Source organism: Shewanella carassii (assembly GCF_019670705.1).
Classification (GTDB): domain Bacteria; phylum Pseudomonadota; class Gammaproteobacteria; order Enterobacterales; family Shewanellaceae; genus Shewanella; species Shewanella carassii.
In genome coordinates this window covers 2,882,926-2,940,596 of sequence record NZ_AP024618.1, presented here as the reverse complement: position 1 = coordinate 2,940,596, position 57,671 = coordinate 2,882,926, and the positions used below count along the sequence as shown (strand labels likewise).

General features: G+C 53.6%; 47 protein-coding genes and 1 pseudogene (1 of these 48 running past the window's edge). 35 read left to right on the top strand and 13 right to left on the bottom strand.

Annotated features, from left to right (window positions below; genetic code table 11):
• Positions 1-441 precede the first annotated feature (441 nt).
• Positions 442-888 (bottom strand): hypothetical protein, encoded by a 447-nt coding sequence (locus K5621_RS13325; RefSeq protein ID WP_221049467.1) that lies wholly within the window; start codon positions 886-888, stop codon positions 442-444.
• Positions 889-1,181: 293 nt separating this feature from the next.
• Positions 1,182-2,069 (bottom strand): LysR family transcriptional regulator, encoded by an 888-nt coding sequence (locus K5621_RS13320; RefSeq protein ID WP_221049466.1) that lies wholly within the window; start codon positions 2,067-2,069, stop codon positions 1,182-1,184.
• Positions 2,070-2,314: 245 nt separating this feature from the next.
• Here K5621_RS13320 and K5621_RS13315 point away from each other — a divergent pair, with 245 nt between their 5' ends.
• Entirely contained in the window at positions 2,315-3,571 is a 1,257-nt protein-coding gene (locus K5621_RS13315) for an adenylosuccinate synthetase (protein WP_025886539.1), read from the top strand.
• A gap of 353 nt (positions 3,572-3,924) precedes the next feature.
• Positions 3,925-4,437, top strand: a complete 513-nt coding sequence (gene tadA / locus K5621_RS13310; protein ID WP_100145803.1) for a tRNA adenosine(34) deaminase TadA — start codon at positions 3,925-3,927, stop codon at positions 4,435-4,437.
• A gap of 244 nt (positions 4,438-4,681) precedes the next feature.
• On the opposite strand, the gene mltF is transcribed toward tadA, so the two are convergent.
• A complete protein-coding gene (gene mltF / locus K5621_RS13305; protein WP_221049465.1) occupies positions 4,682-6,130 on the bottom strand; it encodes a membrane-bound lytic murein transglycosylase MltF in 1,449 nt (482 codons plus the stop codon).
• 290 nt (positions 6,131-6,420) lie between these two features.
• Here mltF and purL point away from each other — a divergent pair, with 290 nt between their 5' ends.
• From purL to ompW, 6 genes are all read left to right on the top strand, one after another.
• Positions 6,421-10,302 carry a phosphoribosylformylglycinamidine synthase gene (gene purL, locus K5621_RS13300; protein WP_221051197.1) on the top strand — a complete coding sequence of 1,294 codons (3,882 nt, stop codon included), beginning with the start codon at positions 6,421-6,423 and terminating at the stop codon, positions 10,300-10,302.
• Between the two features lie 1,177 nt (positions 10,303-11,479).
• On the top strand, positions 11,480-13,054 hold the full coding sequence (locus K5621_RS13295; protein WP_100145363.1) for a cytochrome ubiquinol oxidase subunit I: 1,575 nt from the start codon (positions 11,480-11,482) through the stop codon (positions 13,052-13,054).
• A gap of 16 nt (positions 13,055-13,070) precedes the next feature.
• Positions 13,071-14,210, top strand: coding sequence for a cytochrome d ubiquinol oxidase subunit II (gene cydB / locus K5621_RS13290; protein WP_100145365.1), 1,140 nt, complete (start codon positions 13,071-13,073; stop codon positions 14,208-14,210).
• Positions 14,211-14,222: 12 nt separating this feature from the next.
• The gene (gene cydX, locus K5621_RS13285; protein WP_039032771.1) at positions 14,223-14,336 is read left to right on the top strand and encodes a cytochrome bd-I oxidase subunit CydX; all 114 of its coding nucleotides are present in this window, start codon (positions 14,223-14,225) and stop codon (positions 14,334-14,336) included.
• Between the two features lie 63 nt (positions 14,337-14,399).
• Positions 14,400-14,990, top strand: a complete 591-nt coding sequence (locus K5621_RS13280) for a nucleotidyltransferase family protein (RefSeq protein WP_245003080.1) — start codon at positions 14,400-14,402, stop codon at positions 14,988-14,990.
• Between the two features lie 481 nt (positions 14,991-15,471).
• On the top strand, positions 15,472-16,119 hold the full coding sequence (ompW, locus tag K5621_RS13275) for an outer membrane protein OmpW (protein WP_039032772.1): 648 nt from the start codon (positions 15,472-15,474) through the stop codon (positions 16,117-16,119).
• A 103-nt stretch (positions 16,120-16,222) separates the two neighbouring features.
• Here ompW and K5621_RS13270 read toward each other — a convergent pair whose 3' ends face one another.
• Positions 16,223-16,969 carry an SDR family NAD(P)-dependent oxidoreductase gene (locus K5621_RS13270; RefSeq protein ID WP_100145367.1) on the bottom strand — a complete coding sequence of 249 codons (747 nt, stop codon included), beginning with the start codon at positions 16,967-16,969 and terminating at the stop codon, positions 16,223-16,225.
• A 117-nt stretch (positions 16,970-17,086) separates the two neighbouring features.
• On the opposite strand from K5621_RS13270, the gene K5621_RS13265 reads away from it, so the two are divergent.
• The 12 genes from K5621_RS13265 (at position 17,087) to K5621_RS13215 (ending at position 30,164) form a co-directional block, all read left to right on the top strand.
• A complete protein-coding gene (locus K5621_RS13265; RefSeq protein WP_425332447.1) occupies positions 17,087-17,500 on the top strand; it encodes a YbaY family lipoprotein in 414 nt (137 codons plus the stop codon).
• Positions 17,501-17,551: 51 nt separating this feature from the next.
• The gene (metA, locus tag K5621_RS13260) at positions 17,552-18,496 is read left to right on the top strand and encodes a homoserine O-acetyltransferase MetA (protein WP_093982681.1); all 945 of its coding nucleotides are present in this window, start codon (positions 17,552-17,554) and stop codon (positions 18,494-18,496) included.
• A 375-nt stretch (positions 18,497-18,871) separates the two neighbouring features.
• Positions 18,872-20,053 (top strand): thiolase family protein, encoded by a 1,182-nt coding sequence (locus K5621_RS13255; RefSeq protein WP_093982682.1) that lies wholly within the window; start codon positions 18,872-18,874, stop codon positions 20,051-20,053.
• A gap of 125 nt (positions 20,054-20,178) precedes the next feature.
• On the top strand, positions 20,179-21,672 hold the full coding sequence (locus K5621_RS13250; RefSeq protein WP_025009786.1) for a CoA-acylating methylmalonate-semialdehyde dehydrogenase: 1,494 nt from the start codon (positions 20,179-20,181) through the stop codon (positions 21,670-21,672).
• Between the two features lie 123 nt (positions 21,673-21,795).
• On the top strand, positions 21,796-22,953 hold the full coding sequence (locus K5621_RS13245) for an acyl-CoA dehydrogenase family protein (RefSeq protein WP_025009787.1): 1,158 nt from the start codon (positions 21,796-21,798) through the stop codon (positions 22,951-22,953).
• 37 nt (positions 22,954-22,990) lie between these two features.
• Positions 22,991-23,764 (top strand): enoyl-CoA hydratase, encoded by a 774-nt coding sequence (locus K5621_RS13240; RefSeq protein ID WP_039032778.1) that lies wholly within the window; start codon positions 22,991-22,993, stop codon positions 23,762-23,764.
• Between the two features lie 12 nt (positions 23,765-23,776).
• Positions 23,777-24,889, top strand: coding sequence for an enoyl-CoA hydratase/isomerase family protein (locus K5621_RS13235; protein ID WP_221049464.1), 1,113 nt, complete (start codon positions 23,777-23,779; stop codon positions 24,887-24,889).
• A 41-nt stretch (positions 24,890-24,930) separates the two neighbouring features.
• The gene (gene mmsB / locus K5621_RS13230) at positions 24,931-25,830 is read left to right on the top strand and encodes a 3-hydroxyisobutyrate dehydrogenase (protein ID WP_221049463.1); all 900 of its coding nucleotides are present in this window, start codon (positions 24,931-24,933) and stop codon (positions 25,828-25,830) included.
• Between the two features lie 10 nt (positions 25,831-25,840).
• Positions 25,841-26,596, top strand: a complete 756-nt coding sequence (locus tag K5621_RS13225) for an SDR family oxidoreductase (RefSeq protein WP_039032781.1) — start codon at positions 25,841-25,843, stop codon at positions 26,594-26,596.
• 162 nt (positions 26,597-26,758) lie between these two features.
• Positions 26,759-27,652 carry a hypothetical protein gene (locus K5621_RS13220; protein WP_221049462.1) on the top strand — a complete coding sequence of 298 codons (894 nt, stop codon included), beginning with the start codon at positions 26,759-26,761 and terminating at the stop codon, positions 27,650-27,652.
• 153 nt (positions 27,653-27,805) lie between these two features.
• Positions 27,806-28,027: a hypothetical protein gene (locus K5621_RS20025; protein ID WP_100145379.1), complete on the top strand. Its 222-nt coding sequence runs from the start codon at positions 27,806-27,808 to the stop codon at positions 28,025-28,027.
• A 109-nt stretch (positions 28,028-28,136) separates the two neighbouring features.
• Entirely contained in the window at positions 28,137-30,164 is a 2,028-nt protein-coding gene (locus tag K5621_RS13215; protein WP_221051194.1) for a S9 family peptidase, read from the top strand.
• Positions 30,165-30,167: 3 nt separating this feature from the next.
• On the opposite strand, the gene K5621_RS13210 is transcribed toward K5621_RS13215, so the two are convergent.
• The gene (locus K5621_RS13210; RefSeq protein WP_221049461.1) at positions 30,168-30,566 is read right to left on the bottom strand and encodes a MerR family DNA-binding protein; all 399 of its coding nucleotides are present in this window, start codon (positions 30,564-30,566) and stop codon (positions 30,168-30,170) included.
• Between the two features lie 190 nt (positions 30,567-30,756).
• On the opposite strand from K5621_RS13210, the pseudogene K5621_RS20100 reads away from it, so the two are divergent.
• The 4 genes and pseudogenes from K5621_RS20100 to K5621_RS13195 all read left to right on the top strand — a co-directional run.
• Positions 30,757-31,398 (top strand): annotated as a pseudogene (locus tag K5621_RS20100) (heavy-metal-associated domain-containing protein); the annotation flags it as partial.
• A 198-nt stretch (positions 31,399-31,596) separates the two neighbouring features.
• Entirely contained in the window at positions 31,597-33,801 is a 2,205-nt protein-coding gene (locus K5621_RS13205) for a heavy metal translocating P-type ATPase (RefSeq protein WP_342370170.1), read from the top strand.
• A 240-nt stretch (positions 33,802-34,041) separates the two neighbouring features.
• On the top strand, positions 34,042-34,428 hold the full coding sequence (locus tag K5621_RS13200) for a hypothetical protein (RefSeq protein WP_208186006.1): 387 nt from the start codon (positions 34,042-34,044) through the stop codon (positions 34,426-34,428).
• 204 nt (positions 34,429-34,632) lie between these two features.
• A complete protein-coding gene (locus K5621_RS13195; RefSeq protein WP_025009796.1) occupies positions 34,633-36,225 on the top strand; it encodes an ABC-F family ATPase in 1,593 nt (530 codons plus the stop codon).
• A 194-nt stretch (positions 36,226-36,419) separates the two neighbouring features.
• Here K5621_RS13195 and K5621_RS13190 read toward each other — a convergent pair whose 3' ends face one another.
• The 3 genes from K5621_RS13190 to K5621_RS13180 are packed head-to-tail and all read right to left on the bottom strand — an operon-like array spanning position 36,420 to position 39,405.
• Positions 36,420-37,427 carry an ArsA family ATPase gene (locus tag K5621_RS13190; protein ID WP_221049459.1) on the bottom strand — a complete coding sequence of 336 codons (1,008 nt, stop codon included), beginning with the start codon at positions 37,425-37,427 and terminating at the stop codon, positions 36,420-36,422.
• A 26-nt stretch (positions 37,428-37,453) separates the two neighbouring features.
• Positions 37,454-37,726: a cory-CC-star protein gene (locus tag K5621_RS13185; RefSeq protein WP_025009799.1), complete on the bottom strand. Its 273-nt coding sequence runs from the start codon at positions 37,724-37,726 to the stop codon at positions 37,454-37,456.
• On the bottom strand, positions 37,726-39,405 hold the full coding sequence (locus tag K5621_RS13180) for a carbon starvation CstA family protein (protein WP_221049458.1): 1,680 nt from the start codon (positions 39,403-39,405) through the stop codon (positions 37,726-37,728). The genes K5621_RS13185 and K5621_RS13180 overlap by 1 nt, the downstream gene beginning before the upstream one ends.
• Before the next feature lie 414 nt (positions 39,406-39,819).
• Between K5621_RS13180 and K5621_RS13175 the strand changes: the two genes are divergently transcribed.
• Positions 39,820-40,791: a nucleoside hydrolase gene (locus tag K5621_RS13175; protein ID WP_221049457.1), complete on the top strand. Its 972-nt coding sequence runs from the start codon at positions 39,820-39,822 to the stop codon at positions 40,789-40,791.
• A 79-nt stretch (positions 40,792-40,870) separates the two neighbouring features.
• Here K5621_RS13175 and K5621_RS13170 read toward each other — a convergent pair whose 3' ends face one another.
• The 3 genes from K5621_RS13170 to K5621_RS13160 all read right to left on the bottom strand — a co-directional run bounded on the left by K5621_RS13170 (position 40,871) and on the right by K5621_RS13160 (position 43,033).
• Entirely contained in the window at positions 40,871-41,440 is a 570-nt protein-coding gene (locus K5621_RS13170) for a DUF1415 domain-containing protein (RefSeq protein ID WP_245003079.1), read from the bottom strand.
• 140 nt (positions 41,441-41,580) lie between these two features.
• Positions 41,581-42,399: a DUF2797 domain-containing protein gene (locus K5621_RS13165; RefSeq protein WP_221049456.1), complete on the bottom strand. Its 819-nt coding sequence runs from the start codon at positions 42,397-42,399 to the stop codon at positions 41,581-41,583.
• Positions 42,400-42,529: 130 nt separating this feature from the next.
• Positions 42,530-43,033, bottom strand: coding sequence for a glycine cleavage system transcriptional repressor (locus K5621_RS13160; protein WP_025009810.1), 504 nt, complete (start codon positions 43,031-43,033; stop codon positions 42,530-42,532).
• Between the two features lie 175 nt (positions 43,034-43,208).
• On the opposite strand from K5621_RS13160, the gene K5621_RS13155 reads away from it, so the two are divergent.
• The 4 genes from K5621_RS13155 to phoU all read left to right on the top strand — a co-directional run bounded on the left by K5621_RS13155 (position 43,209) and on the right by phoU (position 48,771).
• Positions 43,209-45,467: an ABC transporter permease subunit gene (locus K5621_RS13155; RefSeq protein WP_221049455.1), complete on the top strand. Its 2,259-nt coding sequence runs from the start codon at positions 43,209-43,211 to the stop codon at positions 45,465-45,467.
• 62 nt (positions 45,468-45,529) lie between these two features.
• Complete coding sequence (gene pstA, locus K5621_RS13150) at positions 45,530-47,185, top strand: phosphate ABC transporter permease PstA (RefSeq protein WP_025009811.1); 1,656 nt, start codon at positions 45,530-45,532, stop codon at positions 47,183-47,185.
• Positions 47,186-47,217: 32 nt separating this feature from the next.
• Positions 47,218-48,036, top strand: a complete 819-nt coding sequence (gene pstB / locus K5621_RS13145) for a phosphate ABC transporter ATP-binding protein PstB (RefSeq protein ID WP_025009812.1) — start codon at positions 47,218-47,220, stop codon at positions 48,034-48,036.
• Between the two features lie 30 nt (positions 48,037-48,066).
• Positions 48,067-48,771, top strand: a complete 705-nt coding sequence (phoU, locus tag K5621_RS13140; protein WP_100145407.1) for a phosphate signaling complex protein PhoU — start codon at positions 48,067-48,069, stop codon at positions 48,769-48,771.
• Positions 48,772-48,925: 154 nt separating this feature from the next.
• Here phoU and K5621_RS13135 read toward each other — a convergent pair whose 3' ends face one another.
• Positions 48,926-49,309, bottom strand: a complete 384-nt coding sequence (locus tag K5621_RS13135; RefSeq protein ID WP_221049454.1) for a VOC family protein — start codon at positions 49,307-49,309, stop codon at positions 48,926-48,928.
• Between the two features lie 189 nt (positions 49,310-49,498).
• Here K5621_RS13135 and K5621_RS13130 point away from each other — a divergent pair, with 189 nt between their 5' ends.
• The 4 genes from K5621_RS13130 to K5621_RS13115 all read left to right on the top strand — a co-directional run bounded on the left by K5621_RS13130 (position 49,499) and on the right by K5621_RS13115 (position 54,702).
• Positions 49,499-50,098, top strand: coding sequence for a DUF502 domain-containing protein (locus K5621_RS13130; protein ID WP_100145409.1), 600 nt, complete (start codon positions 49,499-49,501; stop codon positions 50,096-50,098).
• Between the two features lie 346 nt (positions 50,099-50,444).
• On the top strand, positions 50,445-52,430 hold the full coding sequence (locus K5621_RS13125; RefSeq protein ID WP_221049453.1) for a BCCT family transporter: 1,986 nt from the start codon (positions 50,445-50,447) through the stop codon (positions 52,428-52,430).
• Positions 52,431-52,454: 24 nt separating this feature from the next.
• Entirely contained in the window at positions 52,455-52,814 is a 360-nt protein-coding gene (locus K5621_RS13120) for a YajD family HNH nuclease (RefSeq protein ID WP_025009816.1), read from the top strand.
• Between the two features lie 361 nt (positions 52,815-53,175).
• Entirely contained in the window at positions 53,176-54,702 is a 1,527-nt protein-coding gene (locus tag K5621_RS13115; protein ID WP_221049452.1) for a peptide MFS transporter, read from the top strand.
• Between the two features lie 89 nt (positions 54,703-54,791).
• Here K5621_RS13115 and K5621_RS13110 read toward each other — a convergent pair whose 3' ends face one another.
• Positions 54,792-55,052, bottom strand: coding sequence for a DUF1289 domain-containing protein (locus tag K5621_RS13110; protein ID WP_100145412.1), 261 nt, complete (start codon positions 55,050-55,052; stop codon positions 54,792-54,794).
• 507 nt (positions 55,053-55,559) lie between these two features.
• Between K5621_RS13110 and K5621_RS13105 the strand changes: the two genes are divergently transcribed.
• Positions 55,560-56,864 (top strand): class I SAM-dependent methyltransferase, encoded by a 1,305-nt coding sequence (locus K5621_RS13105; RefSeq protein ID WP_245003078.1) that lies wholly within the window; start codon positions 55,560-55,562, stop codon positions 56,862-56,864.
• 195 nt (positions 56,865-57,059) lie between these two features.
• Positions 57,060-57,671 carry the 5' portion of a 3-oxoacyl-ACP synthase III gene (locus K5621_RS13100; RefSeq protein WP_096141333.1) on the top strand. 438 nt of this gene lie beyond the right edge of the window, so only the first 612 of its 1,050 coding nucleotides appear in the window; the start codon lies at positions 57,060-57,062; its stop codon lies off the right edge, out of view.

The window sequence follows — 57,671 nt, the reverse complement described above, 5'->3', positions numbered from 1 at the left end:
TGATGGTATCGAGAAAAGCTACCTTTCTAACTGGCTGTTATTTAGGTATATTTTCTTCTCATTGATCTTCGAGTGGGAATAATTACCCATTAGGTAATTAGCCGCAATAAGACGCAGTAAATAGAAATAAGCCCATGACAATCATGGGCTTTTTTTGGTTCATCGCAGATTAACGTGGACTGGAAATGAAAACGGTTGGAGAGTTATTATTTAGTCGCCAAACAAAAACAATGACCAACCCCAACCGTTCTCAATGTCGAATATTACCTGTCCCATTGCGCTCTGGGAAAGTTTTGAAGCTGTCCATACTGAAAAATGTTAGTGTTCTAAAATGTATGTGCCCAAAGTGATGTTTGGGGCACATACATTCATCAACCATTCACAAATTTGAGATTCGAGAATATTTTTAATATTGCTTTAAGGGCAAAAAAGTTGTCACGGTTAAGAATATATGCAGATGATATCTTTATTGTCTCTGAGAGCATCTTTAAATACATCTTCTACTATATCAAGATCTTCTTCAAAGTCATCATTATCTTCGAAGTAAATTTCTTTATATTTATTTTGAGTGGCAGCAATGAATCCCTCTATTTCAGAGTGCTTAATATAACTTATGCTTGTGTCTGGTAAAGATGGCATTAGATCATCACGGGACATAAAAATGTCATATAACGTGGGTTCTGAGAAATAGTCGCCGGCAATAGTAGTTACATATTCTGCAAAATAGCCACTGCAACCTGAACTATGGCAGATCCCATCCATATATTCACAGTTTGAGTTGATGATTTCTGAAATTTTTCCGTTGGAGATTTCTTCGTGATCTTCAGAAGCAATAATCTCTTTTATCTTGTCTAAATTTGTTTTGTAGAATGAAAGCTCGTAGCTCATAAAAATATCCTTTTATATTGAATTCCCTAATGGTTATTATCAATCATAAAGTTAATGGGGGAAATAGTTCACTTGTTGTACTTTCTAAATTTTAGAGTGGGTACAAGAATAGATTATTGAGTTAGCTAAATCCCTACTGTAACCAATATGATGATGTTTGAGAGAAACCTTATAGTCAATAGGTCTATTGAGGGGGACAGGGACTGACAGCCAGTCTCAATCAATGGTTTTAAAAAGAGTCCTTTCTCGGTTAGCCTTCTGACGCCGATTTTTCATCTCCATCTTTAAAATAATTAACCCACACTCGGCGATTGCAATATCTCTTCATCCACCCAATGGAGCAGTTTCTTGATGGCTTTGGATAGCACCTGGTTCTGGCGCACTATGTACCCCAGGCTGGCGGAAGGGAAGCTGGGCAGTGGGGTAATGCTGGACTGCAAATTGAGTTTCGGGTGCAGGGCGAAGTCCGGCACTATGGCGATGCCGAAGCCGGCTTCGGCCCAGTCGATTTGGGCATCCACGCTGCCCACTTCCATGATGCGGTATTCCGGCAGTTTGAGCTCAGGCAGTGCCGGGTCAATCAGATCCCGGGTACGGGTGTCGTGCCCCAGCAGTATCAAGGTCGGTGCTTCCTGCGGGCTGGGGATTTTTCCTTTCTGCCAGGCCTTGAGATCATTGCCCAAGGCGTACCATTTCACTTGTTTCAGCTCGGTAAAATGCAGCGGCTGACTCTCTTTTTGCGCCATCACAAAGCCGAGATCTGCCTTGGCACTTTTTACCAGGTCTGCCGCCTGCGAGGAGGTGGTGTTCAGCAGAGTCAGGTCGATGCCGGGGAATTCGGTTTTGAACGACTGAAACGGGCCTATCAGCAGCCATCTGGAAATAATATCGCTGGCGGCTATGGTCATGGTGCCCTGGCACAGATCATTGATGGCGTTGAGATCGGCCTGGCAACTTTGCAGCTCCATCAGGGTGTTGTGCGCACTCCTTAGCAAACGCTCACCGGCTTGGGTCAGCCGAAATGGATTACGCTCAATCAGCTTTACTCGGGTGGTTTGCTCCAACTGCTTGATATGCAAGCTGACATTGGGTTGAGTCATATGCAGCTCATTGGCCGCCTTGCCGAAGTGTTCGAGGCGGGCCAGGGTGACAAAGGTTTTAAGCCAGTGGAGTTCGAGCATAACAGCCTCTTTAAGAGTTTTTTAAGCGGTACTTTTACAGCGTTAGGGCAGGCGCTTTATGGTTGGCGGCTTGGTCATGGCCATGGCCTTAATCATGGCCTTAGTCACGGCAATTGCCCGCTATCTTCGATTCCGATGCAAAGTATCTCGATATGGATTTCTTATCAAGCCAATAATGATTATTAATTTTTCTTATTTATGCCGTGGTCATAGGATAGACAGGTTTTTGTTTAGGAGAACTGGAAATGTCGTCTATCGTTGTAGTTGGTGCAAACTGGGGTGATGAAGGTAAAGGCCGTATCGTGGACTATCTGGCAGATAGCGCAGCGGCGAGTATACGTTTTCAGGGCGGCAACAATGCCGGCCACACAGTTGTGAATGACTTTGGTACATTCAAACTGCATCAACTGCCTAGCGGCGTATTCAATCCTGGTTGTTTGGCGGTATTGGGTCCCGGCATGGTGATAAGCCCGGCGCCACTTTCCGAAGAGATTGCCGAGGTAAAAGCCGCCGGTGTCAATGTCAATTTGTGCATTTCCGACCGGGCGACTCTGTGCCTGCCAATCCACGCCATTGAAGATACTCTGGAAGAGGAGCGTCTCGGTGACGGCGCTTACGGTTCTACCCGCCAGGGCATTGCCCCGGCTTACGGTGACCGGGTAATGAAAAAAGGCATTCTGGTGGGTTGGTTGAAGCAGCCTGAAGTATTGCGTGAACGTATCCAGTTTATGCTGGACTGGAAACTGCCGCAGCTCAAGGCGCTGTATCCCTCCTTTGAATTTTCGCAAACCGCAGAAGAGATGACCGCCTGGTTGCTGGAAGTGTCTGCCCCTTGGCGTGATGCCATCTGCAACGTGAGCGAGCCACTGAAAGCGCTGCAGGCAAAAGATGAAAACCTGTTGTTTGAAGCCCAGTTGGGCGCGGGTCGTGACCTGGTTTACGGTGAATACCCTTGGACCACATCTTCCAACGTGACTGCCGCTTATGCCGGCCTCGGCAGTGGTTTACCGGCACTGCGCCCCGAGCGGGTGATTGCCGTAGCCAAGTCCTTCAGCTCATCAGTGGGAACCGGCACCTTGATCACCGCCATGGAAGAGCAGGACAGCTTCCGCGAAGCCGCCAATGAGTACGGCGCGGTAACCGGGCGTCCCCGTGATATGGGCTATTTCGATGCCGTGGCCACCCGTAATGGTGTCGAGCTGCAGGCGGCGACCGAAGTGGCGCTGACCAAGCTGGATTGTTTGAGTGGGATGCAGGATCTGAAAATCTGCATCGATTATCAGGGCGATCACAGCGAAAACCCGATTTGGCCACAAACCTCAGCCTTGGCGCCGGTTTATGAGCAGATGGAAGGCTGGAGCGAAGACATCACGGCTTGCCGCACTTTTGAGAGCCTGCCTCTGGCGGCACAAAAGTACGTGCAGCGGGTTGAAGAGCTGATGGGCGTACCGGTAAAAATGATCTCTGTCGGCCCAGAGCGGGCGCAGATGATCCTCCGCTAACGGTTTTTCTCAGTGCATTGGGGCGGGTGTGTGAGCGCCCCAAAACAATGCGCTGGAAGTCTCTGACAGCAACAGGCTGTATATTGAAGGCCTCATTCACTCGGTTGGTGAATGAGGCCTTGTCGTTTGCAGCTCTTGCTTATTCACGTGAATGCTTTGGATTGCGTTTATTTCCCGGTATGAGCACACAAGTCTGCAAGAGTGTGAAAGTGTGCCGCTTTGTCTCAATCTACAGACTGAGAGCCAAAATCTGGGCGGCAAAGGGATAAGTTGTTAGCGCAGCTACTGAGCGGCAGTTTGGCGGTATCACGCATGCTGTTATACTGGCGCCGCATTGAGAACGGATGGGTAAAATGACAGAGAATCGCGACTTACATTGGATGCAGTTGGCCATGGAGATGGCGCAAAAGGCTGAGGCCCTCGGGGAAGTGCCGGTAGGGGCCGTGCTGGTCAAAGATGACCAGCTCATTGCCTGCGGCTGGAACCAACCTATTGCCGCCAACGACCCCTGCGCCCATGCAGAAATCCTCTGCCTCAGGCAGGCGGGCAGTCAACTGGAAAACTACCGTCTGCTGGATACAACCCTCTATGTGACCCTAGAGCCTTGCGCCATGTGTGCCGGGGCCATGGTGCATGCCAGAGTCGGTCGTCTGGTCTATGGCGCAGCCGATCCCAAGACAGGTGCGGCCGGTTCAGTACTGGATCTGGTGCGTCATCCGCTATTCAACCACAAGCTGGCCGTCAGTGCCGGGGTGATGGAGCAGGAATGCAGCGAACAGCTGAGTGCCTTTTTCAGACGACGCAGACAAGAACAGAAGGCATTGAAGCAGGCTAAGAAGCTTAATCCGCCTGTTGCAGAAAATTGAAGAAGAGTTTGTGACGGTTGAGAATGCGTTTGTGACGGGTTTTAACCAGGCTACGGCGGCGGGCCATTGTATTATTAATAATCTTTCTTCTCATAAGCTTACCTTAGTCTATTTAGATGTTTTTGTTAGTGTTTTGGTATCAATGACAAGCTAGCAGCTTCTCGAGCGTTACGCTAGCCCCAAATTAGGGCAGATCCGGCCAAGCTGGGCAATTTGTTGCGAAAATGAGTCGTGTGCAGGGTTTTCAGTCGGGCTGGGCGCCACTGAGCTCGGTTGCTTCCTCGCTCTGTCGTTGCGTCTCAGCCTGGGTTTCTTGCTGGGCTTGCTCTTTGGCTAGCATTTCTTGCTTGGCTTGATTGTCTATCCACACCAGGGTGTCGTAGTAACGGCGGATACTGTCTACATAGTGCACCGCCTCGTTACCTCTGGCATAGCCATAGCGGGTGTGCTGGTAGTATTTGCGCTTTTGCAGCAAGGGTAATACCTGCTTGAGATCTTTCCAGGCGCTGGGATTAAGGCCTCTGGCCTGTGCCAGCTTACGGGCATCCTCCACATGGCCATAGCCTATGTTATATGAGGCGAGGGCAAACCACATCCGCTCCTCCTCAGGAATAGACTCAGGCAGGCGTACCAAAATGTCGCTCAGATAGCGGGCACCGCCACGGATGCTCTGCTCGGGATCGAGGCGATTCTCCACTCCCAACTGTTTGGCGGTTGCCAGGGTCAGCATCATCATGCCGCGCACGCCGGTCGGTGAGCGGGCCCTGGGGTTCCAGTGCGACTCCTGATAACTGGTGGCGGCCAGCTTACGCCAGTCGAGTTCACCGGCATAGGTTTCAAACAGATGGCGGTACTTGGGCAGCTTGCTGTCCACCGCACGGATAAACGCTCGGGTGTCGACATAGTCGAAACGTTTAACATGGCCGAAGTATTTTTCCACCAAGTGTTCCAGCGTGCCGTCTCTTTGTTCCTGATGCCAGAAACGCAGCAGTTGGCTCATCAGTTGATCGCTGCCTCTGGGGGGCAACAGCCAGACCACAGCCTGTTGTTGCTCCAGCACCTGGCCGGATCTCAGCTCAGGCATAAAACGGCGATTGATATTGATGCTGGTGGAGTCAGAGATGGTGTAGCTGAGTTCGCCGCTGGCTATCATGCTCAGCAGCTCTTCATTATCTTTATCTGCGACCTGTTGCCACTCAAGGTTGGGATTATCTGCCTTGAGTCGGTTGAGGGTTTCCACAAACGACGAGTCGGCTATCACAGTAACAGGCGCATCCAAGGCGTTGAGATCTTTGGGGGCAGGGGTGCCGGCGCGGTAGACCATCACCTGATTGACCCGATAAAGCGGCGGTCCGAGGCGAAACTGTTGTCGGCGGCTGCGGGTATCCGATAGTCCGGCGGCAATCAAATCTATCTCGTTTTGTTTCAGTGCCTGGTAGAGCTCATTGATATTACCGTAAGGCTTCATCTCCAGCGGCTTGCCGAGAAAGTCGGCAAAGCGCGCCGCCATCTCATAGTCAAACCCTGTGTTTCCTTGAGTAGAGGAAACATAGATTTGTGGGCCATAGAGGGTACCCACTCTGAGCTCTTTGGCTTCTTTCACCGCCGGGGTTACCTGAGTTTCATCCACGACAGCTTGCCGGCAGCCGGCCAGCAAGATGATCAGGGTGAGAGTCGCGGTAATTCGTTTCATTATCTATCGGTAAAAGCCCTTAGCCTATCGTTTACTGTCGGGATAGGGTTTATTCCTTTTGTCTGATTTATTTGTAAATAAATTCAATGGATTGTATATCGATTGTCGGCGCTGTTTCCCGTTGATTTAAGTGGAGGTTTTGCGCCGGAGGGTATATTACCCCATAGGATTACTTTATATCACAGGAAACACTGTTTTAAGCAAAGTCTGAGGTGATTTGTAGGGCGCATTTACCTATAATAGCGCCACCTCTGACCCTGTAATTATAAATAATAAGGTGATAAGACGTGATGGAGATCATCCGCGGAGCCCCCGCACTCTCGGCATTCAGAGTGCAAAAGTTGATGCAGGCCTGTGAAGCCGCTCAGCTTCCGGTAAAGCAAATCTATGCCGAATATGTTCATTTGGCTTATTTGAGCGAAGCGCTCAACCCCGATGACCAAGCGCAGTTGAGTAAGATTCTAACCTACGGTCCGGCCATCGAATCCCACGAACCTCAAGGCACTCTTCTTTTTGTAACTCCCCGTCCCGGTACAATTTCTCCCTGGTCTTCCAAAGCCACCGACATCGCCCACAACTGCGGCCTCAAGCAGGTAAAACGTCTGGAGCGCGGTCTGGCTTACTATGTGGAATCCGACGCTCTGAGCAGCGAACAGCTCAAGAGCCTTAAGGCGCTGCTGCACGATCGCATGATGGAAGTGGTACTGGACAGCTTTGAAGCGGCCGATATGCTGTTTGCCCGCACTGAGCCCAAGCCTTTTGTCAGCGTCAACATTCTCGGCGAAGGCCGCCGGGCGCTGGAAATCGCCAACCGCGAAATGGGCCTGGCCCTGGCCGATGATGAAATCGACTACCTGGTCACCAATTTCCTGCGCCTTGAGCGCAACCCCAACGACATTGAACTTATGATGTTCGCCCAGGCGAACTCAGAGCACTGTCGTCACAAGATCTTCAACGCCGACTGGACCATTGACGGCGAAGTGCAGCCCAAGTCGCTGTTCAAGATGATCAAGAATACCTATGAGAAGACCCCGGACTATGTGTTGTCGGCCTATAAAGACAACGCTGCGGTAATGACAGGTTTTGAAGCCGGGCGTTTCTTCCCCGACAGTGACGGCGTTTATCGTTATCACACAGAGCCGATGCATATTCTGATGAAGGTGGAGACCCACAACCACCCGACCGCCATCAGTCCTTATCCTGGTGCCGCCACCGGCTCGGGCGGTGAAATCCGTGACGAAGGCGCTACCGGCCGCGGCTCCAAGCCCAAGGCGGGTTTAACCGGCTTTAGTGTATCCAACCTCAAGATCCCGGGCTTTGTGCAGCCTTGGGAAGGCGACTACGGTAAGCCGGACCGGATTGTGACCGCTTTTGACATCATGATCGACGGCCCTCTGGGCGGCGCCGCTTTCAACAACGAATTCGGTCGTCCGGCCCTGTTGGGTTACTTCCGCACCTACGAGCAGCAGGTTTGCAGCCATAACGGTGTCGAGGTGCGCGGTTATCACAAGCCTATTATGCTGGCTGGTGGCCTTGGCAACATTCGCGAAGAGCACGTACAGAAAGGGGAGATCTCCTTAGGTGCCAAGCTGATTGTACTGGGTGGCCCGGCGATGAACATTGGCCTTGGCGGCGGCGCGGCTTCCTCCATGGCGTCCGGCCAGTCCAGTGAAGATCTGGACTTTGCCTCGGTGCAGCGGGAAAACCCGGAAATGGAGCGCCGCTGTCAGGAGGTTATCGACCGCTGCTGGCAGATGGGCGATGCCAACCCAATCCAGTTTATTCATGATGTGGGCGCCGGTGGTTTGTCCAACGCCTTCCCTGAGCTGGTAAGCGATGCCGGTCGCGGCGGTAAGTTTGAGCTGCGTAACGTGCCTTCCGATGAGCCAGGCATGAGCCCGCTGGAGATCTGGTGTAACGAATCCCAGGAGCGTTATGTGCTGTCTGTGGCAGCCGAAAACCTGGATACCTTCGCCGCCATTTGTGAGCGCGAGCGTGCGCCATTTGCCGTGGTGGGCGAGGCGGTTGCCGAGCAGCACCTGAGCCTGAGCGATGAGCACTTTGACAACAAGCCTATCGACTTGCCGCTGGAAGTCTTGCTGGGCAAACCACCCAAGATGAGCCGTGATGTAGTGAGTCAAAAGGCGCAGTCTGCGGCGCTGGATGAAGCGTCCATCGATCTCGCACAAGCCGTTAAGCGGGTGCTGACTCTGCCAACCGTTGCCGACAAGAGCTTCTTGATCACCATAGGCGATCGCACGGTAACCGGCTTGGTGAACCGCGATCAGATGGTTGGCCCCTGGCAGGTACCTGTGGCGGATTGCGCCGTTACCGCCGCCTCGTTCGACAGCTATGTGGGCGAAGCCATGTCCATGGGTGAGCGCACTCCGCTGGCCTTGCTGGATTTTGGCGCCTCGGCGCGGATGGCCGTGGCCGAATCCTTGCTGAACATGGCCGGTGCCGATATCGGCTCGCTGAAGCGCATTAAGCTGTCGGCCAACTGGATGTCTGCAGCCGGTCACCCAGGTGAAGATGCCGGCCTCTATGAGGCGGTCAAGGCGGTGGGCGAAGAACTGTGTCCCGAGCTTGAACTGACCATTCCCGTGGGCAAAGACTCAATGTCGATGAAGACCGCCTGGGAAGACAAGGGCGAGCAGAAGGCGGTTACCGCCCCTATGTCGCTGATCATCTCTGCCTTCGGTGCGGTGCGCGACATTCGTAATACCGTGACTCCTGAGCTGCGTACCGACAAGGGCGAAACCCTACTGCTGCTGGCCGATCTGGCCAAGGGCAAGACTCGTCTGGGCGGTTCCTGCCTAGCACAGGTGTTTGGTGAGCTGGGGGATATTGCGCCAGATCTGGATCAGGCAGCGGTATTGAAAGGTTTCTTCGAGGTGACTCAGCAGTTGGTGGCCGAGCGGAGTTTGCTGGCTTACCACGACAAGAGTGACGGCGGTCTGTTCACCACCTTGGTGGAAATGGCCTTCGCCGGTCACACTGGCCTGAAGGTGGATATTTCTGTGCTGGCCGGCAGCGCCCTGGCGCGCCTGTTCAACGAAGAGTTGGGCGCCGTGCTGCAGGTGAGCAAAGACCAAGCCGCCGAGATTATCAAGGCTTACACAGATGCCGGTGTGGATTGTCATCCCATAGCAGAGCTGAGCGACGATGGCTTCATCCGTATCCAGGATCAAGGTGCTGAAATCTATAGTGCTTCACGTACCGAGCTGCGTAAGCTCTGGTCTGAAACCACCTACAGAATGCAGGCGCTCAGGGACAATCCTGAGTGTGCCCGTGAAGAGTTTGACCTCAAGCTGGATGAAACCGATCCCGGCCTGACGGTCAACTTAAGCTTTGATCCGGCAGAAGATGTTGCCGCGCCTTATATCCTCAAGGGCGCTGCGCCCAAGATGGCGATTTTGCGTGAGCAAGGGGTCAATTCGCATATTGAGATGGCAGCCGCCTTCGAGCGTGCCGGTTTTGAAAGCCGCGATGTGCATATGTCGGATATCCTCAGCGGCCGTATCAGCTTGGAAGAGTTCCAGGGATTGGTGGCCTGTGGTGGCTTCTCTTATGGTGATGTATTGGGCGCCGGTGAAGGTTGGGCCAAGTCCATCCTGTTCAACAGCCGTGCCCGTGAGGACTTCAGCCGCTTCTTCGAGCGTGCCGACAGCTTTGCTCTGGGTGTTTGTAATGGTTGCCAGATGCTCTCCAACCTCAAGGAGATCATTCCGGGTACCGAGCATTGGCCGCACTTTGTTCGTAACCGCTCTGAACGCTTTGAAGCGCGTTTCAGCCTGGTGGAAGTGCAGCAAAGCCCATCGCTGTTCTTCAGCGGTATGGCCGGCTCCAGAATGCCGATTGCCGTTTCCCACGGGGAAGGGCGTGCCGAGTTTGCTTCAGCTGCTGCCATGGCTGCAGCCGAGCAGAGTGGCACTGTGGCGCTGCGTTATGTCAATGGTAAAGGTGAGGTGGCCAGCTTGTATCCACAGAACCCCAACGGCTCGCCCAACGGCTTGTCCGGGATCTGTAGCTTGGATGGCAAAGTCACCATCATGATGCCTCACCCTGAGCGGGTGTTCCGCACAGTCGCCAACTCCTGGCATCCGGAAAACTGGGGCGAAGATAGCCCTTGGATGAGAATGTTCCGTAACGCCAGAGTGAAGTTGGGATAAGGTTAAAAATCACCCTGTAAAGGGTAAAAAAAGGCGGGTATTTATAACCCGCCTTTTTTATTTCACTTTTGTTAACTTTTTAAAGTCGTTTAATTTTAATGAGTTAAAAACTTTCTTGTATATTCTCATCTGTTGAAGTAAAGGAATTTGGACCTTATGGACTTTAACCGGCTAAACCTGGTTACATTCCCTAATTCCTTTTTGCCCTTTATGTAAATAAAAAAGCCCCATAGGCATGCCTATGGGGCCGTTCTGCGCTAACAAAACTTCAAGACAAGAAGTTACTCAACAGTGTTTAGCAAACCAGTTGAGACTTGTAAAGTTCAACAAAAACAGGCTTATAGCAGTTAACCAGACGTTCGAAAAATTTTTTCATAGCAATATCTCCACACAAAGTTCAGTCAATGTGCGCGGAGGAAGGTCTGCAGATGTTGCTTTCGGCTGACCTGAGCGTCTCCTTAACACAGGTTATATATTATTCGCTGCCCGCCTTACTTTCAAACTAGAAATAATTCAATTTGAGATTAGAAAATCTAATCCATATTTGTGGTTATATCAATCCATATTTATCTGTTTTAATATTTATCTTTGAAAAACAATTTGTTATGGATTTAACGTTAAGATTTGATGATATCTGGATTAGTTGATTTAGGTTTTTAATATGTTTAAAAGTTGTTTTTGTGGCTTTTATGTGGATTTTGCATTGAACTGTTAGAAAATGCTTCTTTAAATGTATTGCTAAGTTTTTCCTAGCATGACTTCACCGCTATGTCAATCGTCTCGAATGGTGTCTGTGCCACCCTCCGCAAAACCCAGCTAAAGCCCGGAGTTTGATTGATTTGCGTCAAATTCAAGTGGTATAAAATTAGGGCAATTTTTAGCTGAACTAATAATGCAAGTGACTGATATTTAATAATTTAGAAATATCACGACACTGACAAAAGCCGATGCGGATCTCGTTCATTCGCAAAAGCGTGATTCATCTCTCACTTTGCTTGTCAAATACAGATTTTCAAGCTCTTGGCGGGCCAAAGCGCGACAAAGTGAATCATTTGGGTGGTTTACCCGGAACCTCGGGTAGATAAGAAATTAATGAACTAAGCTATCCAACTCACCACCTGCTGTCTTTGATGGGGATCTGAAGGCAACGGGCGGAGCACCATGTAAGGAGTCACAAATGATAGTTGAAGAAGTCGTTGAGCTATCGCGCATACAATTTGCGTTGACAGCCATGTATCACTTCTTGTTTGTTCCATTGACTTTGGGTCTGGCCTTTCTGCTGGCAATCATGGAGTCACTCTATGTGATGACAGATAAGCAGATCTACAAGGACATGACCAAATTCTGGGGCAAGCTTTTTGGTATTAACTTTGCCCTGGGGGTTACCACAGGTCTGGCAATGGAGTTCCAGTTCGGTACCAACTGGTCTTATTACTCACACTACGTGGGTGACATTTTCGGTGCTCCTCTCGCCATTGAAGGTTTGATGGCCTTCTTCCTGGAATCCACTTTCGTGGGTATGTTCTTCTTCGGTTGGGACAGATTCTCCAAGCGTCAACACTTGGCGGTGACCTGGCTGGTAGCCTTGGGAAGTAACTTGTCTGCGCTGTGGATCCTGGTTGCCAACGGCTGGATGCAAAACCCTGTGGGTAGTGTGTTCAACTATGAAACCATGCGTATGGAAATGACCAGTTTCGCAGACGTGGTACTCAACCCTGTCGCTCAGGTTAAATTTGTCCACACTGTGGCCTCTGGTTATGTGGCCGGTGCCATGTTTGTTCTGGCTATCAGTGCCTACTACATCCTCAAGAAGCGTGACCTGCCATTTGCCCGCCGGTCTTTCGCCATTGCGGCTAGTTTTGGTATGGCTTCTATCCTGTCCGTTATCGTCCTGGGTGACGAATCCGGCTACAAGGTTGGTGAAGCTCAGCGGGTTAAGCTGGCGGCTATTGAAGCCGAATGGCATACAGAACCTGCTCCTGCGGCCTTTACTGCGGTTGGTTTCCCTAATCAGGAAACTATGCATACCGACTATGCCATCAAGATCCCATATGTCATGGGGATTATCGCCACTCGTTCAATCGACGAGGAAGTGACTGGCATTAAGGATCTGGTAGCCGAGCACGAAGTTCGTATCCGTAACGGTATGAAGGCTTATGCATTGCTCGAGCAACTGCGTGCCGCCAAGGCCGACCCTGCTATTGAAGAAGATCCAGCGGTTCGTGCCGCCTTCGAAGAGCAAAAAGTTGACCTGGGTTATGGTCTGCTGCTGAAGCGTTACACAGATAAAGTGGTCGATGCCACCGAAGAACAGATTAAGGCTGCCGCTTTGGATTCTATTCCAAGCGTAGCACCGCTGTTCTGGAGCTTCCGTGTCATGGTGGGCCTGGGCGTTGTGATGTTGGTGGTGTTTGCGGCCGCATTCTGGCAGAGCACCCGTCACCAGATCGAAGAGAAGAAGTGGGTACTCAAAGCCGCACTTTACAGCTTACCTCTGCCTTGGATCGCCATCGAGTGTGGTTGGTTTGTGGCCGAGTATGGTCGTCAGCCATGGACTATCTCCGAAGTGTTGCCGACCTTTGTGTCTGCTTCCAGCCTGACCGCAGGCGATCTCTGGTTCAGTATCATCAGCATTACTCTGTTCTACACTGTGCTGCTGGTTATCGAACTCTTCCTAATGTTCAAGTTTGCGCGCCTGGGTCCTAGCAGTCTCAAGACCGGCCGTTATCACTTTGAAAAACTAGAAGCCTGAGCAGAGGGATTTCATTATGTTTGATTATGAAATAGTAAGATTTGTCTGGTGGTTGTTGGTTGGCGTTTTGCTTATTGGCTTTGCGGTCACCGATGGCTTTGATATGGGGGTAGGTGCCTTGCTGCCTATCCTCGGCAAAGACGACACTGAACGTCGGATCATGATTAACTCGGTTGCTCCTCACTGGGATGGTAACCAAGTATGGCTGATCACCGGTGCCGGTGCTCTGTTTGCCGCTTGGCCAACTGTTTACGCCGTATCATTCTCCGGCTTTTATGTCGCCATGATCATAGTGTTATTGGCGCTGTACCTGCGTCCTGTGGGTTTTGACTATCGCTCCAAGATAGAAGATCCACGCTGGCGTAAGAGCTGGGACTGGGCCCTGTTTGTGGCCGGGTTTGTGCCACCACTCATCATAGGTGTTGCCTTCGGTAACCTGCTGCAAGGTGTGCCATTCAGCTTCGATGAATATATGCGCGCCCACTATGATGGCGGCCTGCTGGGTCTGCTCAATGGCTTTGGCTTGCTAGCCGGTCTGGTCAGTGCCTGTATGTTCATGATGCAGGGTGCTTGCTGGCTACAGATGAAGACAGAAGGTGAGCTGCGCAATCGTGCCGCTGCTACCGCTCAGTTGACTGCTGTATTGCTGATAGTACTGTTTGGTGCCGCCGGTGTGTGGCTGGCTTACGGTATCGATGGCTATGTAGTGACTTCGGCGCTGGATACTAACGCCGTATCTGATCCAACTCAGAAGACAGTGGAAGTGGTTTCCGGTGCCTGGCTGGCCAACTATGACAAGTATCCAATGACCATGTTGTTCCCGGTCTTGGGCCTGTTGGCACCCGCCTTGGTATTGCTGACTAGCCGTTTCGGCCGCAGTGGTTTCGCCTTCCTGTTCAGCTCACTGGCGATTGCCGGTATCATCCTGACCTGTGGCGCAGCTATGTTCCCCTTCGTGATGCCTTCATCACTGGATCCTAACGTCAGCCTGACCATGTGGGATGCTACTGCTAGCCAGATGGCACTGAATGTTATGACTTGGGTGGCAATTATCTTTGTTCCTATTGTGCTTAGTTACACTTGTTGGACCTACTTCAAGATGTATGGTCGCTTGAATCGCAAGCACATTGAAAACAACAGCACATCACTTTACTAAGGAGCCTGGATTATGTGGTATTTCACTTGGATACTCGGCATTTTATTGGCTTGTTCTTTCGGCATTATCAATGCGCTCTGGTTGGAAAATACAGAGAACATGGATAGAGATACTGAAGATAAGTGATAGCTTGAGTTAGAATCGAAAGCCTCCGCTCTGCGGAGGCTTTTGTTTTTCAAGGGGGCTATAGTGGCAAATGATAAGCTTGAGCCGAAAGAGCCGCAGCAGGTTAGCGAAACCGAGGCGGTTGAGCTGATCAAAAACTGGCTCAGGCAAGATAGGATGCGGATGCAAGCACTTGAGTGTGTTGCAAACCTTGGGGCCATTGATGCCTGGCTGGCGGCGGGATTTGTTCGTAACCTGGTGTGGGACAAGTTGCACGGCACAGTAACAGCACTAAGCGATATTGATGTGATCTACTATGAGCCAAACGACTGCTCGGAAGTCACCGATAGGGCCTATGAGGTCAGGTTATCTACCATGCTCGACTTACCTTGGTCGGTAAAAAACCAAGCCAGGATGCACCTTAAAAACAATCATAACCCCTATGTTTCAGTGTCTGATGCCATGAGCTACTGGCCAGAGCAGCAAACGGCGTTGGCTGTCAGGTTAAGGGCAGGGGAGTTGCAACTGCTCAATCTGTTCCCACTTGGCCCTTTACTGGCGCTGAAACTCAGTCCTAACCCCAAGAGCACTCCCGGAGTATTCGAGAGTCGGCTCAAGGCCAAGAATTGGTTGGCAGACTATCCATTACTTAAGAGCCCATTACTTAAGAGCTAGTGATTCAATCGTCCTTTAATTAAGCCCCCACTAATCGTTTGCACAATTTGAGCCCTTCTCCTGATTAAGTCTTTGCAGATAAACCACTTTCTTGATGCTGCCATTGGCTGCATTGTCAGAGGTCTCATTGCTGTCGATTGTTAGTTTAAAAAGCTGTTTAAATGGCGGTGTGTAGCATATCACTCTGCTGCTATCTGTTAATTTTTGGTTGCAAGCCTTATTGGTGGCGTAGGTTGAAAAATGTACTTTTCTTTCACTTTGGGGTTAGTGGAGTTTTGAACCGGCTCACTAATTTTAAAGGTGCTATATCAATAAATCTTTAGATTGTGTGATCTATTTCGCGCTTGAGCTATCTAAATCTGGGTATCACTCAAAGCGTTTGATGTAGATCAAACATGTGAACGAATAAATCTGGCAGTGTGGCCTCAGTTGTTATGGATGTAATAAAAAACAAAGCGCTGTGTTGTCGCTACGGAGTGAGATGATGAAAAAAAATATCGTATCAGGATTGATTGCCGCCGCCCTTTTTTCCACTGTTGCTGCCCCTGCACTGGCCCACAAGGCCGGTGACTTTATCGTTCGTGCCGGTGCCGTTGTAGTCGCCCCGGACGAGTCCAGCCCGGTTGTGGCCGATATCGCCTCTTTTGGCGTGGACAATAACACTCAGTTGGGTCTGAACTTCGGCTATATGCTGACAGATAACTTTGGTATCGAACTGCTGGCCGCGACCCCGTTCAGCCATGACGTATCTCTGGGTGCACTTGGCAAGATTGCTGAAACCAAGCATCTGCCGCCTACCTTGGTGGCCCAGTACTACTTCGGTAATGCCGAGTCCAAGCTGCGTCCTTATGTGGGTGTCGGTGTTAACTACACCAACTTCTTTGACAATGACTTCACCGATGAAGCTAAAGGTCTGGGTCTGGACAACCTGAGTTTGAGCAACTCCTGGGGCTGGGCCGCACAAGCGGGTCTGGATTACCAGATCAACGATAACTGGTTGGTGAATGCTTCAGTGTGGTATGCCAAGATCAGTACAGATGTGAAATTCACTATGGGCGGTGCCGAACAAGTTGTTGATACTGACATAGATCCTTGGGTCTATATGGTCAGCATAGGTTACACCTTCTAATCTCTTTCAAACCTAAGCTCCCAAACCCAACAAACTCCCAACCATAAAAAAAGGCGCCGTCGGCGCCTTTTTTATGAAAAACAATGAGAAGTTTATTTTATCCCTATTGTCCCTTGCGTTTCTTCACCTTCCAATGGCGGGTGTTATAGATAAACTCGGGCAGCAGTTTGGTGAGCCAGGCAACTGTTGCCCAGCGTTTGGTGACATAGACCCGGCGCTTGCCTTTTTGCAGGGCGCGGATGATTTGTCCGGCGACTACGTTGACTGGGGATAACCACAGCTTACTTTGTTGTAACGCGGCCTTATCCAGCAACCCCAACTGAATATCCGTAATGGTGATCGGTAGCTTGAGCCTTTGGGCATGCATGGACAGCCCTTCGAGATAGTTCATCCCAAAGGCTTTGGAGGCATGAAAGGCTACGCTTGGACCACCGCGAAGACCGGCAATGGAGTTGATAGCCGCAAGCTGGCCATATCCCTGCTCGCGAAACAGCCTGAAAGCTGTGTTGCAAACGGCGGCAAAGCCACGGACATTGACACTGATGATCTCATCTTCCAGCTGCCAGGGCAGATCCGGATGATAGGAGTTGAGTCCGGTATTGACCAACACCAGATGTGCGCCCCCCAACTGTTGCCAAATTTGCTCCAGCTCGGCTATCAAGGTTTGCGGTTTATCTATGTCCAGGCCAAACACCTGAGCCTCGGTTGCCAGGGTAGCGGCAAACTCTTTCAATGAGTCGGGATCCTGTGCCAGCAATGCCAGTTTAGTGCCTTCGTCGGCCAGGCGGCGGGCTATTTCACGGCTGAGGAGTGAGCTGGCGCCCACAATAATCGCAGTTGCTTGTGTCATAAGGATATTTGAACTCAAAAATGGAGTCCTATGATAGGATTATCCTCACAGGTTCTCAATGATTAAACTTGGATGTATAGACATCCAGAAGTCTTTGTGTATGATTAGGAGCTAGCAATGAAAATGACAGGCAACTGGCTGCGCATGCCAATGATGGCGGCTGTAGCAGGAATGATGGCACTCACAGGTTGTGCGACCCCGAATGCCACAGTCGAAATTGATGGCGATGTCTGGTACCGCGAGCGCATTGCCCTGCCACCGGAAGCCGTATTGACGGTTCAGGTTCAGGACGTTTCCAAGGCGGATGCTCCGGCAGAAGTGCTGGCGGTTATTCAGCGCGACAGCGTAACCAGTCCAACGCCTTTTAAGTTCATTCTTGCCCGGGATCAGTTCCAGCGTGGCCACAGCTACAGTGTCAGTGCCAGGATCACCCTCAAGGATGACTTACTCTTTATCAATACCCAGGCCTATCCTGTCAATATCGACAAGGTTGAGCCGGTATCCGTCATGGTGCAAAAGGTAGGGCGCTAACAGGTATACCAAGCCAAGCGCCTTGCCCTGAAAGTTCAGGAGAGGCGCTTTATGCCCGTAAGAATACCCGATAACCTGCCAGCCGCCGGCGTGCTTGAGTCGGAGAATATCTTCGTTATGTCCGAGAGCCGGGCGGCGATGCAGGATATACGGCCGATGAAGGTGTTGATCCTCAATCTGATGCCCAACAAGATTGAGACAGAAACCCAGTTGCTGCGGCTGTTGGGCAATACTCCGTTGCAGGTGGATATCGACCTGCTCAGGATCCACGACAAAGAGTCGAAACATACGCCGAGCGATCATCTCAATACCTTTTACCGTGACTTTGAAGATGTACGCCATCGCAACTATGACGGCCTGATCATCACTGGCGCTCCCCTGGGACAGCTGGATTTCGAGGAGGTCACCTACTGGGATCATATCCGCGAGATTATCGATTGGTCACAGGAGCATGTTACCTCGGTACTGTTTCTCTGCTGGGCGGCCCACGCCGGTTTTTATCACCTGTATCAACTCGAGCGCAAGATCCTCGCTGAAAAATGCTCCGGGGTTTATCAGCATAGGCGTATTCGCGCCCACGTGCCCTTGCTGCGCGGCTTTGATGATGAGTTTTATGCTCCGCACTCCCGTTATGCCCAAATGGATGTGGACGAGCTTAAGGCGCATCCCGAACTGACGGTGCTGGCCGAGTCAGACCAAGCCGGTGCCTACCTGGTGATCAGTAAGGACAATCGCAACCTGTTCGTGATGGGGCATCCAGAGTATCGCAAGTCGACCCTTAAAGATGAGTACCAAAGAGATCTAGCGGCCGGGTTGGCGCCCAAGATCCCGCAAAACTATTTCCGCAACGATGACCCAGAGGCGGAAGCGATTGCCCGTTGGTATAGTCACGGTAGTCTGTTGGTGAGCAACTGGCTCAACTATTATGTCTACCAGTTGACCCCTTATGACTTATCGGATCTCAGTGCTATTACGCCCTGGGAACAGAGTGGCTGAGCCGTAACGCCAAATGTTTTGTTGGCGGGAGTCGCAGTCTTGTGATTCCTGTCGCCTAAGTCCAAAAGGGCTTAGCTCATATCAAGCCAGATGGCGTCGGCCTCTACTGCTTATGCTTCCTCAAACTGATACTTCCTTCCCTAACCTTTTCTAAGCCGCAGTGTTTTGGCTTTCTTTCAGGGCACGCGCTGTCATCCTGCTGTAAATCCTCCCTGACAAAAATACCTATAAACAGAGTCCGTATTAGACTAATTATTACTTGCCTTACGTTCGCGTAAACGTCAAAGTGGCAGCAACAGAGTGCAAATTTGCTGCACCTTACACCGCCGGCCTGCTGTTGGGCCGGTGTTTGGGTGCCCAACAAGGGAGTCAACAATGAGTCGTCCTCAGGATATTGTTATCGTCGCCGCCAAACGAACCGCCATGGGCGGTTTTCAGGGCTGTCTTTCCACCGTGCCTTCTCCTCAGCTGGCGGCTTCCAGCATCAAGGCCTTGATGGAAACCACAGGAGTGAAGGGCGAACAGGTCGATGAAGTGCTGATGGGATGTGTATTGCCGGCCGGTCTCGGTCAGGCCCCTGCCAGACAGGCGGTTTTGGGGGCAGGTTTGCCCCAGTCTGTTGGCGCAACCACAGTCAATAAGGTGTGCGGCTCGGGGATGAAAACCGTGATGCTGGCGCACGATCTTATCAAGGCCGGCAGTGCCAATATCGTGATTGCCGGTGGTATGGAGAGCATGAGTCAGGCGCCGTATCTGCTGGATAAGGCTCGCGGCGGCATGCGTATGGGCCATGGTAAGGTGCTGGATCATATGTTCCTCGATGGGCTGGAAGATGCCTACACAGGTGGCGCCATGGGAACTTTCGCCCAGAAAACTGCCGACGATTTTGGCCTGACCCGTGAAGCCATGGACGCCTTCGCCCTGAGCTCACTGGAAAAAGCCAATGCGGCCATCGCCTCAGGTGCCTTCAAGGCGGAGATAGTCCCGGTAACCGTAAGCAGCCGCCGCGGCGATACTCTGATTGATACCGATGAGCAGCCCGGCAATGCCCGCCCTGACAAGATCCCGGCGCTACGGCCCGCTTTTGCCAAAGACGGCACCATTACCGCCGCCAACTCCAGTTCGATTTCCGACGGTGCCGCCAGTTTGATGCTGATGAGCCGTGAGCAGGCTGAAAACCTGGGGCTGGCAGTGATGGCCACCATCAAGGGCCATGCTACCCATTCCCAAGAGCCGGCCATGTTTACCACGGCGCCCGTGGGAGCTATGCAAAAACTCTTGGCACAGACCGGCTGGAGCAAGGATGAGGTCGACCTTTTCGAAATCAACGAAGCCTTCGCCATGGTGACCATGTTGGCCATCAGCGAGTTGGGACTGGATGCCGCCAAGGTCAACGTCAATGGCGGTGCCTGTGCGCTCGGTCATCCGATAGGTTGCTCCGGCGCCCGTCTGCTGGTGACTCTCATTCATGCGCTCAAGGCCCGAGGCCTCAAGCGTGGTATGGCATCGCTGTGCATAGGTGGTGGTGAAGCCACTGCCATGGCGATTGAGATCTGATATCCCGTCGGCCGCGGCAGCGGCCGACAACAAATTAAAGCAATCAACAAGACAGGACACGGCGCCATCAAAAAGCAGCCACAAGAGCTGTAGGTGCGTCGTCCCACTACCTACAAGGAATTCTTATGAGCACACAAGTCAAGCACTACATAGATGGCGAATTCGTCAACGGTTCCGGCAGCAAGCAGATCAATGTTACCAATCCGGCCAATAATGAAACCATCGCCTTTATCAACTGTGCGACCCAGCCGGAAGTTGAGCGCGCCATCGCCAGCGCCAAAGAAGCCTTCAAGAGCTGGAAGGAAGTGGCCGTTTCCGAACGTGCTCGGGTTATGCTGCGCTATCAACACCTTTTGAAAGAACACCATGACGAGCTGGCCACCATTTTGGCCCAGGAAACGGGTAAAACCTTTGAAGATGCCAAGGGTGATGTCTGGCGCGGCATTGAAGTGGCCGAGCATGCCTGCAACATCGCCTCCTTGCTGATGGGTGAAACGGTTGAGAACGTGGCCCGCAGCATAGATACCTACTCCTACACTCAGCCGCTGGGTGTCTGCGCCGGGATTACGCCATTCAACTTCCCGGCGATGATCCCGCTGTGGATGTTCCCGCTGGCTATCGCCTGCGGCAACACCTTCGTCCTCAAGCCGTCCGAGCAGGACCCAATGACGCCGCAGCGTCTGGTGGAGTTGTTTGAACAGGCCGGGGCTCCCAAGGGCGTGCTGCAGCTGGTTCATGGTGATAAAACGGCGGTTGATGTACTGCTGTCTCACCCGGATATCAAGGCGATTTCCTTTGTGGGCTCTGTGGGTGTGGGTCAGTACATCTACAAGACAGGCACTGATAACCTCAAGCGGGTGCAGGCCTTTGCCGGTGCCAAGAACCACTGCGTGATCATGCCTGATGCCAACAAGCAGCAAGTGATCAATAACTTGGTGGGCGCCTCGGTTGGCGCCGCCGGTCAACGCTGTATGGCGCTGTCGGTCGCTGTGTTTGTCGGCGCCGCCAAAGAGTGGATCCCTGAGCTGAAAGAAGCCCTGTCCAAGGTGCGTCCCGGTCTTTGGGATGACAAGGAAGCCGGTTACGGCCCACTCATCAGCCCGGCCGCCAAAGAGCGTGTGCTCAAGCTTATCGCCGAGGGCAAGGCCGAAGGCGCCGAGTGTCTGCTCGATGGTTCCGACTGCACTGTACCCGGTTATGAGTCAGGCAACTGGGTCGGCCCGACCATGTTCGACAAGGTAACCACGGACATGAGCATCTACAAGGAAGAGATCTTCGGCCCTGTGCTCTGCTGTATGGAAGCCGAGTCGCTGGAAGATGCCATTGAGCTGGTTAACGCCAGTCCTTACGGCAACGGCACCTCTATCTTTACCGCCAGCGGCGCCGCGGCGCGTAAGTATCAGCATGAAATTGAAGTGGGTCAGGTGGGTATCAACGTGCCCATTCCCGTGCCGCTGCCATTTTTCTCTTTCACGGGTTGGAAGGGCAGCTTCTACGGCGATCAGCACGCTTACGGCAAGCAGGCGGTGCGTTTCTACACAGAAACCAAGACCATCACCAGCCGTTGGTTCGAGTCTGATATCGCCTCTGGTCCCAACATGACTATCGCACTCAAGTAACAGTGTGAGCCCAAGGGCACCGGCAATGGCCGGTGCCCCTTTTTAATCGCAACAGTAAATAACAAGAGATCCGGCATCACCGGATCACCGCAAGACGCAGAGATCTGCGCACAGGAGTCAAGCATGGATTTCAATCTCAACGAAGATCAGCGCCAATTCGCCGAGCTGGCCCGTCAGTTTGCCGCCGATGAACTGGCCCCATTTGCCGCCAAATGGGATGAGGAGCATCACTTTCCCAAAGACGTGATCCAAAGAGCCGGGGAGCTGGGATTCTGTTCACTCTATTCTCCCGAGTCTGAAGGCGGCATGGGCCTGTCGCGTCTGGATGCCTCGATTATTTTTGAAGAGCTGGCCAAGGGCTGCACGGCCACCACAGCCATGCTGACCATTCACAACATGGCTACCTGGATGGTGACGACCTGGGGCCAGCAAAGTCTGCGGGCCGAGTGGTCTGAAGCGCTGACCACAGGCAGTAAGCTGGCTTCTTACTGCCTGACCGAGCCTGGTTCAGGCAGTGACGCCGCTTCACTTGCTACCCGCGCCGAGCGTGACGGCGATGAGTATGTGATTAACGGCTCCAAGATGTTTATCTCGGGCGCCGGCGCCACCGAGCTTTTGGTGGTGATGTGCCGCACCGGTGAGGCCGGCCCCAAGGGCATTTCGGCCATTGCCATCCCGGCTGATGCCAAGGGCGTTATCTACGGCAAGGCCGAGGACAAGATGGGCTGGAACGCCCAGCCAACCAGACTCATTACTTTTGAAAACGTGCGGGTGCCGGTCAATCATCTGTTGGGTGAGGAAGGCCAGGGCTTTACCTTCGCCATGAAGGGCCTGGATGGCGGCCGTATCAATATCGCCACCTGCTCTGTGGGTACCGCTCAGGCTGCACTTGAGCGCGCCACCGAATATATGCATGAGCGCAAGCAGTTCGGCAAACCACTGGCCGCCTTCCAGGCGCTGCAGTTCAAGCTGGCCGACATGGCCACAGAACTGGTCGCCGCGCGGCAGATGGTGCGTCTGGCGGCATTTAAGCTGGACAGCGGCGATCCCGAAGCCACGGCTTATTGCGCCATGGCCAAGCGTTTTGCCACAGATATAGGGTTTGCCGTGTGTGACAGCGCGCTGCAAATTCACGGTGGTTACGGCTACATCCGCGAATACCCGCTGGAGCGACATTTCCGTGATGTACGGGTACACCAGATCCTGGAAGGAACCAATGAGATTATGCGCCTTATCATCGCCCGCCGCCTGCTGGATGAGCATGCCGGCGAGATCCTCTAAGGCCAAACCCATTTAACCGAATTGCAAGGAGTCATTCATGTCTTTTTTGATTGAGCATATCGAAGGCCACACGGCTGTTCTGACCATCAACAATCCACCGGCCAACACCTGGACAGCCGAGAGCCTCAATGAACTGCGTCTCAAGGTGGAAGAGCTCAACAATGATCCCGATATCTATGCCTTGGTACTGACAGGGGAAGGGGAGAAATTCTTCTCGGCCGGCGCCGATCTCAAGTTGTTTGCCGATGGTGATAAAGGCAATGCCGCCACCATGGCACGCTGTTTTGGCGAAGCATTTGAAACCCTGAGCGCCTTTCGTGGTGTGTCTATTGCCGCCATTAACGGCTATGCCATGGGCGGCGGTTTGGAAGTGGCACTGGCCTGTGATATCCGTATCGCCGAAGAGCAGGCGCAGCTGGCATTACCCGAGGCCACAGTTGGCCTGCTGCCTTGTGCCGGCGGCACCCAGAATCTGACCGCTCTGGTCGGTGAGGGCTGGGCCAAGCGGATGATCCTTTGCGGTGAGCGAATCGATGCCGCCAAGGCCCGTGAGATTGGCCTGGTCGAAGAGGTAGTTGGTAAGGGCGAGGCCCTGAGCGCCGCCATTGCGCTGGCGACCAAGGCCGCCAAGCAGAGCCCATCGAGCGTGACCGTTTGCAAGCAGTTGATCCAGGCTGGACGTAATATGCCAAGAGCTCAGGCGCTGCCGCTGGAGCGTGAGCTGTTTGTGGCTCTGTTTGACACCCAAGATCAGAAAGAAGGGGTCAATGCCTTCCTGGAGAAGCGCGCAGCCAACTGGAAAAACGCATAAGGAGGCGCTGATATGAGTCATGAAGTGGTATTTCAGACCCTGGGAACCGCCAGCGGCAAGTTGATTGGTGTGGCGACACTTAATGTGGAAAAAGCACTCAATGCACTGAATCTCAATATGGTGCGTTTGCTGGCTAAGCAGTTGGCTGCTTGGAAACAGGATGAACAGATTGCCTGCGTGATCCTCGACGGCAGCGGCGACAAGGCCTTTTGCGCCGGTGGTGATGTGCGGGCGCTGTATCAGGCGCAGCAGGCCAATCCTGGCAGTTACACCCAGGAAGCCCGGGTGTTTTTCGAAGAGGAGTATCGGCTCGACTTTCAGCTGCATACCTTCGGTAAGCCTGTATTGGTTTGGGGTGACGGCATTGTGATGGGTGGTGGTCTTGGGCTGATGATAGGTGCCAGCCACAGGGTATTGACCGAGCGCTCGCGCATCGCCATGCCTGAGGTCACCATAGGCCTTTACCCGGATGTCGGCGGCAGCTATTTTCTCGGCCGCATGCCGGGCAAGACAGGGCTGTTTCTCGGCCTGACCGCCTACAACATGAATGCGGCCGATGCCCGTTATACCGGCATTGGCAATCATTTTCTGGCCTCAACGGATAAAGAGCGCATGCTCGATGCCATGGCGACGGTTAACTGGGGCAATAACACCAGTCTCAACCAGCAGAAGCTGCATGATCTGCTCAATGAACTGGAAACTCAGAGTGAAGAGCGTCCCGGCAGCAGCCGCTTGAAGGGCCATCAGGCTCAGATAGATGAGCTGATGACCGGAGATATGGGCGAAATTCTCGCCAAGATGCAGACCTTGGAAACCCAAGAGGGCTGGTTGCAGCGTGCCCGTGACACCATGCTGAGCGGTAGCCCGCTGAGCTGGGCGCTGGCCTACGAGCAGTCAAGGCTTGGGACCGATATGAGCCTGGCGGATTGTTTCCGCTTCGAGCTGGGTCTCAGCCTCAACTGCTGCGCCATAGGTGATTTTTGTGAGGGTGTCAGGGCGCTGCTTATCGACAAGGACCGTAATCCCAACTGGCGTTACGGCAAGGGCAAGATAGCACCGCAAGAAGCGGTATCTGCCTTGCTTGAGTCGCCATTTGAACATGAACACCCATTGGCCGATCTGTAACAGATATCGGTAAACAAGATTCCAACAGGGAGAGCAAACAGATGACAACAGTGGCTTTTATTGGTTTGGGCAACATGGGTGGGCCGATGGCGGTCAACCTGATCAAGGCCGGGATGACTGTTCGGGTATTCGATCTGGTGCCGGCGGCGATGCAGAGTCTGGCAGAGCAGGGGGCTATAACTGCCCAGAGCGCCTGTGGCGCAGCGGCGGGTGCCGATGTGGTGGTAACCATGTTGCCGGCCGGCAAGCATGTGCGTAGCCTGTACCTTGGCAGCGAGCAGCAGCAAGGGCTGCTGGATGTTGTGGCCGAGGGGACCTTGCTTATCGATTCATCGACCATAGATGCCGACAGTGCCCGCGCAGTGGCGGCTGGGGCGGCCGCCAAAGGGCTTGAGTTTGTTGATGCGCCGGTTTCCGGTGGCACCGCCGGGGCCGCGGCCGGTACGCTGACCTTTATCTGCGGCGGCAGCGACGCAGGTTTTGCCAAGGCCAAACCCGTTCTCGAGTGCATGGGCGCCAATATTTTCCATGCAGGCAGTGCCGGAGCCGGTCAGGTTGCCAAAATCTGCAACAACATGCTGTTGTCTGTCTTGATGGTGGGTACCAGCGAGGCACTGAGTCTGGGGATAGATAATGGTTTGGATCCCAAGGTGCTGTCAGATATCATGAAAGTTTCGAGCGGCGGCAACTGGGCCTTGGAGAAATACAACCCCTGTCCCGGGGTGATGCCAAGCGTGCCATCGTCCAATGACTATCAGGGCGGGTTTATGGTGGATCTTATGGTTAAGGACCTCGGCTTGTCCCAGGAAGCAGCGCTGTCCAGCCAGTCGAGCACCCCCATGGGCGCACTGGCGCGCAGCCTCTATGTCAATCATGCCCGTAAGGGCAATGGTCGTCGCGATTTTTCCAGTATTTTTGAACAATTCAAGCAAGAGAAATAAGGATAACCCAATGGATGTAAAAGGTAAGGTAGTCGCCATCACAGGTGGAGCCGGTGGACTGGGTCTGGCAATGGCGCAGGAGCTGGCCGCTGCCGGTGCCCGTCTGGCGCTGATCGATGTGGATCAGGACCGTCTGGAGCAAGCCTGTGCTCTGCTGGGCGAGACCGAAGTGCAGGGTTATGCGGTGGACATCACGGATGAAGAAGATGTGATGGCAACCTTTCAGTACATTCTGGAAGATTTTGGTCAGCTCAATGTGCTGGTAAACAACGCGGGTATTTTGCGTGACGGCATGTTGATTAAAGCCAAAGAGGGCCAGGTGACAGACCGTATGTCGCTGGAGCAGTTCCAGTCGGTCATCAATGTAAACCTGAGCGGCAGTTTCCTCTGTGGCCGAGAAGCCGCCGCTGCCATGATAAGCTCTGGTCAGGAAGGGGTGATTATCAATATCTCCAGCCTGGCTCGGGCCGGCAATGTGGGGCAGAGCAACTATGCCGCCTCCAAGGCAGGTGTCGCTGCCATGGCGGTGGGCTGGGCCAAAGAGCTGGCGCGCTACAAGATCCGGGCCGCTGCTGTTGCACCCGGGGTTATCGCCACCGAAATGACCGCCGCCATGAAACCGGAAGCGCTGGAGCGCCTGGAGAAAATGGTACCGGTCGGCCGTCTGGGTGATGCCGCTGAAATCGCCTCGACAGTTAAATTCATCATTGAAAACGACTATGTCAATGGCCGGGTATTTGAAATTGACGGCGGTATCCGCCTGTAATTCAATGCTTTGAGATCAAGGCCAAAATAGATATCATCCCTGTTCTTTACCGCGTTTCAAACAAGGACAGGGATGATGTTTTCTTCCACCAGGCAGGTTTCCTTTAACCCTCTATTGTTGTCAACCTCGCTAGTGCTGACAGCTTCGCTCTCCTGTGCTCTTGTGAGCTCACAAGCCAATGCTAGCCAAACCAACGCCAGCCAAACCTTACACACTACTCAGACAGTTCACCCCAGTGAAGCCAAAGCTGCCATACGTCACGAGGAAGGGCGGCAGATTTATGCCGAGCAGATGGAAGGAAAACTGCTCGCCAAAGACGGCCAGAGCTTGCCAGAGGGCGTTGCGCCCAAGACGTTGCTCGATTGGTTGGCGCCGGGACGTTCCCCGGACTTGCTGGCAAGCATAGGCGCCAAACCTTGGGGTAACCAGGGCCTGTATCTGGGCTATGCCTGCGTGGTTGCCGAAGGATCGGATCTTAAATATACAGATGGCAGCGATCTATGCAGTGAGAACTTTGCCGAGCGTCAGACCCATGATTTTTACTTTGGCGTATTTAAGCTGGACCAGGGGAGCTTCCAAGCTGTTGCTACCCACGATGGCCCACTCAATACCCCGGTCAACTGGAACTACTCCAATCTGGAGAGCACAGTGGATGGCGGTTCTGATACAGTACCTCAATCGGTCAAAAAGCTGGATCTGGCACCCTACAAGGTTAGTGACCAGTTAACCGCCATAGGGATCCGAGTTGGTTTCAGTGAAGGCTTTTCCGGTGGCGGCGCCTTCTATGAAGCGCTGCAGCTCTATGTAATCGATGGCGATAAGCTGGTGAATATCCTCTCTGAACCCATGTATTTCTATAAAGATCTGGCCGGAGAGCGGGATGAAACCGGCGTCCGCGCCCGGGTTATTGATGAAGGCAAAAATTTATTGCAGCTTCTTGGACGTCAACATCAGGGATACTATGACCTGCGCCTGAAAAATGTCGACAATGGCAGCAAAGTGGACTTTCGTTGGTCCAGGGACGCCGGGCGGTATTTGCCCAAAAACGCCGGTTGAGCCGCGCGTCTAAGTCTCTCAAAAGTTATCATTCTGCAATCCAGGGTGTCAGATACTTGTCCGCTTTGTATCACAGACGTTGACAATTCTTGTCCTGGATTGAACAATCCCCCTACTAAAAGGTAAAAGCACCAGAGGTATAAACACTCACCCATGCACTGGCTGGAGAAACAAATCAAGCGCCTGCTTTTGTTGGTGGGAGTCGTGGGTGTCACGGTAATTTACTTTGGATTCTTTTACCTGCTTCTCAGCGGTCGTTCCACTGAACCCATCACCTGGTACTATTTGCTTTCACCTTGGATCTGCATCTTTTTTGGATTATCCAGTATGCAGCAGTACAGGGTTTTGCAGTGGTTCTGCGCCAAATTTAAATAACAATACAAGACTTAAGTTGTAGTAGTTTCAACCTGCCCAGTGGGCGGGTGTTGGGGGAAACGAAACCATGATTTTCAATCCCGGAAAGCAAATTCTGGCCGCAGCGCTGATGGCTTCAGTGCTGCTGGGATGTGGTCAGCCTGCGCAGGAGCAACAAGCGCCTGCCGATAATGAGCAGAGGATTAGCGCCGCTTATGGCAGTTGGGTCTCTCCTTTGGGGGCCGCCGAAGTCTACGGCAGCGCCTCGGTAATAGGCGAGCTGCAGAGTGTCGGTGATGCGATTTACTTCTCGGAATCCAGCCCGGCCGAAGGCGGCAAGGTGGGGATCAAGCGTCTCGAAAAAGACGGCAGCATTACCAGTGTGGTAGCGCCGGCCTTTGGTATCGGCAGCCGCGTTCATGAATATGGCGGTGGCGACTTTCTCGGCATAGGCCAGAGTCTGTTTGTCACCAAGGGGCAGGATCAGCTGTTTTACCGGATAGCGCCCAATCAAGAGGCGCTGGCACTGACGCCCAATGGCACCCGCCATGGCGACTGTATCTCTTATCCCAAGGGCTCACGGATTATCTGTGTCCGGGAAGATCATCGTCAACCGGGAGAGCCCAAGGCTAGTTTAGTGACCATTAACCTGAATTTCTCCGGTGAAGGGGATATCTTTGTCGATGGACACGACTTTATCAGTTCTCCGGCAATCAATGCCGACAATACACAGCTTGCCTGGATCACCTGGGAACATCCCAACATGCCTTGGGATAATACCCGGTTGTGGCTTGGGGATCTTAACCGCAAGGGGCAGTTGACCAATATTCGCCAAATCGCCCCTGAGCATAAGGGCGCGCTGATGCAACCCCTGTTCAGCCCAAACGGCGTGCTTTACTTTATTGCCGACTATGACAACTGGTGGAACCTTTATCGGCTTGATGCCAAAGGCGATATCGAACAGGTTACCCAACTCAAGGCTGAAATCGGCGGCCCTGCCTGGAAGTTGGGGCAGCACGCTTACGCCTTTGAGAATGAAAACACCCTGATAGCCAGCTTCAACAAGGAAGGCGATGCCGGATTGTTGCGACTGGATCTGCAGACCGGCGTCATTGAAGTGCTGGCTGCCGACTTTGCCGATATCAAACAGGTGGTGCAGGGGGCCGACGGGGTTTATTTTGTTGGCAGTAGGCCAACACCCGAGCGCGGCATCTATAAGGTTTCCGGCCGCGGCACAGAACTTGTGTATGCTCCTAAAATTTGTGGTCTGGATCCCAGATACATCTCCCGCGCCATCAATGTGGAGTTCACCACCAAGGGGGGAGACAAGGCTCACGGCTATTTTTATCCGCCGGTAAATGGTGACTACCAACCTCTGCCGGACACCCGGCCACCTCTTTTAATGATGTTGCACGGAGGCCCGACCGCCAAGGCCAACCGCGCTTACAATAGCGCCATTCAGTATTGGACCAGTCGCGGCTTTGCCGTGTTTGAGCTCAATTACCGCGGCAGTACCGGCTTTGGTCGCCAATATCGCCAGAGTCTCTATGGCAACTGGGGTAAGGCCGATGTCGAGGATGCTGTCTGGGCCGCCGGGTTTTTAGTTGACCAAGGCTGGGTCAGTGCTGACAAACTGGCGATACGCGGCGGCAGTGCCGGTGGCTTGAGCGTGCTCTCGGCCTTAGCCTTCCATGATAAGTTTAAGGCCGGGGTGAGCTATTTCGGGATCAGTGATATCGAGGTGCTGGGCAAGGAAACCCATAAGTTTGAGTCAAGATACCTAGATCAACTGATAGGCCCTTACCCCAAAATGAAGGCTGTATATCGTGAACGCTCGCCCCTGTATCATCTGCAGGGATTCAATGAACCCTTGCTGCTGTTGCAAGGGCTCGAAGATAAGGTGGTGCCACCGAATCAGTCGCAACATATCTATAAGGCGCTGAAAGACAAGGGCGTGCCCACGGCGTTTATCGGTCTGGAGGGAGAGGGGCACGGCTTTCGCCAACCCCACAACAAGATACTGGCGCTGGAGTCAGAGCTGGTGTTTTACGGCATGGTGTTTGACTTCACCCCGGCGGGCATGTTGCCAACGTTGGCGCTGGATAATGCCGAAGCACTGGCGCGAGCCAGACTGCAAGCCCAAGCGCCTGAGTCTTGATCCTCAGACCTTTGGGGCCTCACTCGAAAGGCCATTTATGATGGCGCATTCAGACTGGTTGCCGCCGCGGCACTGGGATACCAGCTCGCTCAGTTGGGCATGCAGCGAGGCCAGTCTGGCCATCTTGTCTTCCAACGCCTGCAAGTGCCCATTGGCCAGACGTTTGACATCCTCGGCGCAGCGTTTGGGATTGTGTTTCAGTTGCAACAGATCCCGGCATTCATCCAAGGTAAAGCCCAGCTCGCGGCAGTGCTGCAAAAACTTGAGCGCCTCGATTTCAGCCGCCCGGTACACTCGATACCCATTGGCGCCTCTGTGGGCCTCAACCAAGCCTATGTCATGGTAATAGCGGATACTCTTGATACTCAGACCCGTTGCCTTGGCCACTTCGCCTATTTTCATCGCTGAACTCCTGCCCTGTTGGGACTTTTGTGGGCTATTTTGTCGCGTCGCAAGCGCATTGTTGAGAGTCAGAGCACCTTTTCGCTTATGGATAATTATCCGGACTTGACTCTCCCGTTACGGGAGACTTTAACCTTTATCTCAGTGTTGAGCCAGCCTCGCTTGCGAGGGGCACAGATGGGAGTTTCCAATGGACCAGATACAATTCACCATAGCGAATATGAAGTGCGGCGGCTGCGCCCGCAAGATAAAGGCCCTGTTCGCCGATGATACCGGCGTAGAAGCCGCTACCGAGGTGGCAGATAAGTCGTTGACGCTGACATTCGCCCCGGGCGCTGAGCTTACCCCCGCCGCGGCGCTGGCGAGGCTGAAAGACGCAGGTTATGACGCCGAGCAGGCCGAGATTGCCGCTCCCGGCGCCGGTGACAGCGCGCAAGAGCCCAGCCCTGAAGCCCCTGGCAGCTTTAGTTTCCATGTTGCCGATATGAATTGCGGCCACTGTGAGAGTAAGCTTCGCAAGGCGCTGGCTGATGAGCTTGAGGTAGACGTCGACCTTAAAGACAAACAGCTACGGGTGAAAAGTCACAAGAGCGCGGCAGAACTGGCCGAATTGATAACCGGCGCAGGCTTTACCCCGCAAACGCTGGAAGCTGGCAATACAAGTGAGCCGGAAAACTTCCGCTTTTATGTTGGCGATATGACCTGTGGCCATTGTGAGGCCAGTATTCGTAAGGCGCTCAGCGATGAAGCCGAAGTGACGGTCAATCTGAACCAGAAACGGCTTGCACTGAAAAGCCATAAAACCGCCGCCGAGTTGACCGAGCTGTTAAAGGCCGCTGGGTTTACTGCCGAGCCTTGGCGCGATGAGCATGCCGAGACTGATACTGATACCGAGACTGAGACAGAAGCTCAGGCTGACGCTTCGAAATCGGCAGTGGCCGCAACTACAACTGAAGCTGAAACTGGCAAGCATGCCGATAAAGCCGTCAAGCAGAAGGCCGCCACGGCTCACCCTGCCAACCCCACACTACTGTTTGTGCCGGATATGAGCTGCGCCAGCTGCGTGGCCAAGATAGAAAAAGCCTTTGCCGCCAAAGAGGTCGAGGCCAGAGTCAACTTGGCCGATAAGCAGGTGAGCGTAGCCGCAGGTTTGCCAGTGGCTGAAGCCGTTGCGCTGCTGCTCTCGGCCGGGTATCGCGCCGAGCCGATAACGGATGCCGCCAGTGCCATGGCCGACAAGGCCGAGCATGATGCCAGGGAATATCGCACTCGGATCAGACAGGCCATTGCCGGTCTTGGGCTGGGGATCCCCTTGATGATCTGGGGCCTGGCCGGTGGTGACATGATGATCCACGATAGCCAAAGCCAACTTATCTGGGGCGCCATGGGGCTGCTGACCTTGTTGCTGCTGGTCACCACCGGGGGGCATTTTTTCAGTGGTATGTGGCGCTCACTCAAGGCCAAGAGTGCCAATATGGATACGTTGATCGCCTTGGGTACGGGCACGGCCTGGCTTTACTCCATGCTGGTGGTGCTTATTCCCGGCTTTTTCCCCGACGGCACCCGTCATGTGTACTTTGAAGCCAGTGTGATGATCCTCGGCTTGATTAACCTTGGGCACGCATTGGAGCTGAGAGCCCGCGGCAAGACCAGTGAAGCGGTGCAGAAGCTTATTGGCCTGCAGAGCAATACGGCCATCAAGATCACCGAAAACGGCGATGAAACCGTGGCCATAGCAACGCTGGTGGTGGGCGACAAGCTGAGACTGCGCCCGGGTGACAGAGTGGCGCTCGATGGTGAAGTGCTTTCAGGCAATTCGCTGCTCGATGAGTCCATGCTCACCGGCGAACCCATTCCCGTGGCTAAATCGGTGGGCGACAGTCTGAGCGCCGGCACAGTCAATGGAAACGGCAGCCTTATTTACCAAGTTACTGCCGGGCCTGCCGATACCCGCCTGGCGAAGATTATTGCCCTGGTTCAGGAGGCCCAGACCTCCAAGATGCCCATAGGGCGACTGACAGACAAGATAGCCGCCGTGTTTGTGCCTGTGGTGGTGGTGATTGCGCTGCTGGCGGCCATCATCTGGTATTTTGCCGGCCCAGAGCCTGCGCTGTCTCATGCGCTGGTGGTGCTGACCAGTGTGCTGATCATCGCCTGTCCCTGCGCCTTGGGGCTGGCGACGCCTATGTCCATCATGGTATCTGTCGGCCGCGCCGCTTCCATGGGGGTATTGGTGAAAAACGGTGAGGCGCTGCAAACCGCCAGCAAGGTTAGCTGTGTGGTGCTGGATAAGACCGGCACCATCACAGAAGGTAAGCCCGCCGTCACCCAGGTAGATATTTTCGATGATGCCTTTGATGAGCGCGAGCTGCTGCGCGCCGTGGCGAGCCTTGAGCAACACTCGGGTCACCCCTTGGCGGCGGCGCTGCTGGATGCCGCCAAAGCCAAAGAGGTTGTGCTGAGTGAGCCGCAGGGGTTTGACTATCGCCAGGGGCAAGGTCTGCTGGGGCAGTTTGAAGGCCGGCAGTGGGCGGTCGGCAACAGCAAGCTAATGGACGCACTGGGCATTAGGCTGACCGAGGCGCATCAGGCAAGGCTGGAGCAGGGGGCGGCGCTTGGACACACCCAGGTGCTGGTGGCCCGAGATAATCAACTGCTGGCGTTGGTGGGGATCAGTGACCCAATCAAAGCCGATGCCAAGGAAGCCATGGCCGCGCTCAAGGCCCAGGGTAAGCGCTTGGTATTGCTCAGTGGTGATAACCAGGCCACAGCCGAAGCCGTGGCGCGTCAGGTGGGGATAGAGGAAGTCATCGCCGGGGTGTTACCGGATGAAAAGCAATCCTGGGTCAATAAGTTTCAAGCGCAGGGTGAAGTGGTGGCCATGGTCGGTGATGGGATCAATGACGCCCCGGCGCTGATGGCCGCCGATGTCGGCATTGCCATGGGCTCGGGCACAGAGATTGCCATAGAGAGCGCCGACCTGACTTTGCTTAACCCAAGGCTGGGCAGCTTGGCCGGGGCATTTGCCCTGTCGCGGGCGACGCTTGGCAACATCAAGCAGAACCTGTTCGGTGCCTTTATCTACAACACTCTGGGGATCCCGATTGCAGCCGGGGTGCTGTACCCGCTGACAGGGATCTTGCTGAGCCCTGTGGTGGCCGGTGCTGCAATGGCGCTGTCTTCATTGACTGTGGTGACCAACGCCAACCGCTTGCGGCGTCAGTCTTTAGATTAAGCTTTTTCAGCGTTCGAGCCGGGGGAATTGCCCCGGCTTTTTATTGTTTTCTTGTTTTATCGCCTTGTTTTTCCTGTTTAAATAAGGGTTTTGCCTTTGCTCAGCACCAATGCCTGCCGAAAAACGCAGCCTGTGGTCAATATAAGTTTGGGGCTGGATATCGCTGGCCGAGCGAGTCACAGCAAGGGCAACGGGGAATAAGAAAAGGAATAAGAAAAGGAATGGGAAAGGAGTAGGAAAATGCAATCCAGAAAATTAACCGCGGCAGCTAAGCTGAGTCTGCTAGGCGGTGTCTTGCTGCTCAGCGCCATCTCTGTGCCTGCTCAGGCGGGCTGCGGCGAGAAAACCACTGAGTGCATAGTGATCAAGGGTGACAGCCCAAAGACCCTGGAGTGTGAAATCACGGTTTGTGCCAATGTGCACTCATTTCTCAGTCGCTGGCAGTTGGCCGATGGTACCACGCTGAGCACGGATTACACCGAGGACAGCGAGAGCATCACTATCAATGGTGAGCCGGGATATGCCTTGCCGGCAGATATTTTGCGCACTGAACTTGGCTGTTACAGCACTTTTGCAACAAACAAGGCGGAAACTACCTTGGTGTGTGGCCGCGATCTGGATTTTTAATCTGCTTGCAGAAGATTTTTAAAGTCTTTTATAAACAGCTGGTTGCACTGCTTTATCTCACTGGCTGCCCGCGAGTTTGGTTGATAATTCACGCAGGAATGTTATAGTGCCCGGCTTTATTTACCCGGCCAATCATAGGCCTTGGGCTCTTGGACGCGGCTTTACATAGCCAGGTCCCGCATCTGGATATTTTGGAATCATACAGTGATAACGACAGCTAACATCACCATGCAGTTTGGCGCCAAGCCGCTGTTTGAAAACATCTCGGTTAAATTCGGCGAAGGCAACAGATACGGCCTTATCGGCGCCAATGGCTGCGGTAAGTCTACTTTTATGAAGATCCTTTCCGGTGAGTTGGAGCCAACCTCGGGTAATGTGTCGCTGGATCCCAACGAGCGTCTGGGTAAGTTGAACCAGGATCAGTTCGCCTATGAAGAGCACAGCGTTATCGACACAGTGATCATGGGCCACAAAGAGCTGTGGGCGGTGAAGCAGGAGCGCGATCGCATCTACTCCTTACCGGAAATGAGTGAAGAAGATGGCATTAAAGTGGCCGATCTTGAGATGCAGTTTGCCGAAATGGACGGTTATACCGCAGAAAGCCGCGCCGGTGAGCTGCTGCTCGGGGTGGGTATTCCGCTGGAACAACATTTTGGCCCCATGAGTGAAGTGGCACCGGGTTGGAAACTCAGGGTGCTGCTGGCACAGGCCTTGTTCTCTGATCCTGATGTGTTGCTGCTCGACGAACCGACCAACAACCTGGATATCGATACCATTCGCTGGCTGCAGGAGATGCTTAACCAGCGTAACAGCACCATGATCATCATTTCCCACGACAGATACTTCCTCAACTCTGTCTGTACCCATATGGCGGATCTGGACTATGGTGAGCTGCGGGTCTATCCGGGCAACTATGATGAATATATGACAGCCGCCTCTCAGGCCCGCGAGCGCCTGGTGGCTGAAAACGCCAAGAAGAAGGCACAGATTGCCGAGCTGCAAACCTTCGTGGCGCGCTTCTCTGCCAACGCTTCTAAGGCCAAACAGGCCACGTCCCGTGCTCGTCAAATCGACAAGATCAAGCTGGATGAGATCAAGGCTTCCAGCCGGGTTAACCCCTACATTCGTTTCGAGCAGGAGAAGAAACTGTTCCGTAACGCTTTGATTGTTGAGAACATGAGCAATGGTTACGATGAGCTGCTGTTCAAGGATGTGAACTTTATCGCCGAAGTGGGCGAGCGTATCGCGATTCTGGGTGAAAACGGTGTGGGTAAGACCACCTTGCTGCGTACTCTGATCCACGAGTTGCCACAAAAGAGCGGTACCATTCAGTGGTCTGAAAACCATCGTATCGGCTACTACGCCCAGGATCATGCCAGCGACTTTGAAAATGATATGAACCTGTTCGACTGGATGGGTCAGTGGCGTCTGGAAGGTGATGACGATCAGGCGGTGCGTTCAGTGCTGGGCCGTATGCTGTTCAGCGCCGACGACATCAAGAAATCTGTCAAGGTACTGTCCGGTGGTGAGCAGGGGCGTATGCTGTTTGGCAAGCTGATGCTGCAAAAGCCCAATATTCTGGTGATGGACGAACCGACCAACCACCTGGATATGGAATCGATTGAGTCGTTGAACAACGCCCTCGAACTCTATGAAGGCACCTTGCTGTTTGTCAGCCATGACCGCGCCTTCGTTTCATCTCTGGCCAACCGTATCATAGAGATAAGCGCTGATGGCGTGAGCGACTTCAAGGGCACTTATGATGAGTTCCTGGCCAGCAAAGGCATTGAAGCCTAAGTCTTTTGTGGCGAGCTTGGTTTAACACCAAGTGAAAGAATCACAATAAACAAGGCCGGTTCATTGAACCGGCCTTGCTGTTTTTTAAAGGCTTGGATCGGAGGCTGGACTTCCACTTCTGATTACTGTCGCCATAACGCTGGAATTAAGTTCAATCATTGTTTGTCGCTATTTATATTTGTAGCCTGACTTTGTTACAGCCCGGCTTTGGCCAGCTCTGCCGCCATCTGTTCAAGGCCGCTCAGGCCTTGGATATCGGTTTCCTTGAGTGGCAGTCGAAAGCGGGGCAGCCTGCTAAAGTTTGCGTCTATCTCTTCGAGGTGCACGGCTTCCTGCTGGCGGCGTTTGGCAAGAAAACTGCCATCGGCCTCGGGTGGCAGCAACCGATTGATTACCAAACCGGCCAGCGGTAACTGCTCGGCCTGCAAACTGGCCACGGCGCGGCGGGTTTCCAGAATAGGCAGCTTCTCTGGGGTCAGGACAAACAGCAGCCCTGTTTGCTGCGGATCTTTAATCAGCTCACGGGTGCGCTGCAGCAGCCGTTGGCGCGCCAGCAAGGTTTCGGCTATGGCCTTGTTGCGCGGCGCCATTCCGGCGGTGGCGTGCTCGGCCGGATCGTCGAAGGGGTTATCGACATCACGGCCCCGCCCGGGTGTCAGATGCGACAACATGGCGCCGAGCTTTTCTGATTTCTGATTGGCGCTCAGCATACCTTGGGTCCAGGCGGCCATCGCCTCAGGAAGGCTTAGTAGCCTAAGCGTATGGCCGGTGGGCGCGGTATCGAAAATAATCAGATCGTATTCACCGAGGCCGCTTTTTAGGGTCTTGGCAATCCGCTCCAGCAAGGCGGCTTCCTGGGCACCGGGAGACTGTCGGGTGAGACGCATCTGCCGCTCAATTTCAGCGAACATCTCCGGGCGGGTAAAACTCTTCAACTGTTGGCTGACCCGGTCGAGATGTTGGCGCACTTCCTCATCCGGGTCGATTTCCAGCGCATCCAGATTGGGTGCCAGCCGGGTGTAGTGATCGCCTATCTGCTTGGCAAAGGCATCGCTCAGGCTGTGGGCCGGATCTGTGGATACCAGCAGGACTTTCTTGCCGCGCCCGGCCGCCAACAGGGCCAGTGAGGAGGAGACAGTGGTCTTGCCGACACCGCCTTTGCCACCCACCCACAGAATACGTTTGTCGGTCAGCTGCGCCATAGCACGTCCTTAATTAACATTTTGTTTCAACAGCATCTGAACTGATCCAGCGGTGAGTGGGGCATACCCATACGCAGGTGCCAGTCATGGAACTTTTCCAGCATCAAGGGCTGCAGCTCCAGAGTGTAGTAACTGGCCGGGTTGGGTACCCCCATCATTTCGGAGAAGATCAGCAGCATAAAGAGATCGTCCTGCTCCCTGCGGGCACGGGCGACTGCCGAGCGAAAAGGGGCGTTATATGCCTCTTCCGCCAAGTGGCTCAGGTCTTTGACCAATGCCTTGATCTTCGCCAGCTTCATCAGTCGTTCTCCGCCGCGGTTTTACGCGCCTTGAGCGATCGGCTCAGCGTAGCACTGCACTCCAGTGAAATTACTATGGCGGCGATCAGTACCACCAAGTCCAGAGTAAACAGGAACCAATCCTGCTTGTCGTAGAAGCCCTTGAGCTGAATAAGCAGGCCCATGGTGGTCATCACCAGCAGGAAGATAAGCGGAGCCAGGGTATACCACATGGGGCGACCCAGTTTCACCAGCATCACTGTGATTACCAGCAGTGTCAGGCCAGCCAGCAACTGGTTGGTGGTGCCAAACAGCGGCCAGATCAGCATGCCACCAGAGCCGTCACCGCCGGCACCGAAGGCCAGCAGCAAGCAGGTGCCCACGGCCAGCAGAGTGGCGACGGCGCCATTTTGCATCCAGTTGAGGTTATAGATGCTGCCCCATTCCTGGAAGATGTAACGCTGTAGCCGCAAGCCAGTGTCCATAGTGGTACCGGCAAACAGCACTACCATTACCGTCAGCAGGGTTTGTGCCATGGTTTCATCCATACCTATCCCGGATTCGAGGATATTGGCGCCGCCCTTGATAAAGGCGCTGACGCCCCCCTGACCAAAGGCGTGATAGATGGCCTGCCAGTCGGCCAGGGTCGCAAAACCCGCGGTGGCGGCTATGATGGCCGCCAGTGCCAGAGAGCCTTCGCCTATGGCGCCAAAGTAACCGACAAAACGCACATCCGGCTCTTTATCCAGCTGTTTTGAGGTGGTTCCGCTGGAAACCAGGCCGTGGAAGCCGGAAATCGCGCCGCAGGCAATGGTAACAAACAGCAGTGGCACCAAGGATGGAGTGCCTTCGGGCACATCGGTATTAAAGGCCGGCGCCACTATATCAGGCGCACCCAGAAGCACGGCGCCGTAAAGCAAGCCTAAGCCGATAAATAGCTGAATACCATTGATATAGTCCCGTGGTTGCAGCAGCATCCATACCGGCAGCAGCGAGGCGATGGCGGCATAGACAAACAGCAGGATGATCCAGCTCTGGTTATCCGACAGCGGCCCTAGGGTTTCCGGCAATGCCAGCGGCATGGACGGGCCGATATAGATCAGCGCGTACAATGCCGCCACGCCGACAATGGATACCACCAAGAGGTTGATAAGACGGCGGTAGATGAGCTGGCCTATGATGAGTGCCACCACAATGGCGCCCCAAACCGGCAGGGTAGCGCTGGGGAAGTTGATCAGCTGCTTGGCAATGACGACGGCAAACACGGCGTTAACCATGAGCAACACCAAGAATATCACCACCATAAAGATGCTGCGGGCCCGCTCGCCGATAACATCACCCGTGACCGCACCTATGGATTTGGCCTTGTTGCGGTTGCTGGCCCAGATGGCGCCGGCATCGTGCACCCCGGCAAAGAAGATGGTGCCAAACACCACCCAGAGGAAGGCCGGCACCCAGCCCCAGATAACCGCAATGGCCGGGCCGATAATCGGCGCAGCTCCGGCCACAGAGGTAAAGTGGTGGCCCCAAAGCACATATTTATTGGTGGGCACATAGTCGATACCATCCTGCATCTCGTGCGCAGGAGTCACGAAGTTGGGATCGACTTTGAAGATTTTTTCGCAGATGAATTTTGAATAGACAAAATAGCCGGCCGCCATCGCGCCCAGGCCCATTAACATCAACAGCACAGCATTCATGGGACACCTCTTGTTGTTGTTTTGATGTGTTGATGTTAATGGAAGGTGGTTGTGGCTGATATCAGACTAAAGTCCTATTCGCTCGCGGCTATCAAGAACAGCATTTTTGCTGTAGGCGTTTGTCAGTAAAGCAATAATTGCCTGCAATACCGCTGTGGATGATTTCCCGGCATGTCCAGCACCGATGAGGAGCGCAAGCTGCGAACCCATGGCCTTTATTCTGATACGAGTAATTGAGGCGAGGGTGGCGATTATCGCCAGTTTGTGAACAGATACCGACCATCGAAGCTCATTTTTGACATTTAGTATGGCAAAGCGGGGCGCGAAGGCTTGGCTTTGAGGCTAAAATGGGCCTGCGCCACCGGCATCCAGTGGCGCAGATAATATCAATAACATCACAAAGGAAGCTGGATTGTGACGAAGAAAATTATCCTGGATACAGATCCCGGTATTGATGATGCAATGGCAATTCTGTTTGCCGAAGGGCATGCCGCCGTGGATCTTATCGGTATCACCACTGTATTTGGCAACGCCACCATTGAAAACAGTACTCGCAATGCCCTGTATTTGAAACAGAAATACGGCATGAAGGCAGACGTATCCATGGGGGCGGATAAGCCGCTGTCGCGCCCCCCTGTCGGCCCTACCACCATAGTTCATGGTGAAACCGGTTTTGGCGATCTGCAAGTCAGCGCCGCCGATGTCAGCCTGAGCGCCGATCCCCGTCCGGCTTGGCAATATATTGTCGAGCAGCTCAAGGCGCAGCCGGGGGAGATCACTCTGGTGGCTGTTGGGCCTCTGACCAATCTGGCACTGGCACTGCAGCATGAACCCGGGATCACTAAACTGGTTAAAGAAGTGGTGATCATGGGGGGGGCCTTTGGGGTGAACGGTCATCAGGGTAATGTCAGCCCGTTTGCCGAAGCCAATATCCATGACGATCCCGAGGCGGCCGATATGGTATTTACCGCCGACTGGCCCGTGGTGATTATCGGTCTGGATGTGACCCATGAGAGTTTCTTTACGCCCGAGTATCTGGATAAGCTGCGCGATGAAGCCGGTGAGCCGGGACGCTTTATTCACCAGATAAGCCGTTTCTATCTCGACTTTTACCAGCGTAGCCTGGGAATTTCCGGCTGCCACGTGCACGACCCCTCGGCGATTGCTTATGTGATAGACCCCAGCCTGTTTACCCTGAGAAAGGGGCCTGTGCGGGTGGTCTGCTCCGGGCCAGCTATAGGTCACACAATGCAGAAAACCTATGAGCGGCGCCATCCCCACGATGACTGGAGTGATATGCCGCCACAGAGTGTTGGGGTAGGGGTGCGCAACGAGGCGCTGCTCGAACTGTATCGCAACACCCTGATAGATTTCGGTCGTCGGTAATTATCTTCCAGGATCACCGTTTCGGCTTATTTGTGCGATTTGGCCGAAACGGTACCTCTGGGCATTTGCTCTTTACCACTCAGGGCTTGCGGCTCAGGCAGTTTTGCAGCAGTTTGGCGAAGAACTCGCTGCCCTTGCGGCGGGCAAAGGCGATGTTGCGCTCGGGAATCGACCCAGGATCATCATATTCGGCCAGGGCCTGTTCCATACTGGCTTCACGTATGATGTGCAGGGTCGGATAGGGCGCTCTATTGGTATAGTTGGCGGCATCATCCTGGGCCTCCCCTTCGAAACAATAGTCGGGATGAAAGCTGGCCAACTGGTAAACCCCTTCATAACCCTCTTCGAACAACAGCTGCTCGGCAAAGGCCAACAGATCCAGATAGAGGTGAAAACCTTCAAAGCCCCTCGGCAGAATGAACAGGCTGGTTTCCGCTTGTGGGTGCTCATCCAGATATTGGCACTCGTCCAGCAACGCCTGCAAGGCAGTATCCATGCGGCTTTCTTCGCAAACTGTGTAACGAATCGAGTCGCGCTCGACTTCCCGCCTGGCGAAGGGGCAGATGTTGTACTTCATGATCACCTCCTTGACCCAAGCCTGGGTCTGGGCGGCGATAGTCTGGGATCCCATCATGGAGTCTGTGGCCATATTCTGCTCTGTCTCTGTGTAAGGGCGTTATTGGCGGCCATCATAGGCAGCCTCTGGGGTACTGGCAAGCACCAAAGGTACTGAGGGATGAAATACGGCGCCCATCCAAGTGGCGCCGCTTGTTTGCTCAAATTAAAAAATCAGTAGCTGACTTCCACTTCATAAGAGGTGAACTTGCGGATATTGATTACTCCGGTATCGAAGAGCAGGTACTGCCCCTTGATGCCCATCAGAGTGCCGCTGACAACAGCTTCTTTGTCAAAGTTATGGGACTTGATCTTCTTGGGAAACTCACTGATCGGGTAGTGAATTTGCGTCTCTGTCTCGGTCAATCTCTCTATCTTGTAATCACCGCGGCTCATTGCCAGCTCGTGCAAGCGGGTTTCGATACTCGGCAATAGCGTCTCGGCCTTGGCCTTGAGATCTATCTCGTCGTTGTTGCCCTTGAGCATCGCCTGCCAGTTGGTCTTGTCGGCAATCAGTTTGGCCAGTTCGACTTCGATAAGGCCGGAAAGCTGCCTGCTGCTGACCTTGAATATCGGCAGCCCCTGGGTGGCTCCCTGATCCAGCCAGCGGGTGGGCAACTGGGTGTGGCGGGTAATGCCGACCTTTATTCCCGAGGTATTGGACAGGTAAACATAGTGGGGCACCATGCAATGCGTGTCGCCCCATTCGGGTTCGCGGCAGGTTCCCTGATCATAGTGGCAGGTTTCCGGTTTCATCACGCAGAGATCGCAGCTGGCGAGTTTCTGCATACAGACATAACAGTGGCCCTGGGAGTAACTCTTCTTGGTCTTCTTACCACAGTTGCAGCAGAAGATGTTACCCGTGTGACTCAGGGTTAAACTCTTGCCTATCAAAGGGTTCAACGCCAGGCGCTGTTCAGCCACTCTGAGGGTGTATTGTGCCAGATGGTTCTCGTCCAGGGCGACGGCCATCTTATCCAGTGTTCCAAGCATAACGACAAAGCTCTGTTCTTGTGATTTTCGCTAGTGTATCAGTTTTCCTAATAGGAATTATCGATTGCACATCGGTTGCTGCTTTTGCAGGCACTCAAGAGTCAGAGGTCGGGCAGTGGCAGTATCGGGCTCAGGTCAGATTCAGCTTATCCAGTACCAGATCATCACCTATGCTGTAGAGAGATTCGGTCAGGCGCTCCTCCTGCATAGGGTCGGTCAATCCCAGGCTGATGGTGGCCCGAAACAGGGCGATGCCGGTATGGCCCGCGGTTTCAAACTTGCTGCTGAATTGCTCGATATTGATCCCAAGGGCATTGATCCTGTTGGAGATATCCAGCACCAGCCCGGGCCTGTCGTAGGCCACCAGGTTGAAACTCAGGCGTTTGATATATTTCTGCTGCTGGCCGGCCCTGGCACTGGTGAGCGCCATACCATCGATGCACTCCAGGGCATCGAGCAGGTCATCCCAGTGTTCGCTGGGAACCTCAAGCAGCAAAATAGCGGCAAAAATCCCGTCTATATGACGTAATTCCGAGTCGAGCCAGTTGCCACCGTGGCGGCTGACCGCATGGGCAATCTGCTCAACCAATCCTTTTCTGTCAGGGACTTGCAGTGTGATAAGGTAACGAAGCATGGTAGACAGACTCCTGAATAATGTTAAAAAAAGCTATGTAACACTATTGTCATTTTTGCGTCATATAATCCCAGCCACTCGATAAGGGATGGTCTTACCTGGGTTGGCCGAAACGCAATAACGTACGGTTAATTCGGTAAAAAAGCCTAACAGCTATTAATAATAGAGGTTCTTAATGGAAAGTCAGGTCATTCAGCCTGCTTCTGCGTCGAAAGATCTGTTGGTGAGCAAGGGCTCCGGCCGCAGAGCCTTCAAGGATAAGGCCGCGCAGATAGGGGTAACAGTGGGCGGAACCATGGTGTTCGTCGCCCTTTTGTTGATCTTTTTCTATCTGCTTTACGTGATTAAGCCGGTGTTTGACGGCGCCAGTGTTGAACCCGTCACCGAAGTGAGCCTGCCGGCCAGTTCAGACAAGACGCTGATGGTGGGCAGTGACGAGCAAAATGAACTGCTCTATCGGGTCGGTGACCAAGGCGTGGTGGATTTCTTCAGGGTCAAAGGCGATCAGCAGCACCAACAGGTGAAACTGCCAGTGCCAGATTCGAGCAAAGTGGTCAGCAGCGCCGTCAGCGCGCCAAGCCAGCAGTTGTTTGCCCTCGGACTGGATAACGGTCAACTCTTGTTGGCCGGAGTGGATTTTGGTGTCAGCTATCCCAATAACCAACGTCTGATCACGCCCAAGGTCAAGTATCCACTGGGAGAGTCGGCACTGACGGTTGCCGAGGATGGCTCGCCGCTCAAGAGTCTCGCCTTTGGCTATAGCTCCGAGAGCATGAGCTTTGCCTACCAGGACAGCCAGAATCGCTGGCAGCTGACCAAGATGGTCGGCGAAGAGAACATGATGACCGAGGAAGTGGAGTGGCACACACAAACCATGCCACTGCCGGATGCGCCTTCCCGTACTGAACATCAACTCATGACCCCGGATCAGCGCCAACTGCTGCTGCAGTCCGGCAACAAGATTTTTGTCTACAACATTCAGTATGTGGATGAAATCTCGCTGCAACAGGTGATAGATGTCGAGAAAGCCAAGGCCAAGGTCACCAGTTTGAGCCTGCTGGCGGGCGCCAGTTCACTGCTGGTAGGCTACGACAGCGGTGTGGTGGCCCAGTATTTTCAGGTGGCCAGCGACCGCGGCCGTGTCTATCAGGAGATCCGCGAGTTTAGCGGTTTGGGTAAGGTGGACACCATAGCCTCTGAGTTCTACCGCAAGAGCTTTGCCACAGTAAGCCCCGAGGGTGAACTGTCTTTGCTTTACACCACGAGTGAGCGCGAGCTGTTCGATAAAAAGTTCGATCTCAAGGCGCCGGGTGTTATGGGCTTCAGCCCCCGCTCCAATGCTTTGATCATTGAAGATGGCAGCAAGCTGCACCTGTACGCGGTTGATAACGACCACCCGGAAGTTTCCTGGAGCGCTCTGTGGAACAAGGTATGGTACGAAGGTTACCCTGAGCCGCAGTTTGTCTGGCAGTCCACTTCCGGCTCGGATGATTTCGAAGCCAAGCTCAGTCTGATGCCGCTGGCATTCGGTACGCTCAAGGCGGCGTTCTATGCCATGCTGTTTGCCGTTCCTCTGGCGATTGCCGGCGCTATCTATACCGCCTATTTCATGTCGCCCAAGGTGCGCAGCATAGTCAAGCCCACCATTGAAATCATGGAAGCCCTGCCGACAGTGATCCTCGGTTTCCTGGCCGGTCTCTGGCTGGCACCGCTGATTGAAGAGCATCTGCCCGGCATTCTGGCCTTGCTGCTGTTGTTGCCGATAAGCATAGTGACCAGTGCCTATGCCTGGTCCAAGCTGCCGGGGCGCATCAAGGCGATACTGCCGGAAACCTATCAGGAACTGATGCTGATCCCGGTTATCTGTTTTGTCGGTTGGTTTTCTTTTGCCATCAGCCCGGCAATCGAAGTGGCCTTCTTCCACGGCGACACCCGCCAGTTCATCACCAATGAACTGGGGATCACCTTCGATCAGCGTAACGCGCTGGTGGTGGGTATTGCCATGGGCTTTGCCGTCATTCCAACCATCTTCTCCATTGCCGAAGACGCCATCTTCTCTGTGCCGCGTCACCTGTCGAACGGCAGCCTGGCCTTGGGAGCGACCCCCTGGCAGACCCTGACCCGGGTAGTGTTGCTGACCGCAAGCCCGGGGATATTCTCGGCAGTCATGATGGGCCTTGGCCGCGCCGTGGGTGAAACCATGATTGTACTCATGGCCACGGGTAACACCGCCATCATGGAGTGGAGCGTATTTGAAGGGATGCGGACCCTGGCGGCCAATATCGCGGTGGAAATGCCGGAATCGGCCATCGGCAGCTCCCATTACCGGGTATTGTTCCTCGCAGCCTTTGTACTCTTTATCTTTACCTTCCTGTTCAACACTGTGGCCGAAGTGGTGCGTCAGCGTTTGCGCGACCGCTACAGCTCACTGTAACGGGAGAGAAATTATGAATAGAACACTAGATGTTTCGCCAATCACCTTAAGGGGTTTGTGCAATGGGTAAGTGGTTTAAATCAGGCTCTCCCTGGATCTGGATGACAGGGGGCGCCGTTAGCCTGAGTTTGATTGCGGTGTTGGGGCTATTGTTACTCATCGCCTGGCGTGGTCTGAGCTATTTCTGGCCCGCGGATATCTATCAGTGGGAGATGCAGGATGACAAAGGCCAGCGCTACACCCTGATAGGTGAACTGTACGACAGAGAAGAAGTGCCGACCGAGCGGTTGAAATCCGCCGGTTATCACTTCAACTCAGAGCCGGGTGAGTTTGTGACCCGTTATCTGGTCAAGACGGGTAACCGTGAGTTTGTCGGCCTGGATTTCCGCTGGATTTTGGAGACAGATATTGTGTCGCGCTCCACCCCGGAAGGCTTGGCCATGATTGAGCGTACCAAGAACGGTAACTTCTACGGCTACCCTGTGGCCGTGATTGAGAAGGGCCAGCGGCTGGAGCTAGGCGGCGATGTGCAGAACTCACTCGAGGAGCATATCGAGCGCGCAGTGGACCTGGCCGATCAGGCGATGGCACTGCAGAAGCAGGACATAGGTGCGGTTAACTATGAGCTGGAACGTCTGCGCCTCAAAGAACGCGGCTATGAGCTTGACGATGCCCTGACGCCTGAGCGTAAGGCCGAGCTTGAGTCCAAGCGTCAACAACTGGATCAGCATTATCAAGGGTTGGAAAAGCAGCTGTTCTCTCTGCGTGAGCAAGCCGGGCGCGACTCTGTGATAGTACGCGACATGCGCGGCGAAGAAGTGACCCTCAGCCTGGATTCGGTGCTGGATGTCAGCTATGTCAACCGCATGGGCTTTATCGACAAGGTTGGCCATTGGTTTGTTGGTCTGGGACGCTTTATCAGTGACGATCCCCGCGAAGCCAACACAGAGGGCGGGGTGTTCCCGGCGATTTTCGGCACAGTATTCATGGTGTTGCTGATGGCCGTAATAGTGACACCATTCGGTGTGGTGGCCGCCATCTATCTGCACGAATACGCCAAGAAAGGGCCGATCACCAAGATGATACGTATCGCGGTGATCAACCTTGCCGGTGTGCCTTCGATTGTGTACGGGGTGTTTGGTCTGGGCTTCTTTGTCTATATGCTGGGGGGCTCGCTGGATCAGCTGTTCTATCCTGAGGCGTTGCCGTCGCCCACCTTTGGCTCTCCCGGGGTTATCTGGTCGGCACTGACTTTGGCGATTCTGACCCTGCCTGTGGTGATAGTTTCTACCGAAGAAGGCTTGTCACGTATTCCAAGCTCAGTGCGTCAGGGCAGCCTGGCACTGGGGGCCACCAAGGCCGAAACTCTGTGGCGGATTATTATCCCTATGGCCAGTCCGGCGATTATGACAGGGCTTATTCTGGCTGTTGCCCGCGCCGCCGGTGAAGTGGCACCACTGATGCTGGTGGGGGTGGTCAAGTTGGCGCCTACCTTGCCTGTGGATATGAATTTCCCCTTCGTGCATCTTGAGCGTAAGTTTATGCACCTCGGGTTCCATATTTATGATGTCGGTTTCCAGAGCCCCAACGTAGAAGCTGCCAGGCCTTTGGTCTATGCCACCTCGTTCCTGCTGGTATCTGTGATCGTGGCACTCAACCTGACGGCTATCAGCGTGCGCAACCATCTGCGTGAAAAGTACCGCTCGCTTGAACACTAATTGACGATTATCCTGAAGTGATAGGACAGAATATGATTTCGATAGACTCATCGGTAATGAATACTGAGACGCTGGATCTGGCGAACCTGCCTGCCGAAGAGACGGCGCTGGAGATCCGTAACTTGGATCTGCGCTATGGTGACAAGCAGGCGCTGTTTGATGTTTCCATGAAGATCCCCAAGAAGAAGGTCACCGCCTTCATCGGCCCCAGTGGTTGCGGTAAGTCCACCTTGCTGCGCTGTATCAACCGGATGAACGATCTGGTGGATAACTGCCATATCGACGGGGAAATCTTGCTCCATGGTCAAAACATCTACGACAAGAAAGTGGATGTCGCGGCGCTGAGACGCAATGTGGGCATGGTGTTCCAGCGCCCCAATCCTTTCCCCAAGTCCATTTATGAAAATGTCGTCTATGGCCTGCGCCTGCAGGGCGTGAGTAACCGCCGTGAGCTGGATGAAGCCTGTGAGCGTTCACTGCGCGGCGCCGCCATCTGGGACGAGGTGAAAGACAGGCTGCATGACAACGCCTTCGGGTTGTCCGGTGGTCAGCAGCAGCGTCTGGTGATTGCCCGGGCGATAGCCATCGAGCCGGAAGTCTTGCTGCTCGATGAGCCGACTTCGGCGTTGGATCCTATCTCGACCCTGACTATCGAAGAGCTGATCACAGAGCTCAAGTCCAAGTACACAGTGGTGATAGTGACCCACAACATGCAGCAGGCGGCCAGGGTGTCGGATCAGACTGCCTTTATGTATATGGGCGAGCTGATTGAGTACTCGGATACCAACACTATCTTTACCACGCCAAAACAGAGTAAGACCGAAGATTATATTACCGGCCGCTACGGTTGATAAACGCTGCGTCCGAGCAAGGGGAAGCAAATGGAAAACAAGAACCTGAATAAACATATATCAGGCCAGTTCAATGCAGAACTGGAAGATATCCGCAACCGGGTGCTGGCCATGGGCGGCATGGTGGAGCGCCAGTTGGAACAGGCGCTGGATGCCCTGGGCAGCCTGGATACTGAGTTGGCGCAGAAGGTGATCGAGGGCGATCACAAGGTCAACGGCATGGAGGTGATGATAGATGAAGAGTGTACTCGCATCATTGCCAAGCGTCAGCCGGCGGCCAGCGACTTGCGTCTGGTGATAGCCATCTCCAAGACGATTGCCGATCTTGAGCGCATCGGTGATGCCTGCGTGCGTATCGCCAAGGCGGCGCTGGAAAAGCGCAGCAATAATCAGCAGCCGCTGCTGGTCAGCATCGAGTCCATGGGACGCCATGCCACCCGCATGTTGCACTCGACCCTGGATGCGCTGGCGCGGATGGACGCCGACTCGGCGCTGGAGCTGCACAAGGAAGATGCCAAGCTGGACAAGGAATATGAAGGCATTATTCGCCAGTTGATGACTTACATGATGGAAGATCCCCGCTCTATCCCAGGTGTGCTGGATGTGCTCTGGGCTGCCCGCGCGGTTGAGCGGGTAGGGGACCGCTGCAAAAACATCTGTGAGTACGTGATTTACTACGTCAAGGGTAAAGACGTACGCCATGTCTCCTACGAGGAGATGGAAAAAGAGCTTTAGGCTCTTATCCGGAAGTCTCAGAGAAAGCCGCTTGTAGTCAAGCGGCTTTTTTGTCGCTGTTTGGGTCGGTGCAGGCCGGTAGGCTGCTGCGCCCGGTCAACAGAGCACTTAGTCAACATAGGACTTAGTCAAAGCAGTCTCGTCAAAGCCCAGCCTAGTCAACGCGGTATTCTGCCAGCTCGATCAGGTTGCCGTCAGGATCGCGAATATAGACTGAGTCTATCGGGCCTGTGGCGCCGGTACGAGCAACTGGACCCTCTTCGATGTCAATTCCCACGGCACTGAGATGCGCCATAGTATTCTCGAGTGAACCACAGGTGATAAAACACAAGTCCGCCGAACCACTTTGGGTGTTGGCGGCATTGGGGTAATATTCGCGGCCAAGTTGGTGCAGGTTGATTTTCTGATCGCCAAATTGCAGCGCCGTTCTGTTATCGGCAAAGGTTTGGCGTTTCATGCCCAGTTTTTGGTAGAAGGCGACACTCTGCTCTATGTCGCGGACGGTCAATACCAGGTGGTCCAGTCGGGTTACGCGCATGCTGTTATTCTCCTTGTCGCCCCCGGGAGACTCTGCGGTCTCCCGGGATAATGCACAACATTTTGCTATCGATTTACGTCTCTGTCAGGATACAGAGTTGAGCGCCTGTTGGGGAAGGGGCAGCCGAGAAACCTTCCTTTGAGCCTCTGTCCTGCGCCTTATACAGTCTTCAATATCAAGAGGAATTCAATGAAACAAACCCTGATCCGCGGCTTGCTTAATCTGCTGCCCATGGCGCTTAGTCTCTGGCTGTTCTGGTCCCTGTTTGAATCTCTCGACAGCCTGGGCAAGTTACTCTTCTCTCTGCTGGGCATGGACACTATGTTCACCGGAGCTGGTTTTATATTGGTCACAGCCTTGGTATTTGTGGCCGGTTTACTGTTTTCCGTCAGTCCCATCGTTTGGCTCTGGAGCTGGATTGAACGGCAGTTGATGCGTTTCCCTCTGTTCAAGTCTGTCTATGGCAGTATCCGCGATATTGCTTCTTTGATGAACCGAGATGGCAGTAAGCCCAAGTCACAGCAAACGGTATTGGTGCGTCAGGCCAACGGCGGTTTTGTGGTCGGCTTTATCATGACAGACAAGCCGCCTCAGCCGCTGCTCGATGCCTTGCCCGAAGGGGACTGGGTGCCCGTGCTGTTTCAACTCTCCTATCAGATGGCCGGAGTCACCAGCCTGGTCAGACGGGAGGATTTGATCATGGTGGATTGGTCATTCGAGGAGGCGATGCGTTTTAATCTGACCGCAGGGATCTCGCAGACACCCAAGGACAACGAAGTCAGAAAATGATGTTTTTTTAAGCGGGAGTCGTCATAGACTCCCCATTTTGTCCGTTTTTGTGTATAATCAGCGCCGATTGTTGCCAAAAGTAGCAGTTTGTGTCTGAGTCGATTGCCATTCACTATGCCACGGTAATCTTGTCTGTCCCGCCAAATATTCAATCCCGGCAGGGCCTTATCTCTTCTATTTTCATCAAGCCGAGAGCTTGTCCGCGGAAGGGTGTCACACGCTGCACATAAATATCCTATAAGCTTTTGGTGTGGCTTTGGATAAACGTTGTCCCCGGCCGAGTTCAGTGGTCTTGATGAGCTTGCCGTAGGTTGCGTCGTTTTATCCGTTAAAAGGAGCGCAAAATTTGATTAAGTCGAGTATTAATCCTCCGGTGTTTTTTTCGTCAGTGATCTGTATCGCCTTCATGGTGTTGGTGTGTGCCGTCTGGCCGAATGAGGCGCAGGAGCTATTTAAGTCAGCTCAGTCCTGGCTGGAGCTGAAGGCCGGCTGGCTCTACATCATGGGCGTGGCCATTTTTCTGGTATTTATCATCTTTGTGATGGTGAGTCGCTTCGGTGATATCAAGCTTGGGCCGGATCATGCCGAGCCGGATTACAGCTACAAGAGCTGGATTGCCATGCTGTTCTCCGCCGGTATGGGCATAGGCTTGATGTTCTTTGGGGTCGGTGAGCCTGTGATGCACTATCTGGCGCCGCCGGATGCGGATCCCCAAACAGTTGAAGCCGCCAAAGAGGCGATGAAGATCACCTTCTTCCACTGGGGGATTCACGCCTGGGCCATCTATGCGGTAGTCGCCCTGAGTCTGGCCTATTTCAGCTATCGGCATAAGTTGCCGCTGCTGCCACGAAGTGCCCTCTATCCTCTGATTGGTGAACGTATTTATGGCCCCATAGGTCACTGCGTCGACACCTTTGCGGTGTTGGGTACCATGTTTGGTGTGGCTACCTCATTGGGTTTCGGGGTATTGCAGGTTAACTCGGGACTCAACTATCTGTTGGGTGATTCTTTCCCTATTAGCAGCACTGTGCAGGTGGCACTGATCATAGGTATTACTCTTATCGCCACCGGCTCTGTGTTTTCCGGCCTGGATAAAGGGGTGAAGCGTTTAAGTGAGCTTAACCTCGGGCTGGCTTTTGTGCTGATGATGATAGTGTTGCTGTTTGGGCCAACAGTCGCTCTGCTGCAGTCTTTCGTGCAAAACACCGGCAGCTATTTGAGTGAGCTGGTGAGCAAGACCTTTAACCTCTACGCCTACGAGCAGAAGAATGACTGGCTCGGTGGCTGGACTCTGCTCTATTGGGGCTGGTGGATCTCCTGGTCACCTTTTGTCGGTACCTTTATCGCCCGGGTCTCCCGTGGCCGCACCATTCGAGAGTTTTTGGTAGGGATTTTGTTTGTTCCCAGTGGGTTCACCTTCCTGTGGATGACAGTTTTCGGTAACTCGGCAATTGATGCCATCATGAATCACGGTGCCGAATATCTGGCTACTGCAGTTTCCACCGATGTGTCGGTCGCCCTGTTTACTTTCTTCGAGCACTTGCCGCTTTCCAGTTTGCTGTCAGTCATCGCCGTGTGTCTGGTGGTAACCTTCTTTGTGACTTCGTCGGACTCAGGCTCTTTGGTGATCGATAACCTGACCTCAGGCGGCGATGCCGATGCGCCTGTATGGCAGCGGATCTTCTGGGCCCTGATGCAAGGTGTGGTTGCCTCTGTGCTGCTGCTCGCCGGTGGCTTGCAGGCGCTGCAAACGGCGGCGATTGCCAGTGCCATGCCGTTCTTGTTGGTGATGCTGCTTATCTGCTTTGGCCTGTTCAAGGCGCTGCAGGATGATTGGCTCAAAATCAACAGCGTGCAGCTACATACCACCAGCGTGCAGTACGCCAGAACCAGCGTGTCTTGGGAAGACAGGATAGATGTGCTGGTGTCGCATCCCTCCTATGAACAGGCGCGGCACTTTGTCGACAACGTGGCAACGCCGGCGCTGTCCAAGGTTTCTCAGGGTTTCTTGTCCCGCGGTATCAATGCCGATCTCCAATACGATGAAGACAGGGTGAGGTTGGTTATCGAAAATGAAGAGGGGCAGACTTTTGTCTATGGTTTGCGGATCCGCGCCTTTACGCTGCCTGTGACCCATCAGACTCAGGAAGAAGGTGAGGATGAATCACAAAATAACTACTTCCGGGTTGAAGTCTTTCTCGAACACGGTGGACAGTATTATGATGTGATGGGTTATACGGAAGAGCAGATCCAGGCAGATGTGGTGACTCAATATGAGAAACACCTGCACTATCTGCATCTGTCCAGCGCAGAATATGTAGAGGGCCCTTAAGGGCCCGTTCACCGGAAAAGAAAGATGGCAGAACAGAGTAAATTGGATCGGGTGCTGGCTCAGGCCCGTGAGTATCAGGCGAGTCGTGAAAAGGGTTATCGGGAGCAGGCTCTCAAGCTTTATCCCTGGGTCTGTGGTCGCTGTGCCAGGGAGTTTACCCACAAGAACCTACGCGAGCTGACTGTGCATCACAGAGATCACAATCACGACAACAACCCCTCAGATGGCTCCAACTGGGAGCTGTTGTGTCTCTACTGCCATGACAACGAGCATTCGAGGTTTGAAGAGCTGGTGCAGTACGGCGACACCAGTGAGGCCAAACAGGCGCCGGCCACCTTCAATCCTTTTGCCGATCTCAAGGCGAGAATGGCGGCCAAAGATTGACGACCTCTTTCTCGGGGAACTTCAAAAGACCTCAATAACTGAGACCGAAAAAACCGTCCATCAAAGGGCGGTTTTTTTATCTCAAAGGCGCTGATAAAAGCGATTCTAATCTTGGCTTATCTGTGCTTTTGATACCGACAAAAATTACCGTTGGCTAATGTAAGCCCTTGTTGCAGCTGGGTTTGCTCCGTTTTTCGTCACTGATAATAAATGTTTTGCTGAAAAATTGGTCAACGGAATTTGAGCTGAGTGGAAGAATTGCGACAAAGTGTGTTTTGCCCCAGAGTTTGCGTTGGATTGTGCGGCGCGCAGTTTTATACTCGTCTGACAATTATTTCAAATCAAGATGGAAGCAAGCAAAATGACATTAGGGTCTCCTAAGGTAAGCAAGACGCATTCATTTATGACTGTGTCACTTATCGAGTTATGGGAACGTTTCGGTTATTACGGTATGCAGGCGCTTATCGTGTACTTCATGGTACAGCGTCTTGGGTTTGAGGACAGTCGCGCCAACCTGGTATGGAGTGCCTGTGCCGCATTGATTTATGTGTCGCCGGCGATTGGTGGCTGGGTCGGGGATAAAATACTCGGTACCAAGCGCACCATGCTGCTCGGTGCCGGTATTCTGTCATTGGGTTATGCCTTGATGACAGTACCGACTGAAAACACTTGGTTCCTGTTTTCGGCTCTGGGGGTAATCGTTGTTGGTAACGGTTTGTTCAAACCCAACGCCGGTAACCTGGTGCGCAAAATCTATGAAGGGGACGACTCCAAGATAGATAGCGCCTTTACCATTTACTACATGGCGGTGAACGTGGGTTCCACCTTCTCCATGTTGTTGACTCCCTGGATTAAAGATTACGTCAATGCCAACTATGGCAACGAGTTCGGTTGGCACGCGGCCTTTGCCGTCTGCTGTGTGGGCCTGTTGGTAGGCCTGGGTAACTACGCCATAATGCACAAAACCCTGGCCAACTATGGCTCGGAGCCGGATACCCGTCCGGTGGAAATGAATAAACTGTTTACGGTGCTCGGTCTGGCGGCTCTGTCTGTAGTAGCTTCGGCCTTTATCCTTGAATATGAAGATGTGGCCCGCGCCTTTGTTTACACCGCAGGTGTTGCTGTACTCGGTATCTTTATCTATTTGATTAAAAACAGTGATGTTAGTGAGCGGGCCGGTTTGATTGCCGCCGCGGTGCTCACTATCCAAACCGTTTTCTTCTTTATTTTCTACCAACAGATGTCTACCTCGCTGGCGCTGTTTGCCCTGCGTAACGTTGACTGGAACTTCCAGGCGTTCGGTGTCGATCTGTGGACCTGGTCACCAGCGCAGTTCCAGGCCTTGAACCCTATCTGGATCATGTTGCTCAGTCCTGTGCTGGCCTGGGTTTATGCCTCTGCCGGACGTAACAACAAGGATATTTCCATCGCCGCCAAGTTCGCACTGGGCTTTGCTGTAGTGGCACTGGGTTTCTTCATCTACAGCTTCGCCGGCATGTTCGCCGTCGATGGCAAGACCTCTTCCTGGGTGATGATCTGGGGTTACGGTGCTTACTCACTCGGTGAGCTGCTGGTCAGTGGTTTGGGCTTGGCTATGATTGCCCGTTACGTACCTGAGCGCATGGGAGGCTTTATGATGGGGGCTTACTTTGTCGCCTCGGGCATCTCTCAGTATCTGGGTGGTGTGGTGGCCAACTTCGCCAGTGTGCCGAAGAACATCACAGATCCGCTTGAGACTCTGCCCATCTACACCAGTTTGTTCAACAAGTTGGGGATTGCGGCGCTGGTTTGTACCTTTATCGCACTGGCGGTATTGCCGCTGATGCGTCGTTTGACTGAAACTCACCATTCCCATAACGGAAATGGTTCTGCCGACTCAGCGCAGTAATGACTGAGTGACCCATAAACCCAAAAAAGACCGCAATCGCGGTCTTTTTCTTTATTAAAGGCTGGGTTGCCTTAAACGCTTAAGCTATATCACTCTTTTTTGCTTGCATTGCTCTTGTCGCTATGCCCAAGCCTGGCCTCTGCCTCAAGGTATTTGGCTCTACTGATAATGCCGCTGTTTTCCATGCCCGAAAAGGTGTGTTTTCGCTCCGGGAGTTGGGCAATAATGGCGCGTTTCTCTTCATCCGGGCAACGGCTCCAATTGACGATTTCATCTATATGGCGCAGGCAACCCATACAAAAGTCGTCTTCATTGAGGCCGCAGCGCGCCACGCAGGGAGATTGGAGCATTCAACATCCTTCTTATCAATATTCTGTATTCTGTTCAGCGGCGGAGTGTAGCGCCGCGAATTGGCGCGATTGATTTCGCTCGACCGATTTCACTCGACCATATCGTTTGATTGTTTTGTCAGCTTGAGTGCACCAGTCTATTGTGGCAGATGCCGCGGTAACAGCTTTGAGCAAATTTATACCTGAAAACGGTGGCAGCTTTCGTTGCCAGGCCGCTAGGAAAAATGATGACTCGGGCTTTAGGCATAGTTTATTGAAATAATTATCCATTTTTAATCAATTTGTTATGTGAATTTGTCTTTACGGCTGGTTTCCTCCCTTGGCTGTAAAGCTCTCAGTAAGCGGGAGACTCAACCCCAGCTTGCGCAAAGGCTTTGCCCCCAGTTTGCTACTTTGGGTCGCTATTTTCCTCAAAGGCAGCCAGGGGCTATAATGCGACCCTTTTAAGTTAATCGGGCCAGTAAAATGTGTGACTGCCAACAGAACTCCCCCCGGCAAGCCGAGCCAGTGGCTTACAGGGTTGAAACCCGGCTGACGGCAGTCGATTGCAGCTTGCCCGAGGTGAAAGCAGAGCTTCGACAGCTCAGTCAGTTGTTGCTCTCAAGCCGCGAGCTTTGGAGTGTCAGGAGTTTCGAGCACCAAAAGCTTCCCTGGCAGCAGCGTTTTGCCAAGCTGGCCGCAGCGCTTTGGGCACTGGATGACGATGCGCTCGAGACTGTCGATGCCAGTCAGTCATTGTTGTTGGCAACCCTTTGGCCGGCCTTGGCTGCAGATTTGAGCGAGCAGGAATTGGCCCTGTGGGATAAGAGACACTTTGCCTGGCAGCTCTTTGATTATCCGGCACCTGAAAAGGATAACGACCAACCTAAGCTCTGCGCGGCAACTGAGGCTCGGCTCAGCGCCGGTATCAAGGGCCGAAAATGGCAGCAGATAAGCCGCTTTGCCAATACCATAGCCACCCATAACAACCCCTTTCCTTTATTGGAGTGGTGCGCCGGGAAAGGGCATCTCGGGCGCCTGCTCAGCGCCTTGAGCGGCAAGGCGGTATTGAGCCTGGAGTGGCAAGCATCTTTGTGTGAAGCCGGCGAGCTAGCGGCAAAAAAACGTAACTTGCCGCAGCAATTTGTCTGCGCCGATGCCTTTGCTGCCGAGCCTTGTTATCTTAAGCCCAAACAGCATGCCATTGCGCTGCATGCCTGCGGCGAGCTGCACCTGACGCTGCTGCGCCGCGCGGTTGCAAGTGGTACCGCCGTGATCTCGGTTTCCCCTTGTTGTTATCACCTCTTGCCCTCCGGCGATATCCCTCCCTTGAGTCTAGGCGCTCAAGAGCAGGCGCTGCGACTGGATAAGGCGGCGCTGCAACTGCCGCTTAATCACAGTGTTATTGCCAATCAAAAAGCGCGCGCCGACAGGATCAAAGAGGTCAGTTGGCGGCTCGGATTCGATAGTCTGCAGCGTGAAGTGCGCGCTCGGGACACTTATCTGCCACTGCCTGCGGTGCGGCAGAGTCAGCTGTCCGGTAGCTTCAAGGAGTTCTGTCTTTGGGCCGCGGCGCAAAAGGGGGTGCTATTGCCTGAGGCTGTGGATTTTGCCGCCTATCAGCACTTGGGGGAGCAAAGGCGCAGATTAACCGCCCGTATTGACTTGGCGGCACATCTGTTTCGGCCGGTTATTGAACGGTACCTGCTGCTTGATAGGGTCTGTTTCCTGTTGGAGGCAGGTTACCGGGTACAGCTCGGCGCCTTTTGCGAACAGGCCACCACGCCGCGCAACGCCTTGATCCATGCCTGGTTACCGGACATGGGTGACTAAAGCGACTTTGACCTAGGGGACAATGATGCCCATCGAGTGGCGGAAGATCCGTGCTATTACCCCTTGAGTGCAGTTTTTATTGAATACCCCGCCATTTCTTGTTCAAATGGCGCCAGCCTGGGGCATAAGACTTAATTATCACGACCCCAAAAGATAACAAGGGCACAGAGCGCCCGAGAGAGTGATTGGCTTTTCATGAATTATTCCCGTGTGTATATCAATAGTCTGGCTTATGAGTTGGCGCCGGAAATGGTGTCCAGCCGCGAGTTGGAATCCCGGCTTGCGCCGCTTTATCAAAAGTTTCGTATCCCCATTGGGCAACTCGCTGCCCTGACAGGCATTGAGGAGCGTCGTTGGTGGCCCAAGGGCTTCAAGGTTTCCCAAGGCGCAGTGTGCGCCGCCCAAAAGGCGCTGGCCGAGACTGGGCTGGATCCCAAAGCGCTTGGCGCCTTGGTTTACACCGGCGTGTGCCGTGACCAGCATGAGCCGGCTACGGCCTGCGCTGTGGCTTCAGCCATAGGTATCGGGCGCGACTGCGCCGTTTTTGATATCAGCAACGCCTGCCTAGGAGTCCTGTCCGGTATTCTGGATGTGGCCAACCGTATTGAACTGGGGCAGATCCGCGCCGGTATGGTGGTGTCCTGTGAATCATCCCGGGAGATAGTCGAGGCGTCCATAGAGCAGATGCTGGCCGAACCCAGCATGGCAAACTTTGCGGCGTCTCTGGCCACCCTGACCGGCGGCTCAGGTGCCGTGGCCGTTATCCTCACAGATGGCAGCTTGCCGCTTACCACCTCCCGCAAGCAT

What these genes read in the sequence shown, in the direction of transcription:
- K5621_RS13325 (WP_221049467.1), bottom strand. Translation starts at nt 888, where the DNA reads ATGAGCTACGAGCTTTCATTCTACAAAACAAATTTAGACAAGATAAAA.
- K5621_RS13320 (WP_221049466.1), bottom strand. Translation starts at nt 2,069, where the DNA reads ATGCTCGAACTCCACTGGCTTAAAACCTTTGTCACCCTGGCCCGCCTC.
- K5621_RS13315 (WP_025886539.1), top strand. Translation starts at nt 2,315, where the DNA reads ATGTCGTCTATCGTTGTAGTTGGTGCAAACTGGGGTGATGAAGGTAAA.
- tadA (WP_100145803.1), top strand. Translation starts at nt 3,925, where the DNA reads ATGACAGAGAATCGCGACTTACATTGGATGCAGTTGGCCATGGAGATG.
- mltF (WP_221049465.1), bottom strand. Translation starts at nt 6,130, where the DNA reads ATGAAACGAATTACCGCGACTCTCACCCTGATCATCTTGCTGGCCGGC.
- purL (WP_221051197.1), top strand. Translation starts at nt 6,421, where the DNA reads ATGGAGATCATCCGCGGAGCCCCCGCACTCTCGGCATTCAGAGTGCAA.
- K5621_RS13295 (WP_100145363.1), top strand. Translation starts at nt 11,480, where the DNA reads ATGATAGTTGAAGAAGTCGTTGAGCTATCGCGCATACAATTTGCGTTG.
- cydB (WP_100145365.1), top strand. Translation starts at nt 13,071, where the DNA reads ATGTTTGATTATGAAATAGTAAGATTTGTCTGGTGGTTGTTGGTTGGC.
- cydX (WP_039032771.1), top strand. Translation starts at nt 14,223, where the DNA reads ATGTGGTATTTCACTTGGATACTCGGCATTTTATTGGCTTGTTCTTTC.
- ompW (WP_039032772.1), top strand. Translation starts at nt 15,472, where the DNA reads ATGATGAAAAAAAATATCGTATCAGGATTGATTGCCGCCGCCCTTTTT.
- K5621_RS13270 (WP_100145367.1), bottom strand. Translation starts at nt 16,969, where the DNA reads ATGACACAAGCAACTGCGATTATTGTGGGCGCCAGCTCACTCCTCAGC.
- K5621_RS13265 (WP_425332447.1), top strand. Translation starts at nt 17,087, where the DNA reads ATGAAAATGACAGGCAACTGGCTGCGCATGCCAATGATGGCGGCTGTA.
- metA (WP_093982681.1), top strand. Translation starts at nt 17,552, where the DNA reads ATGCCCGTAAGAATACCCGATAACCTGCCAGCCGCCGGCGTGCTTGAG.
- K5621_RS13255 (WP_093982682.1), top strand. Translation starts at nt 18,872, where the DNA reads ATGAGTCGTCCTCAGGATATTGTTATCGTCGCCGCCAAACGAACCGCC.
- K5621_RS13250 (WP_025009786.1), top strand. Translation starts at nt 20,179, where the DNA reads ATGAGCACACAAGTCAAGCACTACATAGATGGCGAATTCGTCAACGGT.
- K5621_RS13245 (WP_025009787.1), top strand. Translation starts at nt 21,796, where the DNA reads ATGGATTTCAATCTCAACGAAGATCAGCGCCAATTCGCCGAGCTGGCC.
- K5621_RS13240 (WP_039032778.1), top strand. Translation starts at nt 22,991, where the DNA reads ATGTCTTTTTTGATTGAGCATATCGAAGGCCACACGGCTGTTCTGACC.
- K5621_RS13235 (WP_221049464.1), top strand. Translation starts at nt 23,777, where the DNA reads ATGAGTCATGAAGTGGTATTTCAGACCCTGGGAACCGCCAGCGGCAAG.
- mmsB (WP_221049463.1), top strand. Translation starts at nt 24,931, where the DNA reads ATGACAACAGTGGCTTTTATTGGTTTGGGCAACATGGGTGGGCCGATG.
- K5621_RS13225 (WP_039032781.1), top strand. Translation starts at nt 25,841, where the DNA reads ATGGATGTAAAAGGTAAGGTAGTCGCCATCACAGGTGGAGCCGGTGGA.
- K5621_RS20025 (WP_100145379.1), top strand. Translation starts at nt 27,806, where the DNA reads ATGCACTGGCTGGAGAAACAAATCAAGCGCCTGCTTTTGTTGGTGGGA.
- K5621_RS13215 (WP_221051194.1), top strand. Translation starts at nt 28,137, where the DNA reads ATGGCTTCAGTGCTGCTGGGATGTGGTCAGCCTGCGCAGGAGCAACAA.
- K5621_RS13210 (WP_221049461.1), bottom strand. Translation starts at nt 30,566, where the DNA reads ATGAAAATAGGCGAAGTGGCCAAGGCAACGGGTCTGAGTATCAAGAGT.
- K5621_RS13200 (WP_208186006.1), top strand. Translation starts at nt 34,042, where the DNA reads ATGCAATCCAGAAAATTAACCGCGGCAGCTAAGCTGAGTCTGCTAGGC.
- K5621_RS13190 (WP_221049459.1), bottom strand. Translation starts at nt 37,427, where the DNA reads ATGGCGCAGCTGACCGACAAACGTATTCTGTGGGTGGGTGGCAAAGGC.
- K5621_RS13185 (WP_025009799.1), bottom strand. Translation starts at nt 37,726, where the DNA reads ATGAAGCTGGCGAAGATCAAGGCATTGGTCAAAGACCTGAGCCACTTG.
- K5621_RS13180 (WP_221049458.1), bottom strand. Translation starts at nt 39,405, where the DNA reads ATGAATGCTGTGCTGTTGATGTTAATGGGCCTGGGCGCGATGGCGGCC.
- K5621_RS13170 (WP_245003079.1), bottom strand. Translation starts at nt 41,440, where the DNA reads ATGGCCACAGACTCCATGATGGGATCCCAGACTATCGCCGCCCAGACC.
- K5621_RS13165 (WP_221049456.1), bottom strand. Translation starts at nt 42,399, where the DNA reads ATGCTTGGAACACTGGATAAGATGGCCGTCGCCCTGGACGAGAACCAT.
- K5621_RS13160 (WP_025009810.1), bottom strand. Translation starts at nt 43,033, where the DNA reads ATGCTTCGTTACCTTATCACACTGCAAGTCCCTGACAGAAAAGGATTG.
- K5621_RS13155 (WP_221049455.1), top strand. Translation starts at nt 43,209, where the DNA reads ATGGAAAGTCAGGTCATTCAGCCTGCTTCTGCGTCGAAAGATCTGTTG.
- pstA (WP_025009811.1), top strand. Translation starts at nt 45,530, where the DNA reads ATGGGTAAGTGGTTTAAATCAGGCTCTCCCTGGATCTGGATGACAGGG.
- pstB (WP_025009812.1), top strand. Translation starts at nt 47,218, where the DNA reads ATGATTTCGATAGACTCATCGGTAATGAATACTGAGACGCTGGATCTG.
- phoU (WP_100145407.1), top strand. Translation starts at nt 48,067, where the DNA reads ATGGAAAACAAGAACCTGAATAAACATATATCAGGCCAGTTCAATGCA.
- K5621_RS13135 (WP_221049454.1), bottom strand. Translation starts at nt 49,309, where the DNA reads ATGCGCGTAACCCGACTGGACCACCTGGTATTGACCGTCCGCGACATA.
- K5621_RS13130 (WP_100145409.1), top strand. Translation starts at nt 49,499, where the DNA reads ATGAAACAAACCCTGATCCGCGGCTTGCTTAATCTGCTGCCCATGGCG.
- K5621_RS13120 (WP_025009816.1), top strand. Translation starts at nt 52,455, where the DNA reads ATGGCAGAACAGAGTAAATTGGATCGGGTGCTGGCTCAGGCCCGTGAG.
- K5621_RS13115 (WP_221049452.1), top strand. Translation starts at nt 53,176, where the DNA reads ATGACATTAGGGTCTCCTAAGGTAAGCAAGACGCATTCATTTATGACT.
- K5621_RS13110 (WP_100145412.1), bottom strand. Translation starts at nt 55,052, where the DNA reads ATGCTCCAATCTCCCTGCGTGGCGCGCTGCGGCCTCAATGAAGACGAC.